The following is a 57,362-nucleotide window of genomic DNA, read 5'->3' on the forward strand; positions in this document are numbered from 1 at the left end:
CTACCAACGGGACGTGTTCAAACTGTTAATACGCCGGGACGACATCGCGACCATCCAACTCAAGATGAATGAATGCCTGAGTCTGGCGATGGACGCCGTGGGTGGCGTCGAGAAGCCTTTGGGGCGCGAACTGAACAGATTGTCAGTCGATTTCAGCCATGTACAGTCAATGGCCCAATTGGATGCGCCACTTCAAGCACTCAGGGGCTACCTGCAAGAGATACTGTGAATCGAGGTCAACCCACACCACCACACGCCTTCCTTTACTACCAGGCATATATAGTCGACTGCATGGATGAAGACAGTGGCGCGAGGCCTCTATTTTGATATCTTGCCATCCATCTTTAGCGCTCCCCATCGGGAATGGTGCTGATACCAGGCTTTGAAAGTTTAAGGAAAGGATCGAATGGATTTTTTGCGTTTTCTGGCATTTGTCGCGGCGTGGGGCTTCATGTGGCGGTGGGTCGTGAAAAACCGCGGTAGCTGGAACCTCATTATTGGCAACCTCATTGGTGCGGCGGGCGGGTTCATTGTCGGCCTCGTAGTATTCTCCATCAGCCTGTCGTTGTTTCCGTCTGCGCACGAGCCGAAAAGCCAGTCAGCGCCCGAAGTCGTAGATCAGGAGCCAGCCATAGCGCAGGTGCCGACCCCAGCCATTGCACCCACGCCGGACACTACGCAAAAGACCTCACCGGCAGAGTCCGCGCTGCTTCCGAATTACCGCGCCCGCGCCGTAAAATCGATATCCGAAAATCTCATCTTGACCGAGCTCGAAGAAACCTCTCTGCCGCTCATAGAAGCAAAACGCCAAGCCGCTGGTAACGGAGCAGATGCCGACAGATCTTACATGGCCGTCCTAATGTGCACTCCTCCGATGCAGAGCGCTCTGCGCTTTCCCTCTACCCAGCATGTCAAAGGGCCAGCTTTCAAAGCGACACGCTTGAAAGACCAGAACTATAAAGTCACCGGTGTGTTTGAAGCAGACAATATGCTGGGCAAAGCTGTCACCTACGACTACAGCTGTTCGGTGCAGGCAGTGCCAGGCAAGGATGGCGATACCCAGTGGAATTTGCAGGATTTGAGCCTGACTCAAAAAGCGCTCTGAAGAGCGCTTGCCGGCTGCGTTATCATCGCAGGCCTGCGTGCCAAGAGTCTTGAAGCCGGATGTCCGAATCCCTGCCATCACCCGATTACCTTGCGATCTTGCCGCCCGTGCTGGCCGGCCCATTACTACGACGCCTGGAACCTTCACGCCTTGTGATGTGGCTGGTGGGTAGTCGGACGCTTTCGCTGACTCTGCGTCTGCACGGTGTCGGGGACATCCCCCTGGATGGTAAGACATGCACGGTCATCCCCGCAGGAAAGCATGCCCACATCCATTTGATAGATGTTGTGCTAGAGACCCCACTGCCCTGCGATACCTTGATCGAATATGACCTAATGATCGGGCAAGGCGCGACCGGCATTGCCGATTGGGCGCCACATTTACTCTATGGTGAGGCCCGCTGCGCGAATTTTGTGGTGCGCTCTCGAATCGACCAGCTGCTCCATGGATCCTGTCGCAAGCCGCACCACCCGGCAGCAGATGGCTTGTTATGCGTCGACCGACTGCTCGCCGTCGAAACCAGCCCGTCACTGCGCCCGGCGCTGTTGATGATGAGCGGCGATCAGGTCTACACCGATGACGTCGCCGGCCCAATGCTGCGAGCGATCCACACGCTGATCGATCGACTCGGCCTGTTCGATGAGCACCTCGAAGGTGCTGTAGTCAGCGACAGCACCAAACTCTACGAACACCCGGCCAGCTACTACCACCGCGCGGATTTGTTACCGGCGCTTGAGAGCAACGAGACATTGCGTGAGCGATTTTTCGGCGGAACACGCAAGCCGATTTTCACCAGCAGCAGTGCTGACAACCATTTGGTGACGTTCGCCGAAGTCATGGCCATGTACTTGTTGGTTTGGTCGCCAACGCCCTGGGCATTAATCAACCCGCAACCACCGGCGCTGACGCACGAACGCCGAATGCGCTATACCCTGGAGCAGACCCGGATCGATACCTTCAAGGCAGGCCTTGGCAACGTTGCCCGAGCATTGGCGCACTTGCCGAGCCTGATGATCTTCGATGACCACGACATTACCGACGACTGGAATCTTTCCGCGCAGTGGGAAGAAACGGCCTACGGCCATCCGTTCTCCAAACGCATCATTGGCAATGCGCTGATCGCTTATATGTTATGTCAGGGCTGGGGCAACAATCCGGATGTTTTCAGCGCATTGCTGGAGAAAACCAGACGCCTGAGCGCCAGCGGTGACAACCATTATCTCGACGCCCAAGTGCAGGACAATCTGATCCAGGAACTGCTGCGCTTCCAGAACTGGCACTTTGTGCTGCCGGCCACCCCGGCGCTGGTGGTAATCGACACTCGAACCCGACGCTGGCGCAGCGAGATGGCGCTCAAACAACCTTCAGGTTTACTGGACTGGGAAGCCCTGAGCGAACTGCAACAGGAACTGCTCGATCATCCGTCAGCGATCATCGTCTCACCGGCACCGATCTTCGGTGTGAAATTGATCGAAACCGTGCAAAAGATATTCAGTTGGTGCGGCTATCCACTGTTGGTGGACGCGGAAAACTGGATGGCCCATCGCGGCGCCGCCCAAGTGATCCTGAACATTTTCCGACACTCGCGCACACCCGGCAATTACGTGGTGCTGTCAGGGGACGTGCATTATTCCTTCGTCTACGAAGTGCTTATCCGACATCGCAAGGCCGGCCCACGGATCTGGCAAATCACCAGCAGCGGTATCAAGAACGAATTCCCGAAAACCTTGCTGGAATGGTTCGACCGCCTGAACCGCTGGCTCTACTCACCCCGCTCACCGCTGAACTGGCTGACCAAACGCCGGCGCATGCGCATCGTGCCGTATGTTCCCGAGCACGCCGAAACAGGCGAACGCCTGTGGAATTCGGCAGGGATTGGTCAGGTATTTTTCAATGAACAAGGGCAGCCGCAGGAGATCATTCAGCACAACTCGAACGGCGCGCCGAAGACCCGGATGCTGGCGCCGGATCTGACGGATTATCCTGATTAGGATTGCGACAATATCCGACGATAGATTTACCCGGATGAAAAAATGGCTGCCGAAAAAAATCGGCAGCCATTTCAGACGATATCGTGGTGGTCAGTTTGCCTCGAGCATCCGCCCCACTCCCCTCACAATCATCCCCACCTCCCGCTCATCAATTGTCAGCGGTGGCAGCAGCCGTATCGTCTTGCCCCGAGTGACATTGATCAATAGCCCATGATCCCGCGCGGCAATCAGCGTCAGGTCGCGAATTGGCTGTTTCAGTTCGATGCCGATCATCAACCCCAACCCACGAATCGCCATCACATTCGGATTGCCCACCAGCTCCGCACGCAAGCGGCTGAGCAAGCGCTCCCCTTGAATCCGCGCGTTCTCCAGCAGACCTTGTTCTTCGATGATGTCGAGCACGGTGCAGCCAACCCGACAGGCCAGCGGATTGCCGCCAAATGTGCTGCCGTGGCTGCCCGGGGTAAACAGTTCCGCCGCCCTGCCCCGTGCCAGACAGGCACCAATCGGCACACCGTTACCCAAGCCCTTGGCAAGGGTCATGACGTCGGGAACGATGCCTTCGTGCTGGAACGCAAACCAGCGCCCGGTCCGTCCGATACCGGTCTGGATTTCGTCGAGTATCAGCAGCCAGGCGTGGCGGCTGCAGAGTTCGCGCAAGGCTTTCAAGTAACCCGGCGGCGCCATTTGCACGCCGCTTTCTCCCTGGATTGGCTCGACCAGAATCGCCACGATCCGCTCGCCGTGCTGCCGCTGCACCTGCTCCAGTGCCTCAAGATCACCAAACGGCACTTTAACGAAATCACCCGGTAGATCGTTGAAACCCAGACGCACTGCCGGGCCATCACTGGCCGACAAGGTTCCCAGGGTACGGCCATGAAACGCATTGGCCATGACCACCACCAGCGGCTGCTCAATCCCCTTGCGCCAGCCATGCAATCGCGCCAGTTTCAACGCCGTTTCATTGGCCTCGGCGCCAGAGTTGTTGAAGAACGCCCGCTCCATTCCCGACAGCTGCGTCAGTTTCAGCGCCAGTTGCTGCTGCCAGTCGATGCTGTAGAGGTTGGACGTGTGCAGCAGCAATCCAGCCTGCTCGCTGATCGCCGAAACAATCCGCGGATGCGAATGCCCGACATTGGTCACCGCAACACCCGCGACGGCATCGAGGTACTCGCGACCGGCCTGATCCCACAGACGGGTGCCCAGACCTCTGGTGAAACTCAGGGCCAGCGGTTGGTATGTGTTCATCAGGGCGGCGGTCATGACTTCAAACTCCAGTGAAGGTCGGTGTGTTTGCAGTATGGTTAGCCACCAGAGCTGGATAAACTCGGCAAAACTTCAATCATTTAGAAGCAGGGCTTGATAATGGATTTATTCCAGTCAATGAGCGTCTACGTCAAAGTCGTGGAAGCCGGCAGCATGACCAAGGCCGCCCTACAGTGCGAAATGTCCACGACCATGGTCGGCAATCACCTTCGCGCACTGGAACAGCGACTCGGTGTACAACTGTTGCAACGCACCACCCGGCGTCAGCGCCTGACCGAATTCGGTACGGTCTATTACCAGCGTTGCCTGGAAGTATTGGGGCTTGTGAAAGACTCCGAACGTCTCGCCGAACAAACCATGGATGAACCGCGCGGTCTCCTGCGCATTACTGCGCCACTCACCTTTGGCGTCGAACGACTGGCTCCCGCACTGAGCGAGTTTTCCCTGCAATACCCGCAGGTAAAAATGGATGTGGTCTTGACCAACCGCCGACCGGATCTGATGGAAAGTGGTCTCGATGTGGCGTTCAGGCTCGGCCATTTCGAACAGTCGAACCTGATCGCCCGACCACTGATCGACTACACCCTAACGGTGTGCGCCTCCCCGGAATACGTAGCCCGGCGCGGCATGCCTCTAACGCCTGAAGACCTGCAACAGCACGATTGCCTGTCATTCGCCTACCCCGCCGGCGATGACTGGCAATCGGTGGAAAAGCGCTGGCGCCTGAGTGGGCCGGAGGGTGAAATCATGATCGACGTCAGCGGGCCGATGCTGATGAACACCTCCGCCGGTTTGCATCAGGCTGCCCGTACCGGCATGGGCATCGTGATGTTGCCGGATGCACTGGTGGAACAGGATCTGCGCGACGGCAAACTGGTCACGGTGATTCCCGACTACCAACCGCCGAGCCGCCCATTGCACCTTCTATATGCACAGGATCGCTATCGACTGCCGAAGCTTCGGCGCTTCGTTGAGTTTGCGATGCAGACGTGGGGGAAAAGCTGACTACGCTTGGCATCCATCAAGCTTCTGCGACAAATCGCAATCACCCGGTCATCAAGGACTCGATCACCCAATGAAAATAGATCTGACGGTACGCGATCTTCTACCCGCCGAAACGGAATCGGTGCGGTTGTTTCTCGGGCAGCACGGCTGGGCGCATCGAGTCGGATCTCCGGAGTATTTCGCGCAGTTGATTCAAAACTCGCAGCGAACGGCTGTTGCGCTATTGGGTGAACAGATCATTGGCTTCGCTCGTGGCATTACTGACGGTTTATCCAACGGCTATCTGTCGATGGTGGTCGTTGATGTGCACTACCAACGCAATGGCGTGGGCCGGGCGTTGGTAGATCATGTGATGGGCGACAACCCCGATATCACTTGGGTACTGCGCGCCGGGCGCCAGGGAGCCGAAGCATTTTTTACCCGCCTGGGGTTTGAAACCTCAGTGATTGCGATGGAACGCCCGCGATTGAAATAACGGGTACTGAATGCGACCTCGGCTATTATCCATCTTCTTCTTTTTCAGCATGGATGCTGCACGATGCTCACGATTCTGCAAAACACCCCGATACGGGCCTACGTGTTTTTTCTGCTTGTGGTTTATTTCGGGATCAAGGCGTTTTCTTCCCGCCGTGAAAGCCGTCTCTCGATGCTCATCACACCACCGGCGTTTCTGGCATGGTCCCTGTATTCCCTGAATCTGAAGATCGACCCGGTCCTGTTTTTAAGCAGTTGGTTCGGCGCGCTATTGCTGGGTAGTCTCTCGGCCTGGCTGTTTTTTTCCCGTAAGGGTGTGGTACTCGATGACTCCGCGACGGGGCTGATCATGCCTGGCACCGTGAAAATCCTGATCATGTTCCTGATGTTTTTTTTCGCAAACTATTACTTCGGATATCAGGATGCCGTAAATCCGGAGCTTGCCGCGTCCCCCGACATGCTGCTACTCAAGGCCAGCGTGTCGGGCTTCATGTGCGGCCTGATCAGTACCCGCTCGCTAAAACTCTACAGGATACTGCGAACCCTCACCGCCCGACAGTTGCCAGTGACCGCACAGTAACCATCGGACAACCGGTGATCACGACCCGTTTTTCACCAGCACCGGTTTCTCCTGATAACGCTGGGCAAACAACTGCTTCAACTGCGCCACTTTCGGCATGTCGTTGATCACAATGTACGGATAGCTTGGGTGTTCGGTCAGGAAGTCCTGGTGATAGTCCTCCGCCGGGTAAAACCCGTTGAAAGTTTCCAGCCGGGTGACGATGGGTTTGCTGTAAACATGGGTGGCGTCCAGTTGCGCAATGTAGGCCTGGGCCACTCGTTGCTGATCAGCATTGACCGGGAACAGCGCCGAGCGATATTGGGTGCCGCTGTCCGGCCCCTGGCGATTGAGTTCGGTCGGGTTGTGAGCCACCGAGAAGTAGATCTGCAACAGGCTGCCGTAACTGACCTGAGTCGGGTCGAAGGTGACTTGCACCGATTCGGCATGGCCGGTATCCCCTTCGCTGACCCGTTCGTACTCCGCCGTATTCGCCGCGCCACCGGCGTAACCCGACACGGCTTTCTGCACACCTTTGACGTGCTGGAAAACACCCTGTACTCCCCAGAAGCAGCCACCGGCAAACACCGCGGTTTCAGTGTGTGCCTGGGTGTTTTCGTCGAGTGCCGGCGGCGGAATGACCACACCCTCCTCGGCCCCGAAAGAAAACGCCGAGCACTGCGCGATAACCCCAGCTGTCGCGACGCCCAGCAGCCGACGACGCCAGATAGTTTGAGCTTTCATGTTCTGTACTCCTGATCAGCCGAAGGTAAAGGCGTAAGCCGACACGCCCGGATCGAGAAACTCGATGCTGAAGGTGCGGTCCTTCACATCAGCGGTTTGCCGTACCAATTGATACAAGCGTTGTTCGGTCACGCGACCGCTGCCGTCAGGCGCCACGTCGACACCGTGGGAATCGCCCGGCGCCTGACCATCGATCATCACTTTGAAGCGCACCGGTTTTCCGTCCGCCCCTGGGCCCAGCACCAGGTGCAGGTCGCGGGCATGGAAGCGATAAACGATACGACTGGCCGGCGCACTGGCCGTGGCGCGTTCGGCACCGACCGCCCATTGGCCGCCGAGGCTCCAGTCATTCAGGGCAAGATTTGCAGGTGTCTTGTAGGCCGCGACCTTGTCAGGCACCAGGCTGGTTTCCGGTACGAAATGTTCTGCACGCTGGTAGCCGACATAAGTTTCCGGTGACAGCACCTGGTTCATATCCGGCGCGAGTTGCACGCCTTGGGCGTCTGCGTTGATCAGGCCATCAGCCACGGTTTTCGCTCCGGCCTCACGCAACAGTTGCTGGATGACCCGTTCCGATTCGGCGTAGTCCCCTTCGCCAAAATGGTGGTATCGAATGTGCCCTTGTGCGTCGGCAAAGTAATGCGCCGGCCAGTATTCATTGTCGAAAGCACGCCAGATCTTGTAGTCGTTATCGATGGCCACCGGGTAATTGATGCCCAGTTCTTTCAGCGCTTTGGTGACGTTGCCTACATCACGCTCGAAAGCGAATTCCGGCGCATGCACACCGATCACCACCAGTCCCTGATCGCGATATTTCTCGGCCCAGGCTTTGACGTATGGAAGAGTGCGAAGGCAGTTGATGCAGGAGTAAGTCCAGAAATCCACCAGCACCACTTTGCCTTTGAGTGCCTGCGCGTCCAGCGGCGCCGAGTTGAGCCACTGCACCGCACCATCAAGCGCCGGCAACTGACCTTCGACCGGCAGCGAGCCGGGTGCTTTGGCGGCCATTTTCATCGCGCCGCCGGCTGCCATCATGCTGCCGTTTGCCGCGTCCTCCGCCGCGGGAATTTGCGCCATCATCGTGCCGTTGCCCTGAGGGGATTTGCCCGAGAGCTTGCCGACCAAGGCCTGTTCCAGCCTACCGGTGGATGCCGTAGAAAAACTCGCCAGAATCCCGGTATCGAGGCCCAGCGCAATGGCGGCCACACCGGCCAGCATCGCGGCCCCGAGTCCGCGCCGGATCCACTCGCCAGTCCCGATCGAACGCTTCATCACCGCGAAGACCTTACCGCCCAGCAGCAAAGCCGCAGCCAGCGAAGTCGCGGCGCCCGCCGCATAGGCGAGCAACAACAGCGTGGTGGCGATGCTTGCACCTTGCAGCGCGGCACCGGTCAGAATCAGCCCGAGGATTGGCCCGGCGCAAGGCGCCCACAGCAGCCCCGTGGCGACGCCGATCAGAAACGAAGCGCCCGGACGCGGACGACTGTCCTGGCCGGCGGCCTCCGACAAGCGACTGCCGGCGGACACCAGCGGCCGGGTCAGACGCTCGGCCAGACGCGGCAACAGCAGCGTCAGCCCGAACAGTGCAACGAACAGCAACGCGAGCCAGCGACCGTACTGATTGACTTGTACCACCCAACCGCCGCCCACCGCCGCCAACGAGGCGACGAGCGCGAAGGTCAGCGCCATCCCCGCCAACAGCGGCAAGCCACTTTTGATAAACGGCTGCCCGGTGCGAGCGAAGACAAAAGGCAGAACCGGCAGGATGCACGGGCTGACGATCGTCAGCACACCACCGAGATAAGCGAGAACCAAGAGCCACATAGTGTCGTCCTGTTGTAAGTGAAGATCGCCGGCGAACCACGACTCAGGCCGCCACGGGTTTGAAGGTCATGGCCAGACCGTTCATGCAGTAACGCAGACCGGTGGGCTTGGGCCCGTCGTCGAACACATGACCGAGGTGACCGCCGCAACGCCGGCAGTGAACTTCCTCCCGGGTCATACCGAAGGAACGGTCCTGGCGGGTGGCCACGGCGTGTTCCAGCGGTGCCCAGAAACTCGGCCAGCCGGTACGGCTGTCGAATTTGGTCTCGGACGAGAACAGCGCCAGATCGCACCCGGCACAGGCAAACGTGCCGGTCCGATGTTCGTTGTTCAGCGGGCTGCTGTAGGCGCGTTCCGTACCCTCTTTGCGCAGCACGTCGAATTGCTCGTCTGTCAGCAGCGCATGCCACTCACTGTCGCTGTGGGTCACTTCAAACGCTTCTTCGGCCAACGCCTCGTCGACCAGCACAGAGCCAGTGGATAACTTTGGCAATACACCGGCCAGAAGGGCTGCAAGCCCCAGCCCGCCGCCCGTTGCCAGAATCTGTCGCCGTGAAAACATGGCCGTCTCCCAAAATTCCAGATACCTGTCGTGGAACACAGCCTAGGCTTGGGTTGATCGCCAAATCCTCACGGGAAGTTAAACAATTCGTGATAACTCGCGCTGAGGAAAACCCGCACAATGCGTTCATCGCGCCGAAGGATTGAGCTTCATGGAACAGACCAAACGCGTCCTGGTGGTCGAGGACGACCTGCACATTGCCGACCTCATTTGCCTGCACCTGCGGGACGAGCAATTCGAAGTGGTACACAGCGCCGACGGTGACGAAGGCATGCGTCTGCTGCAGCAAGGTCACTGGGATGCGCTCATCCTTGACCTCATGCTGCCGGGAGTAGATGGTTTGGAAATCTGCCGCCGCGCCCGGGCAATGGCCCGCTACACACCGATCATCATCACCAGCGCCCGCTCCAGCGAACTGCACCGCATCCTTGGCCTGGAACTAGGCGCCGACGATTACCTCGCCAAACCGTTTTCGATGCTCGAACTCGTCGCCCGGGTCAAAGCGCTGCTGCGCCGGGTCGATGCCATGGCCCGCAACCTGAAGATGGACGCCGGCAGCCTGAGCCTCGATGGTTTGACCATCGACCCGATCACCCGTGACGTGGCCCTCAATGGCCAGCGCCTGGACCTCACTCCCCGGGAATTCGATCTGCTGTATTTCTTCGCCCGTCAGCCGGGCAAGGTGTTCTCGCGCATGGATCTGCTCAACGCAGTCTGGGGTTACAGTCACGAAGGTTATGAACATACGGTCAACACCCACATCAATCGCCTGCGGGCGAAAATCGAGGTTGATCCGGCACAACCGGTGCGCATTCTCACGGTGTGGGGTCGTGGTTACAAATTCGGCACGAGCGCAGAGCAACCATGAAACTGACCCTGACGCAGCGCCTGTCCCTGGTATTCGCCGTACTGCTGCTGGCGTGCTGCGGCACGTCGGCGTGGTTGCAGGTGCGCTCCAGCCAGATGCATGAGCTGGAGGTGGTGCAGGGTCTGTCCCGGGATCTGGCGCAGCACATCGCCCATGACACGGTGCTGATGGACAGCAACGGCCTGATGCCTGGCGCGGTGCGCGAGTTGTTCAGCCAGTTGATGCTGGTCAACCCGAGTGTCGAGGTGTACCTGCTCGACACCGAAGGCCGGATCGTCGGCAACGCGGCACCGGAAGGACGCCTGCGTCGGCAGACTGTCGATCTCGTGCCGATTCATCGACTGCTCAATGATCAACCGTTGCCGATCCTCGGCGACGACCCGCGCAGCGTCGATGGGCGCAAGGTCTTCAGCGCGGCGCCATTGCAGGTCAACGGCAAGGCGGCCGGTTACCTTTACGTGGTCCTGCTCAGCGAAGCGCACGACCGATTCGCCGAGCGCGGCGCCACCAGTGCGGCGCTTAACACGGCGCTGCTGTCCATCGGACTCGTGGCGTTCCTGTGCCTGATTGCCGGTCTGACGGCATTCAACCTGATCACCCGGCCATTGCGTCGGTTGACCGAAACCGTGAGCCAATTCGACATCGACGGCGCACCGCAATCACTGCCAGCCCCGCCCACGCCTGTGGACAAGTCCGCTGACCCGGACGAAATCGCCGTGCTCGACGCAGCGTTCCGGCAAATGCAAAACCGCCTCGGTGAACAGTGGCGCTCATTGACCCGCCAGGATCAGGAGCGCCGGGAACTGGTGGCGAATATTTCCCACGACCTGCGCACACCGCTGGCCTCGCTGCATGGTTACCTGGAAACGCTGTCGCTCAAGGACGCTACCCTGTCTCCGGAGGAACGCCGCCGCTATCTGGGGATCGCCCTGGATCAGAGCCGCAAGGTCGGCGGACTCGCGCAATCGTTGCTGGAACTGGTGCGCCTTGAACATGGTTTCGTGCAGCCTGTGCTGGAACAATTTTCCCTGACCGACCTGGTGCAGGACATCTTCCAGAAATTCGAACTGGGCGCCGAAGCCCGGAACGTCGAACTCAAGGCCTGTTTCAGCGCCAACCTGCCAACTGTCTGCGCTGACCTCGGGCTGATCGAACGGGTGCTGACCAACCTGTTCGATAACGCCTTGCGTCATACGCCGCCGGGGGGCGAAATCGAACTCGGTCTGAAACCCCAGGGTGCCCTGGTTGAAATCACCGTCAGTGACACAGGCCCCGGCATCGCCGCCGAGTTGCGTGAAGGTTTGTTCCTGCGTCCCTTCAATATCGGCGGCGCGCGGCGCGACGGCGGACTGGGCCTGCGAATCGTGCACCGGATCCTGCAACTGCACGGGCGCGAAATCCAGTTGCTCGATGTCGCAGGACGGGGCGCGACCTTTCGCTTCTCGCTGCCAGTGGATCAACAGAACGCGGAACAGTGGATCGTGCGTTCGATGAACCTGAATACGCCGGGCAAATAATCAACTCCACCGGGCCGTTGCTCCGTGACAACAACGTCCCACTCCCCTAAATTAGTCGGCCTGAAAAAGCCCCCCATGCTTTCTCGTCTCATCTCAAGTTAAAAAAGTAGTGAAATTTCAATGTCCGATTTCAACACCGCTGAATCCGTAGTCACCCTGTCGTCCAAAGCGGAATACGAAAACTCCATCAATCTTTCACAACACATTCCACAAGCGAAGATCATCAGCGAGATGGTGCTCGACGCGTTCCAGTCGACCCGCGAGAGTGAGCAAATCCGCGAACTGCGTGCCGCGATCCGTCAGGCCCACGATCGCTTCGATGACGATCAGGCCTACGAGCTGATGGGCCAGCTCAAGCGCCTGAAGGACGCCGAGGCAGCCGACATCGCAGCCCTCGAAGACCTGAGCAGCAAGTTCCCGATCAGCCGCATCCTGTCCAGCTTCAAGGACGATCCGGCGTTCCAGGAAATCGTCTATGGCCTGGCCCTCAAAGTGCTGAACCAGACCCATCAGGCGATCAGCAACCCGAGCGGCGGCAAGAGCAAAGCCGCGCGCGCCAAGAAAGACGTCGAAGTGTTCAGCATCAGCAAGGACGGCATCAGCGTGACCCTGCCAATGCGCACGCCGCGTTCGCGCCTGAGCGTGGATCGTGAGGCGCTGGAATTCCTCGGCTTCACCTTCGTCGGTGAAGGCGAAGAAGCAGAAATCGAAGGCGAGACCTTCGTCGACAACGCCGGCACCGAACACGCGATCAACCGCAAGAACATCATCACCGCCCTGCAACAGCAGACAGCGTTCGATGGTTACAGCATCGCTGCCCAGTAAGCGCAGCGCTGACGAAAAAGCCCCGCTCTGAATCTCAGGCGGGGCTTTTTGTTGCGCGGCTTTCAGCGCTTACGCCGACGGATGTACCGCCGCGATCATGTCGACTTCGATGGCCGCGTTTTTCGGCAACTGATAGACGCCGACGGTGGTGCGGGTATGGCGGCCGGCATCCCCCAGCACATAACTGAAGACGTCGGATGCTCCGTTGGCCACTTCGCTCAGGTCGACGAAGTCCGGGGTCGACTTCACATAGACCGTGACCCGCAACAGCGCCCTGACCTTGTCCAGCGAACCGACCGCATCGACGATGAATGCCAGGCAACGCATGGCGCTGATGCTCGCGGCGGCTTGCGCGTCCTTGAGCGTCAGCTCCAGCCCGACCCGGCCGGGATACTGAATCTTGCCCTCGGTGCGCGGCACCATGCCACTGATGTACAGCTCATCGTGATGACGAACCAGCGGTGCGTAGTTGCCGCCCACCGTGTTCTCGCCATTGATGTCGTAATTAAGCTCTTTTGCCAGGGCAATGAAACGTTCGTCGCAGGTCATCCTCTCAGTCATTTCGCCCAGCCTCTTGATCGATGCATGTAGTTGGATCCGAATCTAGGGCTTTTGCCTGGGGACCGCAACCTGTCGATTTCTGGTTAATCATTTACGCATGAACCAAAACCGCTGTGAGGGATTCACCTGCAGCGGACAACAAAAAACCCCGCTCATCTCTCGATGAACGGGGTTTCTCGTACAACGTTCGAACCTTACGGCGCGTACGTCAGCAACAGCTCGGTCGGCACCTTGAAGTCCAGGGACATCATGACGCTCAACGCGGTGATGGTGAAGATCGAAAACACGAATAGCTTGCGTGCCCAGACCGTGTCATCCACCGCCTTGTAGCCGGTCCAGGCCATGTACAACCAGTACATGCCCATGGCCGCGGCAACGGCGAGGTAGCTCATGCCGGCGTAGCCGCTGAAGGTCAGCATCAGGGTCGCCACGAGGAACGCCAGGATGTAGAACAGGATGTGCTTCTTGGCCACCTGAATTCCGCGCTTCACTGGCAGCACCGGAATCGATGCGGCCAGGTAATCGTTGAAGCGGAAGATCGCGATGGCGTAGGAATGCGGCATCTGCCACAGGCTGAACATCACCAGCAGGGTCAGCGCGGCCATGTCGAAGCTGTTGGTCACGGCCACGTAACCGATCACCGGCGGCATGGCGCCCGACAGACTGCCCACCAGCGTGCCGTGAACCGACTTGCGCTTGAGGTACAGGCTGTAGAAGCCGACGTAGATGATGAAGCCGATCACGGCGAACAGGGCAGCCAACGGGTTGGCCACCTTGTACAGCAACGCAACGCCGGCGACACCCAGGACGGTCGCATAGACCAGAGCCAGTTTCAGGGAGATCAGGCCCTGGACCAGCACCCGGTTCTTGGTGCGTTCCATCTTCAGGTCGATGTCGCGGTCGATGCAGTTGTTGAACACGCAACCGGAGGCCACGACCAGGGAAGTGCCGATCATGGCGGCCAGGAACACCGCCAGATCTACATGCCCTTTCGAGGCCAGGAAGAACCCGCCTGCCACAGAAAGCACGTTACCGAAAATGATCCCCGGTTTGGTGATTTGGATAAAGTGCTTGAGCGACATCGGGTCTACCTCACTTCGCCATCATGAACGTGTGGATGCTGAACATGATCCACAGCGACAGGCCGACCAGCAGCAGGATCACGATGGCCGTAAAGACGAACGCGATCACGTTGTTACGCTGAGCCACGGAGCGGTCCAGGTGCAGGAAGTAATACAGGTGAACGATCACCTGGATCACTGCGAACAGCAGGACGATTGCCAGCGTGGTGGACTTCGGCAGGGTCGGGAACATCACCAGGCCGAACGGGATGACGGTCAGGATCACCGACAGGATGAAGCCGATGGCGTACGACTTTACGCTGCCGTGGCCAGCATCATGGCTGTCATGGGAGTGTGCATTAGCCATTACAGGGTCCCCATCAGGTAAACAACGGTGAATACGCAGATCCACACCACGTCCAGGAAGTGCCAGAACAGGCTCAGGCAGCTCAGACGGGTCTTGTTGGTCGCCGTCAGGCCGTGCTTGTTGACCTGGTACATCATGATGCCCATCCAGATCAGACCCGCGGATACGTGCAGACCGTGGGTACCGACCAAGGTGAAGAACGCCGACAGGAAGCCCGAACGGCTAGGACCGAAGCCCTCGGAGATCAGCAGGTGGAACTCGTTGATCTCCATGGCGATAAAGCCTGCGCCGAGCAGGAAGGTCATGAACAACCAGCCCAGAACCTGCTGCTTTTTACCTTTGTACAACGCCAGCATGGCGAAGCCGTAGGTGATCGAACTGAACAACAGCAGAGCGGTTTCGCCCAGCACGTATGGCAGTTCGAAGATGTCGTGGCCCGACGGGCCACCGGCAACGTTGTTTACCAGTACCGCGTACACCGCGAAGATCGACGCAAACAGAATGCAGTCGGTCATCAGGTAGAGCCAGAAACCGTATACGGTCATCTCGCCCGAGTCGTGGTGATGGTCATCGTGCCCATGGTCATGGCCATGGGCGTGTCCAGCATTGGTCACTAAGTTCGACATTGTTTAAGCCTGTTCCAACTTGGTTTCAACACGGGTCGCGGAAGCAGGGATCTTCCCGGCCGCTACCAGACGCTTGTGCTGCTCGGCTTCGATGCGCTCGATCGTTTCAACCGGAACCATGTAGCCCTGGTCGTCACGTGCAGCGTGGATCACGAAGTAGATGACAGTGCCGGCCAGGCTGGCGATCGCCAACCACCAGATGTGCCAGATCATCGCGAAACCGAATACGGTCAGCAGTGCGCCCATCACCACGCCAGTGGCGGTGTTGTTCGGCATGTGGATCGGCTCGTACTTGGCCGGAGTCTGGTACGCAGTACCGTTTTCCTTGGCTTCGGTGAACGGGTCGATGCAGTCAGCCTTAGGCAGCACAGCGAAGTTGTAGAACGGAGGTGGCGACGAGGTCGACCATTCCAGGGTATGGGCATTCCACGGGTCACCGTGTTCGCACATGTTTTCCGGCTTGTTGCGGTCACGTACCGAGACGTACAGCTGGATCAGCTGGCAAGCGATACCCACAGCGATCAGGATCGCACCGAACATGGCAACGTACAGGTACGGTACCCACTCAGGGTTGGTGGTAGCGTTCAGACGACGGGTCATGCCCATGAAGCCCAGTGCATAGAGCGGCATGAACGCGACGAAGAAGCCCGAGATCCAGAACCAGAACGCTGCTTTACCCCAGCCTTCGTGCAGCTTGAAGCCGAACGCTTTCGGGAAGTAGAAGCCGAAGCCTGCGATGTAGCCGAATACCGCGCCGCCGATGATCACGTTGTGGAAGTGCGCGATCACGAACAGGCTGTTGTGCAGAACGAAGTCAGCACCCGGGATGGCCAGCAGTACGCCGGTCATGCCGCCGATGGCGAAGGTCACCATGAAGCCCAGGGTCCACAGAACCTGGCTGGTGAAGCGCAGACGGCCCTGGTAGATGGTGAACAGCCAGTTGAACAGTTTCACACCCGTCGGGATGGAAATCAGCATCGTCGCCAGACCGAAGAAGGCGTTGACGCTGGCACCCGAACCCATGGTGAAGAAGTGGTGCAGCCAAACCATGAAGCCCAGTACCGAGATCGCGCCCGAAGCGTAGATCATCGAGTGGTGGCCGAACAGTTTCTTGCCGGTGAAGGCCGAGATCACTTCCGAGAAGATGCCGAAGGCCGGCAGGATCAGGATGTAAACCTCAGGGTGGCCCCATGCCCAGAACAGGTTGACGTACATCATTGGATTGCCACCAAGTTCATTGGTGAAAATGTGGAAATCCATGTAACGGTCAAGGGTCAGCAGTGCCAGGGTAGCGGTCAGGATCGGGAACGAAGCCACGATCAGAACGTTTGCCCAGGTGCAGGTCCAGGTGAAGATCGGCATGTCCATCAGTTTCATGCCCGGGGTACGCATTTTCAGCACGGTCGCGAGGAAGTTAACCCCCGTTAGCGTTGTACCCAGACCCGATAGCTGTAGCGCCCAGATGTAGTAGTCCATCCCCACGCCAGGGCTGTATTGCAGACCCGACAACGGTGGATACGCTACCCAGCCAGTCTTGGCGAATTCGCCGACGCCCAGGGACAGGTTGATCAGCACGACGCCGGACACCAGCAGCCAGAAGCTCAGGGAGTTCAGGAACGGGAACGCAACGTCACGGGCGCCGATCTGCAGCGGCACTGCAAGGTTCATCAGGCCGGTGAAGAATGGCATCGCCATGAAGATGATCATGATCACACCGTGAGCGGTGAAGATCTGGTCATAGTGTTCAGGTGGCAGGTAGCCAGGCGAACCCTCGGTGGCCATGGCCAGCTGGGTACGCATCATGATGGCGTCGGCAAAGCCACGCAGCAGCATGACCATGGCAACGATGATGTACATCACGCCGATTTTCTTGTGGTCGACCGACGTCAGCCACTCGGTCCACAAGTAAGTCCACTTCTTGAAGTAGGTGATTGCAGCGAACAACGCCAGACCACCGAGCGCGATCATCGAGATGGTGACCATCACGATCGGCTCGTGGAAAGGGATCGCTTCCCAACTTAATTTACCAAACATCGTTTACTCCTCTGCCCCGGCAGCTGAATGCGAATTCGAGTCCATATCCGTTGCCGCCACTTCTTTCTCTTTCTTCTCGTGCTTCAGCGGCTTGCCCGGTTTCATGCCTTCGTACTTGTCGACGATGGTCTGGAACAGGTTCGGCGTGACCGAGGAGTAGAGCTCGACTGGATTGTTCTGGCTTGGCTTGGCAAGGGCTGCGTATTCAGCTTGTTCAAGCTGTTTAGGTGCCTTTTTGACTTCACTTACCCAGGCGTCGAAATCTTCCTGAGAAGTTGCGATCGCTTTGAATTTCATACCGGTGAAACCAGCGCCGCTGTAGTTGGCGGAGATACCGTCCATTTCAGCGTTGCGGTCAGCGATCAGGTGCAGCTTGGTGGTCATGCCCGCCATCGCGTAGATCTGGCCGCCCAGGCCCGGGATGAAGAACGAGTTCATCACCGCGTCCGAAGTGATCCGGAAGTTAACTGGCGTGTGCGCCGGGAACACGATCTTGTTGACCGTGGCGATGCCTTGTTCCGGGTAGATGAACAGCCACTTCCAGTCCAGCGCGACCACTTCGATGGTCACCGGCTTGACGTCGGACTCGATCGGACGATACGGATCCAGCGAGTGGGTCGACTTGTAGGTGATGTAACCCAGGGCAATGATGATCAGGACCGGAATGGTCCAGACTGCCACTTCGATCTTGGTCGAGTGCGACCATTTCGGGGTGTAGACGGCGTTCTTGTTGGAGGCGCGGTACTTCCAGGCGAACAGGAAGGTCATGACGATGACCGGCACAACGACCAACAGCATCAGCAGCGTAGCGGTGATGATCAGGTTGCGCTGTTCCAGGCCGACCTGGCCCGTTGGATTGAGCAAGGTCATGTTGCAGCCTCCCAGCAACAACGTGCCGAGCAGCGGCACTAGGCCTAGTAATCTGGGGTACCTGTTTTTACTCATCTCACGACCTCTAAAGCAGCTTGCGCAATGCAGTTGGGTTTTGATCGCCAACACTTCACCCTGCCAAGGGTTGGCATTTTCTTTGGATTGAATAAGGGCCGCCCGTCGCGCGTCAGACGCTCGACAAATCCTGGGACAGCGGTCAGTTCTTATTCGAATTCGTGGTCAAAGGCCTTGTTACAGACCAATTCCATTTGGTGCGGAAAGTTGGAAGGCACCGACACCTGGGTGTCTCGCAAGCCTTTCGGCCCCTCGACACCCGACTTCCTGCTCAGTTCCTTATAAAGGCTGAACAGTGCCGGGAATTCAGTGCGGGCGATTGTAGATAGGTAGCGCCCTATACACCATGTCTTATCCCGAAATAATTTTTATCGCTCAGAGCAACAATCCATCACCGTTTTTGCAAAAGTTCCGCATGTTATCGAAATTGATTCTCAACAAAAACACCAAAAAATGTAGGTGTACCTGGCTCGGATCAGACAGTTCCGAAGACTTTTTCCGACACTGTGAAGCGCTTAAACCCCGATAACCCAAGGGCTTTGGCCAAGTGCCACAGGTTGTTAAAACTGCCTGCTTCGGCACCAGCGTCCCAAAGCCGAAAAACCCTGAAACAGACCAATCCTTTTTTGTAACAACACTCCAATCCGGGCCTGCGAAAGACACTGCGACACGGCGTGTGTGACAACATGTCGCACACCTGTCGCACCGTCCCTTGCCGTTCGTCACGACGTTTTCACAAAGACCCTGAAATGCAAAACGCCCCGATTTGCATCACTGCAAATCGAGGCGTTTGTGTTATCGGCGCACAGGCCGAAAAGTTGACTCAGCGCAATGCTTTTCGGTTGCGCGAGGTCAGCAGCGGCACCAGGATCACCACCAGCACAAAGGCCACCAGAGCCCATTGCGCCAGCGACAGGCCAAGAATCGGCGGGTACGGCGTCGAGCAGAAACCGTCTACTTGAAAGCCCAGCGGGAAGATCTTCGCCAGCGGCAGGTCATCGACGATCGGCTGCAGCACATCGATGCCACAGCTCACTGCCGGGTAGAACTGGGTGTACACGTGATGCCCGGCGACACCGGCCCCGGCAATCGCGCAGATTACCACCAGCACTTCGAACACGGTGATGCTGCGGCGGGTACGCATGGCCGCGCCGATAAACGCGAACAGCGCGATCAACAGCAAGGCATAACGCTGCAGGATGCACAGCGGGCATGGTGCCTCGCCCAGCACGATCTGCATGTACAGCGCGCCACCGATCAGCGCCAGGCAGATGACGCCCAGCAACACCAGATAGCGCCGTTCACGTCCCAATCGAATCGTTTCCTCGCTCATCGCGTTTCCCTTTCATGTCCATGGTTCAGCTGGCCGGCGGCTGCGCTTGCAGTTGCGCCATCAGGCTGATGTTGTCTTCGATATGCCAATTGGCCGCAATGCGACCGTTGTCGATCTGATAGATATCGGTTGCCCGGAAGTCTACACGCTGGCCCTGCCCTTTGAGAGCCTTGAACGTACCAGTGAAATGCCCGCGAAAGTGCAGATGCACCACCACGCGATCCCCGGCGACGATCATTTGCTCGATCTCGCAACTCAAGTCCGGCACCGCCGTGCGAAAGAACTTCGATGCCAGCAGCGGCCCGGTCGGCCCTTGCACCCGGCCTTCCGGCGGGGTCTTGTCGACAAACTGCGGCGACAGGGCCGCCGTGGCCAACGCCTCTTCGCCACTGTTCCAGAAACTGCCGTAACGCCGCGCCGCCAGTTCCATTGCATCACGCTGGGCCTGGGGCAGGCTCTGATCGACGATCAGGGTCTGCGGCTGGATCAACGCGGATTCGGCAAAGGCAAACGGACTGGACAGCAAGGCAATCGACAGGCCCAAAGTGGCCAGGCTGAAACGGCGGGAGGAAGCGAAGTGCGGCATGGGGGCGATCCTGATCATGTAAACGAACGAGCGCCTATCATCAGCATCGGGTAATAAACGATAAACCGGTTAAGAAACGATTAACCTTTAAACACTTTTTAAGAATCAGAACCGCTCAAAAAAAGCGACCCGAAAATCTCGGGTCGCTCATCAGGCTTATTCCAGAGCCGCCGCCGGCCCGAAGAACTCATACCGGCTCTGTTTCTCCGGTACACCCAGCGCCTTCAGGTGACGCTTGATCGCCCCCATGAAGCCTTTCGGCCCAAGGAAATAAGCGTCCACATCACGCTGCTCCGGCAGCCACTCACCCAACTGCTCCTGGCTCAGCAACCCGACCTTGTCCGCCACCGGGCTTACGCCATCGTCTTCGGCGTAGCAATAGAAACGCTTGAGTTGCGGATGACGCTCGGCCAGCCCGTCGATCCAGTCACGGAACGCATGCACGCTGCCGTTGCGCGCGCAGTGAATGAAATGTACCGGACGCTCGGTTTCCAGCGCTGCTTCCAGCATGGCCAGAGTCGGGGTGATGCCGACGCCGCCGCTGATCAGCACCAGCGGTTTGTCGCTGGCAGTCAGGGTGAACTCGCCTGAAGGCGGGAATAACTGGATGCTCGCACCGACATGCAGTTGATCGTGCAGGTGATTGGACGCGCGGCCGCCCGGTTCACGCTTGACGCTGATGCGGTACTGACCTTTGTTGGCCAGGGCCGACAGCGAGTAATTGCGGCGGATTTCTTCGCCGTCGAGGATCAGCTTCATGCCGATGTACTGACCTGGCTCGGCCACTAGGATCGGGCCTTTGTCTGCAGGCTCGAAGTAGAAGGAAATGATTTCCGCGCTCTCCTCGACCTTGGCTGCGACGATGAACTCTCGCGCTCCGCGCCAGCCGCCGACGGCTTGTTCTTTCTGGTCATAGATGGCGGTTTCCGCGCCGATCAGGATATCGGCCAACTGACCATAGGCTGCGCCCCAGGCACTCATCACTTCCGGGGTGGCGATTTCTTCGCCGAGCACTTCGGAGATGGCGCGCAGCAGGCAGGTGCCGACGATCGGGTAGTGTTCCGGCAGAATCTGCAACGCCACGTGCTTGTTGATGATCTTGGCCACCAGATCGCCCAACTGGTCGAGTTGATCGATGTGGCGGGCGTACATCAACACGCCGTTGGCCAAGGCACGAGGCTGATCACCGCTGGCCTGGTGAGCCTGGTTGAACAGTGGGCGGACTTTCGGGTACTCGGAGAGCATCATCCGGTAAAAATGGGTGATCAGCGCTTCACCGCCGCTTTCCAGCAGAGGCACAGTGGATTTGACGATGGCACGATCCTGGACGCTAAGCATAAGGGTGACTCCTGAGCTTTTTCTAAAAGTGCCTTATGTATTCCATCAATCGTGCCAACTATTTTTTCTATATAAATCAATAATTTGAAATTTATGTAGTCAGATCGACACAAGCACCTCTATAGTCGCTTCGACTACAACGCGTCTCTTTGACTACAAGCCTATGTCCGCCAAACCACTGCTCACCGCTCTGCTCCCGCTGGTTTCCGACCTGTCCCGCGAATTGCCTGAAGGCGAACGCTACCGGCGCCTGCTCGAAGCCATGCGCGCCTTGTTGCCCTGCGATGCAGCCGCATTGTTGCGTCTCGACGGTGAATGGCTGGTGCCGCTGGCGGTGGACGGGTTGAGCACCGACACTCTTGGGCGACGCTTCAAGGTCAGCGAACATCCGCGCTTTGAAGTGCTGCTGGCCGGAGAAGGGCCAACCCGTTTCGCCGCCGACAGCGATTTGCCCGACCCTTATGACGGTCTGGTCGATGGCCTCGACGACCATCTGGAAGTTCACGACTGCCTCGGCTGCCCGCTGTTCGTCGATGAAAAACTCTGGGGCCTGATCACCCTTGACGCACTCGATCCGGAGCGTTTCGAACCCATCGAACTCGATGCCCTGCAAGCCTTCGCCAGCCTCGCCTCGGCCACGGTCAACGCAGCCGAACGCATCGAACGTCTGGCCACTCGCGCCGAAGACGAACATCAGCGCGCCGAGGTCTATCGCCAGGCCAGCGGCCAGCAGAATCGCGAAATGATCGGCCAGAGCAAGGCCCACAAACGGTTGGTGGAAGAGATCAATCTGGTCGGCGGCAGCGACCTGACCGTGCTGATCACCGGGGAAACCGGGGTCGGCAAGGAACTGGTGGCCCAGGCGATCCACGCCGCCTCCCCGCGTGCCGACAAACCGATCATCAGCCTCAACTGCGCGGCCCTGCCGGACACGCTGGTGGAAAGCGAACTGTTCGGCCACGTGCGCGGCGCCTTCACCGGCGCCACCAGCGACCGGCGCGGCAAGTTCGAACTGGCGAACGGTGGCACGCTGTTTCTCGATGAAGTCGGCGAGTTGTCGCTGACGGTTCAGGCCAAACTTTTACGCGTGTTGCAGAGCGGCCAGTTGCAGCGCCTGGGGTCGGACAAGGAGCATCAGGTCGATGTGCGCCTGATCGCTGCGACCAACCGCGACCTGGCCGAAGAAGTACGCAGCGGTCGCTACCGGGCCGACTTCTACCATCGCCTCAGTGTTTACCCGTTGCGAGTACCGGCGCTGCGTGAACGGGGTCGCGATGTATTGCTGCTCAGCGGTTTTTTCCTCGAACAGAACCGCTCACGCATGGGCCTCAACAGCCTGCGCCTGAACAGCGACGCCCAGGAATCGTTGCTGGCCTACACTTGGCCGGGCAACGTGCGAGAACTGGAGCACTTGATCGGGCGCAGCGCGCTGAAAGCACTGGGCAACTGCAAGGTGCGGCCGAAGATTCTCAGTCTGAGCGCAGCGGATCTCGACCTGCCGCGCGAGGTTGTGGATAACTCGCCGGTGCCGTCCGAAGCCGTTGTCACCCAGCCAGTGATCGGCGGCGACCTGCGCACCGCCACCGAGCAGTATCAGCGACAGTTGATCAGCGCAGCACTCGAGCGCAATCAGGACAACTGGGCCAGTGCCGCCCGTGAACTGGGACTGGACCGGGCAAATCTGGGGCGGCTGGCCAAGCGGCTGGGCATGAAATGAACGCCTCGTCGTCGGATTGGCGCCAGAATCTCTAAAGCCTGCCGGTTACACGTCGATAACCCGGCATCGATACCTGCTGACGATCCGTGTGATCGTCGCTCACCTTTTCCACAGAAGGTTTTTATGTCTTCCAACAAAGCCCGCGCAGATTCACTTTCGCTTCTGCTGTTTACCTTGCGCAGCGGCAAGCTGATGGCGATCAACCTGCTGAAGGTCAGTGAAATCATCCCCTGCCCGCCGCTGACCAAGCTGCCGGAGTCGCACCCCCACGTCAAAGGCATCGCCACTTTGCGCGGCGCTTCGCTGTCGGTGATCGACCTGAGCCGTGCCATCGGCGAGCGGCCGCTGGAAGACCCGAACGGCGGCTGCCTGATCGTCACTGACGTCAGCCGTTCGAAGCAGGGTCTGCACGTACAGGCGGTGAGCAAAATCGTGCATTGCCTGACCACCGACATCAAACCGCCGCCGTTCGGTTCCGGCGGTTCCCGCGCCTACATCACTGGCGTGACCTCGGTGGACGGCACGCTGGTGCAGGTGCTGGACATCGAAAAAGTCATCCACGGCATCGCCCCGGCGCAGATCGACATGGCCCCGACCGAGCTGAGCATGGAAGACGCCGAAGTGCTGGGCAACGCGCGAATCCTGGTGGTCGACGACAGTCAGGTGGCGTTGCAGCAATCGGTGCACACCCTGCGCAACCTCGGCCTGCAATGCCACACCGCCCGCAGCGCCAAGGAAGCCATCGACTGCCTGCTGGACCTGCAAGGCACGGCGCAGCAGATCAACCTGATCGTTTCCGACATCGAAATGTCCGAGATGGACGGCTACGCCTTCACCCGCACCCTGCGCGAGACGCCGGACTTCGCCCACCTCTACGTGCTGCTGCACACCTCGCTGGACAGCGCGATGAACAGCGAAAAGGCCCGCCTTGCTGGCGCCAACGGGGTGCTGACCAAGTTCTCCTCACCCGAGCTGACCCACTGCCTGATCGAAGCGGCCAAACACGTCGCCGCCCATGGACACTGAGTCTTGAGCGAGACGTTCTGTTTTCTGATGCGGCGCAACCTGAGCCAGGACGTGCCGGCCATCGACTGGCCGCAAGGCATCGAACTCTGCAACTATCGTCCGGAACTGGCACCGGCAGCGCATCAACTGATGCAGCTCGGTTACCGCGAAGGCGGCGGCCGGGTGCCCGCGCTGGACGTCTGGCAGCAACAATATGAAACGGACGCCGAATACGATCCGGCGCTGTGTTTCATCGCCAGCGATGCCGACGGCGTCATCGGTGTGGCGCAATGCTGGACCAGTTCCTACATCAAGAATCTGGTGGTGCATCCCCGGGCTCAGGAGCGCGGACTGGGTCGCGCGCTACTGCTGCATGCGTTCAAGGTTTTTCAGGATCGGCGCGAGGGCTTTGTCGATCTGAAAGTGCTGGAAGACAACCTGCGTGCGCGACAGCTGTATGAAAAGTCTGGAATGTATGTGGTCCGCCGGGAATTGGTACCGGACTGACAAACTAAAATCCTGCGGCATACTCATACCCTGGCGATCAACCACCAAGGATGCCCGAACCATGAAACGCCTCGCCCTCTCCATACTTTGCCTCATCACCCCGCTTGCCCACGCCTCCAGCCCCGATGCCTGGGCCGCCTACGACAAAACCGTGCTCGCCAGTTGCACCAAGGCCAGCGGCCTGAAAAACGCCAAACCGGTCGGCAATGCTGCGCAATTCGATGACCGCGTCGGCTATACCGCACTGTTGCTGCAAGGCCAGTACCCGCAAAAACACATGAAGGGCCAGCAAGGCACCGAGCTGTGCCTGTACAACAAAAAGTCCAAAACCGCGTTCGTCACCGAATGGGACTCGATCCGCCCGACCGCCAAGCCCTGAGTGAATGGCGCACAACTTGCTTTAATCCAGGCCAGCATGGCGGCTTTACGTCGCCGTTTCACACCCTGATTGAAGATTGCCCGCTCAATGAATACGACGTTCTCCTGCGTAGGTTGCGGCAAATGCTGCACCGATCACCATGTGCCCCTGACACTGGCCGAAACCCGTATGTGGGCAGCTGACGGCGGTCAGGTGATCGTGCTGGTGGAGGCGTTTCTCGCCAACGGCCTGGGCCTGCCGGAACAGCAGCGTGAGCATGCGCAGCGTCGTTCGGCGGTGGTACGCAGCGGAAACTCCGACGCCCATGTGGCCATCACCTTCGCCGCCTACAACGTCGGGCCCTGCCGGAATCTTGACGAAGACAAGCTGTGCCGCATCTACGAGCGCCGGCCGCTGGTGTGTCGCATCTATCCCGCCGAAATCAATCCGCACATTTCGCTGAACCCTGCCGCCAAGGACTGCCCACCAGAATCGTGGGAACAGGGACCTGAACTGATCGTCGGTGGCGAGCTGGTCGATCAGGAGCTGGTCACGCTGATCCAGCGCTCCCGTCAGGCCGATCGCGATGACATCCGGGTCAAGGATGCGATTTGCGGGGCGCTTGGTATCCGCACCACGGCACTCAAGGGCGACGGGTTTACCGCGTATCTACCGGACATGAGCGTGTTTGCCTCGGTGATCGATCAGGTCACCGCGCAACCATTGAGCGACGTTTCCAGTGAATGGCTGTTTCACCTCTCCGGTGATGATGTCGCCGGACAAGTGCTGGCGGCCGGGGCACAGGTGGTGACCGAACCGCCGCAGACTTACGCGTTCATTTCCCTGCGCGCGGCCTAGGATCCCTGCCTCCGCCCCCAGAACTCCCGCGCCAGCGAACGCAAATCCCCCGCCAGCCCCGCCACATCCTGTGAGTTGAGCTGGCTCTGGCGCCCTTCATCCACCGTCAGCTCACACGCGGTGCGAATACTGACGATGTTGCGGTTGATGTCCTCGCTCACCGCACTTTGCTCCTCGACCGCTGCGGCAATCTGCAGGCTCATCTCGGTGATCTGCTCGACCCGGCCGCTGATCCCGTCCAGCGCCCGGGCCGCGCGTTGCGCCTGTTCGACACTGTTATCCACATGTTCGCTGCTCTGCTGCATCACCAGCACCGCATCCCGCGCGCCGTTCTGCAGGGTGCTGATCATCCGTTGAATCTCGTTGGTCGACTGCTGCGTGCGCTGGGCCAGCCCCCGCACCTCATCGGCCACCACCGCAAATCCGCGCCCGGCATCCCCGGCCCGCGCGGCTTCGATCGCAGCGTTGAGCGCCAACAGATTGGTCTGCTCGGCGATGCTGCGAATCACCTCCAGCACCCCGGAAATCTCGCTGCTGTGGCCTTCGAGCTGATGAATCACCTCTGTCGCCCGGCCCAACTCTTCCGCCAGTCGCAACACCGCACTGCGACTCTCGCCGACCAACAGATGCCCCTCACGGGTTTCCGTCCCCGCCATATCAGCCGCCACCGACGCTTGCTGCGCATGGCTGGCCACCTCCGCCACACTGGCCGCCATCTGATGAATCGCCGCCGCCACCTGATCGGTTTCCGCCTGCTGCGCCAGCGTACTGGTATGACTGCTGTGCAGATGATCGGCCAACTGCGCCGCATGCCCGGCCAGCCGTTGCGACGCATCACCGATCCGCCCGACCACCGCACCGACCTGCGCTTCAAGCATCTGCAAGGCAAACTCGATCTGCCCGAACTGATCCCGCCGCCCGGTATAAATGCCCTGACTCAACGGGTTATCAGCAATCACCCGAGCACGCTCGGTCAGCCGCTCCAAGGGCCCCAGTAACCAACCCACGCCCAGCGCACACGCCCCACTGCCAGCCACCAGCGCAGCGGCTTCGATGCCCATGGATTCAGGCCGCAGCCAGGCTTCCATCCCCAGCACCACCGCCAGCACCGAACTGGTCAACGCCATGATCTTCGCCCGCAAACCCAACACCGGCAGCCGCTGCCACCGCGCCACCCGCCCCTCGCGCAACCGCGCATACGCCCGCTCCGCCGCCGCAATCTGCCGTGCATCCGGCCGCGTGCGCACCGACTGAAACTCCACCGCCGCACCATTCTGCGTAACCGGCGTGACATAGGCACTGACCCAATAGTGATCACCGTTCTTGCAGCGATTCTTCACCAGCCCCATCCACGACCGCCCGCGCTTGAGCGTCTGCCACATATGGGCAAACGCCTGCGCGGGCATGTCCGGATGACGCAGCAGGTTATGCGGCGTGCCCAGCAGCTCATCGCGGCTGTAACCGCTGATCTTGATGAAGTCGTCGTTGGCGTAGGTGATCGCGCTGGTCAGATCGGTGGTCGAGAGAATGTTCGCATCCGGCGCAACATCGACATTGCGCCCGGTCACCGGGAGATTGATCTTCATGGAAAGCGCGCTCGTTTTATTGGAAAGAGTCGGCAGGGCTGCTGACTCTAAGCGCACTCATCGGTTAAACGTTGATCTGGCTCAGGAACTGAGCAATTAGCCATCACTGTGACCGAAAATCACAGACGATGGCTGCAGGAGGGAAGTGAATCAGCGCTTGCCCATCGAACGACGAGTGCCCGACGGCGCCACGCCCGGGATCTTGGCATGACGATCACCGTCCTTGCCCTTGAACTGCGGCTGCCTGGCCGCTTTGACAGCCGCCAGGTCACCTGGCTTGAACGGGAACTTGAAAGCCGGGATCTTGGCTTTGGTTTCGTTGGTTTCAGCATGCTCGGCCGTGACGTCGCTGATAGCGTCATCAACTGGCGGTTGGGTCGGGGAAGTCATAAAAGCTCCGCAAAGCAAAAAGTCGGGCCCGAACAGTGAGCCGCGAAGGCGCGCAGTATACCCGCGCGCCCTGCCTCGGCACCTGAAGATTTGCACGGCACGCCGAACGGCTTACAGATAACTGATGGTGACAATGCCCTTGTCGCTCGAAGTCTTCAGCGCCTCATACGTGACGGACAACGGCAACGCCTCATGACTGCACGCATTGCGATAGGAATCGACATCAAGCGTCAGGCCAGGCTTGACCTCAACCTGCCGCGACTCCCTCGAACCCAACGTCCCGACACGCCCCACCTCACAACCGGAATCAACAATCCGCCCGCTGAACCGGATCTCACCGGAACTCGTCTGCGACGCGGCAAAGACACAAAGCGGAAGCAAGACAAGCGCAGCCGATATTACGATTTTCAACTTCATGGCAAAGACCCTCCCGAATGACCCACCCCAATGGCGTCAGGGCTGTACACCGTGTATCCGCTGGTGGGGGCGGATCTTTAGAAGCGTAGATGGCGCGGGCCGGGAAAGATGAAAATCCAGAGATCACACCACCACCACCACCACCACCACCACCACCACCACCACCACCACCACCACCACCACCACCCTGCTCCTCACCACTCAACACAATGAGCGTTAGCTCAAGTACCGCCCTTGACGTGCCGGCCCCATCGGAAGGCTGAGTGGAGGGATTTATCCGGGGGTGGGAGCGCAGCGACCGTGCGGCGCAGCCGCATGCATCGAGAGGAGGTGCAGCGAAGCAAACCGTAGGCGATGCCCCCGGATGAATCCCGGAACGAAGGAACACCGAGCCTAGGCGAGGTGCCGAACGCAGGGGCCCAGACCTTTTGGTTCCTTTGGGCTGGGCCGGCATTCCGGCGTTTGCCAAAAGGGACTCGCCGTAAGGGCGAAACCGCCAGCCGCAACACCCAAAAAACGGATATACACACCAAACCCCAAGAGCCTGGTCGGCCCAAAGGCCGCCAAGTCAAAAGCCGAAACTGACAACGCCGTCAGTTAGCCGTCACCCTCCTGACCCCCAAACAAGTTTATAAAGACAAAACCTGCCCAAACCCCGTCCCCCTGGCGCCCCACAAGCATGCAAATCCAGAAGAAAAAGGCCCTGCTCGCCACCCTGCTGATCGCCCTCGCAGCCGCCGGCCTGTGGTATGCGGTAAAACCCGCCCCGGCCAAACTCGCCGCCCCGACTGCGATCCCGGTCAGGGTCGTCGCCGTCAGCGAAAAAGACGTCCCCCGCTACACCAGCGGCATCGGCTCCGTGCTTTCGTTGCACAGCGTGGTGGTGCGCCCACAGATCGACGGCATCCTCACCAAGCTGTTGGTCAAGGAAGGTCAGCTGGTAAAACAGGGCGACCTGCTCGCCACCATCGACGACCGCTCGATCCGCGCCAGCCTCGACCAGGCCCGGGCACAACTGGGCGAAAGCCAGGCGCAACTGCAAGTCGCTCTGGTCAACCTCAAGCGCTACAAACTGCTGAGCGTCGACGACGGCGTATCGAAGCAGACCTACGACCAGCAACAGGCACTGGTCAACCAGCTCAAGGCCACTGCTCAGGGCAATCAGGCCTCGATTGACGCGGCTCAAGTACAACTTTCCTACACCCAGATTCGCTCTCCGGTCACCGGCCGCGTCGGGATTCGCACGGTCGACGAAGGCAACTTCCTGCGCATGACCGACACCCAGGGTCTGTTCACCGTGACCCAGATCGACCCGATCGCTGTCGAGTTCTCCCTGCCCCAGCAAATGCTGCCGACCCTGCAGAGCCTGATCAACGATCCGCAGCGTGCTCAGGTCAAGGCCTACATCGGCGCCGACACCGACGGCGAAACCGGCAACCTGCTCGGCGAAGGTCACTTGACCCTGATAGACAACCAGATCAACGCCAACACCGGCACCATTCGCGCCAAGGCCGAATTCGACAACCCCAACCAGAAACTCTGGCCCGGCCTGCTGGTGACGGTAAAGATTCAGACGGCACTGGACAAAGATGCGCTGGTGGTCCCGCCCACCGTCGTACAACGCGGGCTGGATCAACACTTCGTGTACCGGGTCAACGGCGACAAGGTTGAAGCGGTGCAAGTGCAGATGGTTTATCAGGGCAGCGGTCAGGACATCATCAAGGGCGTGAACCCCGGCGACGTATTGGTCAGTGACGGCCAGTCACGGCTCAAACCCGGTTCGACCGTGCAGGTCATGAGCGAGCCGCCGCAGGTGGTGCAAGCGGAGCCCAAGCCATGAAGCAGCACAAAGGCGTTTCGACCTGGTGCATCGATCACCCGGTGGCGACGATTCTGCTGACCATCGCGCTGGTACTGGTCGGGGTGATTGCCTTCCCGCGCCTGCCGATTGCCCCATTGCCGGAAGCGGAATTTCCGACGATCCAAGTCTCCTCGCAACTGCCCGGCGCCAGCCCCGACACCATGGCATCGTCCGTGGCCACGCCGCTGGAGGTGCAATTCAGCGCCATCCCCGGCATGACCCAGATGACCTCCAGCAGTGCGCTGGGCTCCAGCCTGCTGACCCTGCAATTCACCCTCGACAAGAGCATCGACACCGCCGCCCAGGAAGTGCAGGCCGCGATCAACACAGCCGCCGGCAAATTGCCGAAAGACATGCCGACCCTGCCGACCTGGAAGAAGGTCAACCCGGCCGATAGCCCGGTGCTGATCCTCAGCGTCAGCTCCACGCAGATGCCCGGCACCGAACTCAGTGACCTGGTGGAGACCCTGCTGGCCCGTCAGATCAGTCAGATCGACGGCGTAGGCCAGATCAACATCACCGGTCAGCAACGTCCGGCAATCCGCGTTCAAGCTTCGGCGGACAAACTGGCGGCCATCGGCCTGACCCTCGCCGATATTCGTCTGGCGATCCAGCAGACCAGCCTCAACCTCGCCAAGGGTGCGCTGTACGGCGAGTCGAGCATTTCCACGCTGTCGACCAACGACCAGTTGTTCCACCCCGAGGAATACAGCCAGCTCATCGTTTCCTACAAGGACGGCGCCCCGGTTCACCTCAAGGATGTCGCCAAAGTCGTAAACGGTTCGGAAGATGCCTACGTGCAGGCCTGGGCCGGTGATCGGCCGGGGGTGAACCTGGTGATCTCCCGCCAGCCCGGCGCCAACATCGTCGAAACCGTAGACCGGATCCAGGCCGCCCTGCCCGGCCTCGAAGCCATGCTGCCGGCCTCGGTGCAGGTCAAAACCCTGATCGACCGTACCCAGACCATCCGCGCTTCACTGCATGAAGTGGAAATCACTTTGCTGATCGCGATCCTGCTGGTGGTGGCGGTGATGGCGCTGTTCCTGCGCCAGCTGTCGGCGACGATGATTGTGTCGGCGGTGCTCGGGGTGTCGCTGACCGCCAGTTTCGCCCTGATGTACCTGCTCGGTTTCAGCCTGAACAACCTGACCCTCGTCGCCATCGTGGTGGCGGTGGGCTTCGTGGTCGACGATGCGATCGTGGTGGTGGAAAACATCCACCGCCATCTGGAGGCCGGCGACAGCATGCGCGACGCCGCGATCAAGGGCGCCGGCGAGATCGGTTTCACCGTGGTCTCGATCAGCTTCTCGCTGGTAGCGGCGTTCATTCCGCTGCTGTTCATGGGCGGTGTGGTCGGGCGCTTGTTCAAGGAGTTCGCCCTGACGGCCACCTCGACCATCATGATTTCCGTGGTTGTGTCGCTGACCCTGGCGCCAACCCTCGCCGCGCTGTTCATGCGCAAACCGGTGCATCAAGCCCATGACAAACCGGGCTTCAGCGAACGCCTGCTCGGCTGGTACGAGAAGGGCCTGCGCCGCGCTCTCGCCCACCAGAAACTGATGATCGGCGTGTTCGGTATCTCGGTTGCGCTGGCGATCGGCGGTTACATCTTTATCCCCAAAGGGTTCTTCCCGGTGCAGGACACCGGTTTCGTCCTCGGTACAACGGAAGCCGCTGCGGACATCTCCTACAGCGACATGGTGAAAAAACACCTGGCGATGGCGGAAATCGTCGCCGCCGACCCTGCCGTCCAGGCGTTTTCCCACTCGGTCGGCGTGTCCGGCAGCAACCAGACCATCGCCAACGGCCGCTTCTGGATCGCCCTGAAACCTCGGGGTGACCGAGATGTTTCAGCCAGCCAGTTCATCGACCGCATTCGTCCGCAACTGATGAAAGTCCCCGGCATAGTGCTGTACCTGCGCGCCGGCCAGGACATCAACCTCAGCTCCGGTCCGAGCCGTGCGCAGTATCAATATGTGCTCAAGAGCAACGACGGGCCGACCCTCGCCACCTGGACCCAGAAGCTCACCGAAAAGCTGCGCAGCATCCCGGCGTTCCGCGACATTTCCAACGATCTGCAACTGGGCGGCAGCATCACCCACATCAGCATCGACCGCAGCGCCGCCGCGCGTTTTGGCCTGACGGCCAGCGATGTCGACGAGGCGCTGTACGACGCGTTCGGGCAACGACAGATCAATGAGTTCCAGACCCAGGTCAACCAGTACAACGTGATTCTGGAACTGGACACCGCGCAGCGCGGCAAAGCCGAAAGCCTCAACTATTTCTACCTGCGCTCGCCCTTGAGCGGGGAAATGGTGCCGCTGTCGGCGCTGGCCCGCTTCGACGCGCCGACCATCGGCCCGCTGTCGATTGCCCACGACGGCATGTTCCCGGCCGCCAACCTGTCGTTCAACCTGGCGCCCGGCGTGGCGTTGGGCGACGCGGTGATCCTGCTCAACCAGGCCAAGGCCGAGATCGGCATGCCGACCGCGATCAGCGGCAACTTCCAGGGCGCGGCGCAGGCATTCCAGAGCTCGCTGGCCAGCCAGCCGTGGCTGATTCTCGCGGCGCTGGTGGCGGTGTACATCATTCTGGGTGTGCTTTATGAGAGCTTCGTCCATCCGCTGACGATCATCTCGACCTTGCCGGCAGCGGGTCTCGGTGCGGTGATCATGCTGTGGATCTGCGGCCAGGACTTTTCGATCATGGCGCTGATCGGGCTGGTGCTGCTGATCGGTATCGTGAAGAAGAACGGCATCCTGATGATCGACTTCGCCCTCGAAGCCCAGCGCCATCGTGGGCTGGCCCCCCAGGATGCGATTTTCGAAGCATGCCTGACGCGGTTCCGGCCGATCATCATGACCACGCTCGCCGCCCTGCTCGGCGCCCTGCCGCTGATGCTCGGCTACGGCACCGGCGCCGAACTGCGCCAGCCACTGGGGATCGCGGTCGTGGGCGGATTGCTGGTCAGCCAGATGCTGACGCTGTTCACCACGCCGGTCATATACTTGTGGCTTGAGCGGCTGTTCCACAAGCCCAAACCATCGCCCGTCGCGGCGCTGGCAACGACAGACTGAGGCGGGTCATGCGCGTTCTGATTATCGAAGACGAAGAGAAAACCGCGGACTATCTGCACCGCGGCCTGACGGAACAGGGTTACACCGTGGATCTGGCCCGCGATGGCATCGAGGGCCTGCACCTGGCGCTGGAAAGCGACTACGCGGTGATCGTCCTCGACGTGATGCTGCCGGGCCTCGATGGCTTCGGCGTATTGCGCGCATTGCGTGCGCGCAAGCAGACGCCGGTGATCATGCTCACCGCCCGCGAACGGGTCGAAGACCGGATCAGGGGCCTGCGCGACGGCGCCGACGACTACCTCGGCAAACCGTTTTCCTTCCTCGAACTGGTGGCGCGCCTGCAAGCGTTGACCCGTCGCAGTGGCGGCCATGAACCGGTGCAAGTGAGCATCGCCGACCTGTGGATCGATCTGATCAGCCGCAAGGCCACCCGCGCCGGCACCCGGCTGGATCTGACCGCGAAAGAGTTTTCGCTGCTCAGTGTGCTGGCCCGGCGTCAGGGCGAAATCCTCTCGAAAACCGCGATTGCCGAAATGGTCTGGGACATCAATTTCGACAGCGACGCCAACGTGGTCGAAGTCGCGATCAAGCGCCTGCGGGCCAAGCTCGACGGGCCGTTCGACGAGAAATTGCTGCACACGATCCGCGGCATGGGTTATGTGCTGGAGAGCCGCGGTGTCCAGTAACTCAATAGCGCTGCGTCTGAGCGGGATGTTCACGCTGGTGGCGCTGCTGGTCTTCCTGTTGATCGGCGGCGCGCTGTATCAACAAGTGGACAAGGGCCTAGGCCTGCTGCCGGAAGCGGAACTGGATGCGCGTTACAGCGTGCTCGAATCCGCGCTCAACCGCTATGGCACCCCCGAGCATTGGGTAAAGATCAACGCCAAGCTCAAGCTGCTCGGCGAAGAAGACAAGCGCATCCATTTCTGGGTGGTCAGCGGCAATCCGGGGTACGAATTCGGCGAGCCGGATGCCTTGATCCGCACGTTCGCCCAAGGTGCGCCGGGCATGCGCGACCTGCAACTGCCCAACCATCCTTACCCGCTGAAAGTGCTGCTGACCGAACTGCCGGCCAAGGATCAGCGCCCGCCGCTACGCTTCATGATCGGCATCGACACCGAGGCTCTTCACCAGACCCAGCATCAGTTGCTGATCGCGCTGATCAGTCTGGCGGTGATCGGCGTGCTGCTGGCCTCGGCATTGGGTTACTGGGTGGCGCGAATCGGCCTCAAACCGCTGATCAAACTGTCCCATGAAGCCCAACGTCTGGCGCCGCCGTTGCGGGCCGGGCGCTTGCGCCTGTCGCCATTGCCGCCGGAACTCGAGCAGTTCGTCGACTCGTTCAACTCGACGCTGGAGCGGGTTGAACAAGCCTATTCGCGGCTGGAATCCTTCAACGCCGACGTCGCCCATGAACTGCGCTCGCCGTTGACCAACCTGATCGGTCAGACCCAGGTCGCACTGACTCGCGGGCGCTCTGCCGAGCATTATTTCGAAGTGCTGCAATCCAACCTCGAAGAGCTGGAACGCCTGCGCTCGATCATCAACGACATGCTGTTCCTGGCCAGCGCCGATCAGGGCAGCAAGGCCACCAAACTCACCTCGACCTCCCTCGCCGATGAAGTGGCCACCACCCTTGAATACCTCGATTTCATCCTCGAAGACGCCCAGGTCCAGGTTCGGGTCAGCGGCGACGCGCAGGTGCAGATCGAGATCGCCCACCTGCGCCGGGCGTTGATCAATCTGCTGAGCAATGCGGTGCAGCACACCGCGCCGGGACAGGTGATCGAAGTGCAGATCGCGGTCGAGGAACATCAGGTCAGCATCGGCGTGGCCAACCCCGGTTCGCCGATTGCCAGCGAGCATTTGCCACGGTTGTTCGAACGCTTCTACCGGGTCGATGCGTCGCGCAGCAACAGTGGCAACAACCACGGTCTGGGGCTGGCGATCGTCAAGGCGATTGCGCTGATGCATGGTGGTGATGTGTTTGTGCACAGTGACCGGGGGATGAATACCTTCGGGATTCATTTGCCGGTCTGACCCCGCCGCATATCGTTCCCACGCTCTGCGTGGGAATGAACATCCCCTGCGGATCTTTGCTTTTGCTGTAACAGTCATTTATGAAAATCACGCTGTTTCCCGGCGCCCGGCAACCTTATCTTTGCCCGCACCAAACAGCACTTGCCAAGCAAGAAGGTTTTCAAGATGTCCAACAGTATGGGTATTGCCAGCGCTTTCGTTTTGTCCTCATTGATCCTGTCGCCGATGGCGATGGCTGAAGAATCGCAGTCGTTCGTAGCGCAGAATGCCGCTCGCGCTCACGCATTCGAACAGCATCAGGCAGAAGTGATGGCCAAGGCTCAAGACGCCACGCAAGCCCCTCAGGCCGCAACTTCCCAGACTCAGGCAACCGAGAAAGACAGCTGAGTCACGCACAGCGCAGTTTCCCTCGACGCGGTTGTTTGGCTCTTCCCGTTCAACCGTCGTCCTTCCAGGCCACTGATTTTCAGTGGCCTTTTTTCGTTGTGGTGTGAAAGCGGTCCGGTTCGTCTCTTACCATTAGAAACATCCCGCACCTCAAGACATTGAAGTGTCAGTTGACCCAAGGAGCTTTACCGCAAGTGCGTTACCCAGTCCGCTTCACCCCGCTGTTCATTGCAATCGCCGCAACGATTGCTCCTGCCGCCCACGCCGCTGAAACCGATAAGGAAGGTTTTGTCGAAGGCTCGAGCCTCAACCTCAACGCCCGCAACTACTACATGAATCGCAACCGCCTACAGAAAGCGGACGACAACATCGAGTGGGGCCAGGGTTTCCTCGGCAAATTCCAGTCGGGCTACACCGAAGGCACGGTCGGCTTTGGTATCGATGCCCACGCCATGCTCGGTCTGAAACTCGACGGTGGTGGCGGCACGGACAACTCCAGCATCCTGCCGGTCAGCGACGGCAACGGCAAAGCGCCGGGCTCGTTCTCCACCGCGGGCGGCACCTTGAAAATGCGCGCGTTCGATACCGAACTGAAGGCCGGTGACCTGTTCCTCACCAACCCGGTGATCGCTGGCGGCGAAAGCCGCATGCTGCCGCAGACCTTCCGTGGCGTCAGCCTGACCAACCACAGCTTCGACGGGTGGATGATCGAAGGTGGCCAGGCCAGCTTCACCAAACCGTACAACCAGAGCGGCCACAAACACATCGGCACCTCGTACGGCACCCTCGCCGAGGGCGATAAAAGCCAGCACCTGAACTGGGCCGGCGTTGCCTGGAGCGGCGTCGAAGGCCTGACCAGCAACCTGTACGCCGCCGAGCTGAAGGACATCTGGAACCAGTACTACTACGACCTGGACTACACCTGGGCGCTGAATGATCTGGTGACCCTCAATCCGGGCCTGCACTTCTATCACACCCAAGACACCGGCGACGCGCTGCTGGGCAACATCGACAACAACACCTACAGCCTGCATTTCACCGTGGGTATCGGCAGCCACAGCGTCACCGCCGCGTACCAGCGGGTCAACGGCAACACGCCGTTCGACTACATCAGCCAGGGCGACAGCATCTACCTCGACAACTCCCAGCAATACTCGGATTTCAACGGCCCGAACGAGCGCTCGTGGAAACTCAAGTACGCCTACGACTTCGCAGGCGTCGGCCTGCCGGGCCTGACCTCGGCGGTGTCTTACTCGCGCGGTACACTGGACCTGACCAAAGTCGACCCGGACAGCAAGGGCTACGCCTCGTGGTACAGCGCCGAAGGTCGCAACGCCAAGCACTGGGAACGCGACATCGACCTCAAGTACGTGGTGCAGAGCGGCCAGGCCAAAGATCTTGCGGTGCGCCTGCAATGGGCCACCAACCGCGGCGGCAACGGTTACGGCGCGCTGGACACCGACACAGATGAATACCGAGTGATCATCGACTACCCGATCAACGTCTTCTAAGATCGGCGCTACAGTTGAAAGGCCAGCCTTATGCGCTGGCCTTTTTCTTGCCTGTGCGGCAGCGACGTTTGTACAACTACGCTTATAAGACTCTTCAACCGATAACCCAACCATGATCGCGAGCCGTACTCCACCTGCTGCGGGAAAGACCGGACGTCCTGAGCTGCTGCTGATTCTCGGCAGTCTGCTGAGCGTGTTAGCGATTGTGTGCATCGTGACTTTTCTGCTGATTCGCGAGCACGCCAATGCTCAGGAGTCGGCGACTCGCAGCGCCACCACCATCGCCCAACTGATCGACGCCGACGTGCTGCGTACCGTCGAACTGTACGACCTGACCCTGCAAGGTCTGATTGCCGCCGCCCAGCGCGACGACCTGAAAAACGTGTCGCCGCAGATCCGCCACCTGGCGCTGTTCGACCGCTCCACCACGGCGCGTTTCAAGGGCGACATTCTGCTGCTCGACAAGCATGGCGAGGTCATCGCCGACTCCTCGCGGGTCGAACCGCTACCGGGCAATTTCGCCGACCGCGATTACTTCCTCGCCCACGCCTTCAACCGCGACGCCGGCATGTTCATCAGCCGCCCGTTCAAGCCCCGTTGCGACTGCGACGACGCCAACCAGTGGCGCATCAGTTTCAGCCGGCGCATTTCCTCGGACACCGGGGAATTCCTGGGCGTAGCGGTGGCGTCAATGAAGCTCGATTACTTCGACCAGTTGTTCAACAGCCTCGATATCGGCGTCGACAGCACGCTGAACATCATCAACAGCGACGGCATCCTGTTGGCCCAGAAGCCCTATCTGCAAAGCGATTCGATCGGCAAGAGCTTCGCCAACCGGCCCAATGTGGTGAGAATCCTGCGCGACCGTAGCGGCAATGGCAGTTTCAACAGCATCTCGAGCATGGATTATCAACAACGGCTGTACACCTACTCCCAGGTCGGCAACCTGCCGCTAAGGGTGATCGTGGCGCTATCAAGTGAGGAAGTGTTCGGGGCATGGAAGCGCACGGCGATTCTGATCAGCGGTGCCACCGGGGTGCTCTGCCTCGGCCTGCTGTGGCTGACCTGGCTGCTGGCCCGAGAGCTGCGTTTGCGGCAACGGGCCGAACATGAACTGGCGCAACTGGCGGCCACCGACGCCCTGACCGGCGTCGCCAACCGGCGGATGCTCGATCAGGCGCTGAGGCACGAGTGGTTTCGTGCCCAACGCTCGGGCAAATCGCTGTCGTTGCTGATGATCGACGCCGATCACTTCAAGGCATTCAACGACCGGCATGGCCATCAGGCCGGAGATCAGGCGCTGCGAGAACTGGCCAGGGTCATTACCGCCAATGTGAGACGCCCGGCGGATCTGGTGGCGCGTTATGGCGGAGAAGAGTTCTCGGTGATCCTGGCAGAGACCGACAGTGTCGGCGCGCAACAGATAGCCGAGCATGTGCGGGCCGCGGTCGAGCAATTGCCACGCATGGAGGGCGATGAAATGCCGATGACGGTGAGCATCGGTATCAGCACCTGGACGGCGGCGAGTGAAATCAGTCTGGAACAACTGTTGTTCGCGGCGGACCGGGCGCTGTATCAGGCAAAGGAAAGTGGCCGTAACCGGGTGGTGCTGGCGTCCTGAACACAAGCATAAAAAAAGGCCACCCAAAGGTGGCCTTCAAAAAACTAGAGAGGTTTTTTACTTACACTGCCGCAACCGGGCGCATGTAAGAGATCGGTGCAGTGCTGGCGTCTTCGAACGTCACGACTTCCCAGGCATCTTTCTGCTCAATCAGTTTGCGCAGAAGCTGGTTGTTCAGTGCGTGGCCGGACTTGAAGCCCTTGAACTCACCAATCAGGCTATTGCCCAGCAGGTACAGGTCGCCAATTGCATCGAGGATCTTGTGCTTCACGAATTCGTCTTCATAGCGAAGGCCGTCTTCGTTCAGCACACCATCGGCATCGACCACGATTGCGTTTTCAACGCTGCCGCCGAGTGCGAGGTTATGCTTGCGCAGGTACTCGATGTCACTCATGAAGCCGAAAGTACGGGCGCGGCTGACTTCTTTTACGAACGAAGTGCTGGAAAAATCCACGCTTGCACTTTGGGTGCGGTCCCGGAAAACCGGGTGATCGAAATCGATCTCGAAGCTCACCTTGAACCCGTCGAAAGGGACGAAAGTGGCGCGCTTGTCACCATCTTCCACTGTCACTTCACGCAGGATGCGGATGAATTTCTTGGCGGCGTCCTGTTCTTCCAGGCCTGCCGATTGAATCAGGAATACGAAAGGTCCTGCGCTACCGTCCATGATCGGGACTTCGGACGCGGAGAGCTCGACGTAGGCGTTATCGATGCCCAGGCCAGCCATGGCCGAGAGCAAGTGCTCTACCGTGTCCACTTTGACGTCGCCATTGATCAGCGTCGTCGACATAGTGGTTTCACCGACGTTTTCCGCGCGGGCAGGAATCTGCACCACAGGGTCGAGGTCAGCGCGACAAAACACAATGCCAGTGTCGACAGGCGCAGGCTTGAGGGTCAGGTAGACCTTCTCCCCGGAGTGCAGGCCTACACCTGTGGCACGGATAATATTTTTCAGTGTGCGTTGTTTAATCATGGCTTGGGCCGCTTCAGCGCAAATTGCGAACTGGTATCAACAAAGGCTGGCGATAATAGCAGACCGAGCCTTTGCTGAACACCAATCACCTTCATAGCCCTGATACATTCCATCAATCAGCCTGACGACGCAGGAAAGCCGGGATGTCCAGGTAGTCCAAGTCATCTTGCGGATTCATCTTCGCGGCAGTCGCAGCACCGGCCTGAGCCTGGTTGCGCATGACGGTCGGACGGTCCAGGTCACGGTAGTTCACAGCAGGTTGTTCCTGACGCGCAGGGGCCTGTTGTTGCACCGGAGCGGAAGCCATGGTGGTGTGAACGGTGTTGTCGATGACCTTCACTGGCTTCTCGATTTTTGCGCCCAGACCGGTGGCAACGACGGTCACGTGCAGCTCGTCGCGCATGTCCGGATCGATAACGGTACCGACCTTGACCATTGCGTGCTCGGAAGCGAAGGCTTCGATGATCGAACCAACGTCGGAGTACTCACCCAGGGACAGGTCAGGACCGGCGGTGATGTTCACCAGGATGCCGCGTGCACCTTGCAGGTTCACGTCTTCCAGCAACGGGTTGCGGATGGCCGCTTCGGTGGCTTCACGCGCACGGTTCGGACCGCTGGCGCAGCCAGTGCCCATCATCGCCATGCCCATTTCGCTCATCACGGTGCGTACGTCGGCGAAGTCGACGTTGATCATGCCCGGACGCTTGATGATGTCGGAGATACCGCGAACGGCACCGGCCAGTACATCGTCAGCCTTGGCGAAAGCCGACAAGAGGCTTGCGTCTTTACCGAGGATGGTCAGCAGCTTTTCGTTGGGAATGGTGATCAACGAGTCGACGCTTTCCGAGAGCATGCGGATGCCTTCGTCGGCGATCTGCATACGCTTGCGGCCTTCGAACGGGAACGGACGGGTCACGACCGCAACGGTCAGGATGCCCATTTCCTTGGCCACTTCGGCGATGATCGGCGCTGCACCGGTACCGGTACCGCCGCCCATGCCGGTGGTGATGAACACCATGTTGGTGCCGGCCAGCACTTCAGCGATGCGCTCGCGATCTTCCAGCGCAGCCTGACGGCCGACTTCCGGGTTGGCGCCGGCGCCCAGGCCTTTGGTCACGCCGGTGCCCAGTTGCAGGATGGTACGCGCGCCGATGTTTTTCAGCGCTTGAGCATCGGTGTTGGCGCAGATGAACTCGACGCCTTCGATGTTGCTCTTGACCATGTGGTTGACAGCGTTGCCGCCGCCACCGCCAACACCGATAACTTTGATTACCGGGCTTGCGGGGATGTTGTCTACGAGTTCGAACATTTTCCCTCTCCTTACATTCTCTAGTTTTTTCGCCTACTGCATTTTGTTGCGGTGCTGCGGTAAATCTTTAGAAGTTGCCTTGAACCCACTTCTTCAAACGGTCCAGCAACGGCGCCTGCGGCTCATCATTGCTGTAGCTGTCGCGGCTGCCGATGCCCGAGAACGAGATCCCGTCGGACTGCTTCTGCAGGCCGTACATCAACAAGCCCACGCCAGTGGAATAAATCGGGTTGCGCACCACGTCATCAAGGCCCTTCACGCCGTGCGGCACACCGAGGCGTACCGGCATGTGGAAGATTTCCTCGGCCAGTTCGGTGGCACCTTCCATCTTCGACGTACCGCCGGTCAGCACGATGCCGGCCGGGATCAGGTCTTCGTAGCCGCTGCGACGCAGCTCAGCCTGGATCAGGGTGAACAGTTCGTCGTAACGCGGCTCGACCACTTCGGCCAGGGCCTGACGCGACAGTTCGCGCGGCGGACGATCGCCGACGCTCGGCACTTTGATGGTCTCGCCGGCACCGGCCAGTTTGGCCAGGGCGCAGGCGTAGCGGATCTTGATCTCTTCGGCGTATTGGGTCGGGGTGCGCAACGCCATGGCGATGTCGTTGGTCACCTGGTCGCCGGCAATCGGGATCACGGCCGTGTGGCGGATGGCGCCTTCGGTGAAGATCGCGATGTCGGTGGTGCCGCCGCCGATGTCGACCAGGCACACGCCCAGTTCTTTTTCGTCGTCGGTCAGGACCGAGTAAGCCGAAGCCAGTTGCTCGAGAATGATGTCGTCGATTTCCAGACCGCAGCGACGCACGCATTTTTCAATGTTCTGTGCGGCGTTGACGGCGCAGGTGACCACGTGGACCTTGGCTTCCAGACGCACGCCGGACATGCCCAGCGGCTCGCGCACGCCTTCCTGGTTATCGATCACATAGTCCTGCGGCAAGGTGTGCAGCACGCGCTGATCAGCCGGGATCGCCACGGCCTGGGCGGCATCAAGTACGCGCTCCAGGTCTGCCGAGCTGACTTCGCGGTCGCGGATCGCCACGATGCCGTGGGAGTTCAGGCTACGGATGTGATTGCCCGCCACGCCGACGAACGCCGAGTGAATGCGGCAGCCCGCCATCAACTGGGCTTCTTCGATCGCGCGCTGGATCGATTGCACGGTGGACTCGATGTTCACCACCACGCCTTTCTTCAGGCCGCGGGACGGATGGGTACCGATCCCGACGATATCGAGCGTGCCGTCGTCCGCAACCTCGCCGACCAGCGCCACCACCTTGGAGGTGCCGATATCGAGACCGACGATCATTTTGCCGCTTTGCACGTTTGCCATGGGTCCTGCCTCTTCTTAATTCTTTGCGACAGCGGGTTGGGCTGTCGTCGGCGCTACTGGTTCCCGCCAGCCAACAGCGAGGCCGTTGGCGTAGCGCAGATCGATGCGCGCAATGTTCGTAATCTGGTCTTTAAGCGTCTTGTCGTAGATGGCAATGAAGCGGCGCATCCTTTCCACCAGGTTGCCGCGTCCCAGCAGCAGTTCGATCCCGGGACCGGAACTGCCGGCACCGGTGGTCAGGAACCAGCTGCCACGTTCACGCAGCTCGAGCCGCGCAATCGAGAAGCCCAATGGCCGGAGCATCTGGCTCAGTACCTGGTATTGCTGCATCACTTGCTGCTGGGCCCGCTGCGGGCCGAACAGCTGCGGCAGGTGTTCGTAGTTCGCCAGTTCCTTGGGCGTGAACGCCTGGCCCTGGTTGTTGAGCAACGACTCGTCGCCCCAGCGGGCCACCGGCAGTTGCTCTTCGAGGCGGATCACCACCTGATCCGGCCACACCCGACGTACTTCGGCGTGGGCGATCCACGGCATCTGCTCAAGCTCGGTGCGCATGCTCGCCAGGTCGATGGTGAAGAAGCTCGACGCCACGTACGGGGCGATCCGCTGCTGCACCGCTTGCTGGCTGATGTAACTCAGGTCGCCCTGCACGGCGATCTTGGTGATCGGCCGGTCGGCGTACGGCAACAGACGCTGCGCGCCTTCGTAAGTACCGAACCCCAGGGCCACCAGCAGCACCGGCCAGAACAGACTTTTCAAGAAGCCGAAGTTGGCTTTCGGCAGGCGCGCGGACATCGGCTCTTTGGCCACCATTCGGCTGGCACCCCGCGGCACCGGCTTGCGGCCGGGTGCGGGTGGCTGATGTCTGAGATGTGCGCCTTGCATGGTCTTAACCTCGCGCCTCTTTCTTGCCATCGGCATCGACACTGGCGGCCAGAATGGCCAGGACCAGTTGCTGGAAATCCAGACCGGCCGCTTTCGCCGCCATCGGTACCAGGCTGTGATCGGTCATGCCGGGAGCGGTGTTGACTTCCAGGAACCAGAATTTGCCGTCGGCGTCCTGCATCACGTCTGCCCGGCCCCAACCGGCGATACCCAGCGCCTCGCAGGCTTGCGCCGTGAGGTCCATGAGTTCCTTTTCCTTGGCGGCATCGAGCCCGCACGGAATCCGATACTGGGTATCGTTGGCGATGTACTTGGCGTCGTAGTCGTAGAACGTGTGTGGCGTGCCCAGCGCGATAGGAGGCAACACCTGGTCACGCAGGGTGGCGATGGTGAACTCGGGACCGTGGATCCATTGCTCGACCAACACTTGCGAATCGTAGGTACTGGCCGCTTTCCATGCGTCGATCAACTCGGACGCAGAACTCACTTTGGCCATCCCGATACTTGAACCTTCATGCGCCGGTTTGACGATCAAAGGGAAGCCCAGTTCCGTCGCTGCCGAAATACAATCGGCCTCGCTGCGCAGCACGGCGTGACGCGGCGTCGGAATCCCCAACGTGTGCCAGACCTGCTTGGTGCGCAGTTTGTCCATCGCCAGCGCCGAAGCCAGGATGCCGCTGCCGGTGTATGGAATGCCGGCCACTTCAAGCAGGCCTTGCATGCTGCCGTCTTCACCGCCACGACCGTGGAGGATGATGAACGCGCGGTCGATTTTTTCGCTCAGCAAGCGCTGCAGAATGTCTGCGCCGACGTCGATCCCGAACGCGTCCACACCGGCGCTTTGCAGCGCAGTGAGCACAGCGTTGCCGGACTTCAGCGAGACTTCACGCTCGGCACTCAAGCCACCGAACAGCACGGCAACGCGGCCGAAGTCTTTCGGGGCAATGGTGGAGAACAGATTGGCGTAGGCAGCAGTCATTTCAACTTCCCCTCGACCGGCGCCGCCACGGCACCGGCGAACAACTCGCTTTTCAACAGTTTCGGTGCGAGGCCGCCGATGTCACCGGCGCCCTGGCACAGCAGAATGTCGCCGGCACGCAGCAGCGGCTTGACCAGCGGCGCCAGATCGACACCGCGCTCGATGTAGATCGGGTCCAGCTGACCGCGCTGACGGATGCTGTTGCACAGCTTGCGGCTGTCGGCCCCCGGGATCGGCTCTTCGCCGGCCGGATAGACTTCCATCAGCAGCAGCACGTTGGCGTCGGCCAGTACATTGACGAAATCGTCGTACAGGTCACGGGTGCGGCTGTAGCGGTGCGGCTGGTAGACCATCACCAGACGGCGCTCTGGCCAGCCACCGCGCACAGCCTTGATCACCGCCGCGACTTCGGTCGGGTGGTGGCCGTAGTCGTCGACCAGCATCACGTTGCCGCCGTCCACCGGCAGTTCGCCGTAGACCTGGAAGCGTCGGCCGACACCCTGGAACCCGGACAGGCCCTGGACGATGGCTTCATCGCTGACGCCTTCGTCGGTAGCGATGCAGATGGTCGCGAGGGAATTGAGCACGTTGTGGTTGCCCGGCATGTTCACGGACACATCCAGCGGCTCGCGATCAGGGCGCAGCACAGTGAAGAAGGTCTGCATGCCCTGCTGGCGCACATTAATGGCGCGCACGTCAGCGTCTTCGCTGAAGCCGTAGGTCACGGTCGGACGCTTCACCTGCGGCAGGATTTCACGCACCACCGGATCGTCCAGGCACATCACCGCCAAACCGTAGAACGGCAGGTTGTGCAGGAACTCGACGAAGGTTTTCTTCAGTTTGTTGAAGTCACCGTCGTAGGTCGCCATGTGGTCTGCGTCGATGTTGGTGACCACGGCCACCAGCGGTTGCAGGTGCAGGAAGCTGGCGTCGCTCTCGTCGGCCTCGGCGATCAGGTAGCGGCTGGTGCCGAGCTGGGCATTGGTGCCCGCGGCGTTCAGGCGACCACCGATGACGAACGTCGGGTCCAGGCCACCGGCGGCGAACACCGAAGCGATCAGGCTGGTGGTGGTGGTTTTGCCATGGGTACCGGCGACGGCGATGCCGTGGCGGTAGCGCATCAGCTCGGCGAGCATCTCGGCACGCGGCACCACCGGAATACGGCGTTCCAGCGCGGTCGCGACTTCCGGGTTGGAAGTGTTCACGGCACTCGATACCACCAGCACGTCGGCGGCTGCGGCGTTCTCGGCACGGTGGCCGATGAAGATCTGCGCACCGAACGATTCCAGGCGCTCGGTGACCGGCGAAGCCTTGAGGTCGGAGCCGGACACGGCGTAACCCAGGTTCAGCAACACTTCAGCGATACCGCACATGCCCACGCCGCCGATCCCGACGAAGTGGATGCGACGGATGCGGCGCATCTCCGGTTGCGGCATGGCTTTCTGATTCTCAACCATGGGCCACCTCCAGACAGGTATCGACCACGCTGCGGGTGGCTTCGGGTTTTGCCAGACGGCGGGCCGCTCGGGCCATTTCTTCGAGTCGTTGCGGTTGCATCAAGACCTCTGTCAGGCGCGCGGCAAGGTCCGCGGCACCAGTCGTTCTTTGCGGCATCAGGAAGGCAGCGCCTTCGCGGGCCAGATAATCGGCGTTGCGGGTCTGGTGATCGTCGATCGCGTGGGGCAAAGGCACCAGCATCGACGGCAGACCGGCGGCGGCCAGCTCGCTGACGGTCAATGCGCCTGCACGGCACACCACGATGTCAGCCCAGCCATAGGCCTGAGCCATGTCCTTGATGAAAGGCTGCACCTGCGCGTCCACGCCGGCGGCGCGGTAGCGCTCTGCAGTCACTTCATCGTGATTTTTGCCGGCCTGATGAAACACTTCCGGACGCAAATCGGCAGCGACTTGCGACAGGGCTTCAGGCAGCAACTTGTTCAACGGTTCTGCGCCCAGGCTTCCGCCCAGGATCAGCAAACGCGCCTTGCGTCCGGCCAGTGCCGCACGCGGTGTTTCGAGGAACAGCTCGCTGCGCACCGGGTTGCCGGTGGTACGGCGGCTGTCCGACAGGGTAAAGGTGTCGGGGAACGCTTCACACACCCGGGCGGCGAACGGCACCAGCAACCGATTGGCGGTGCCGGCCACGGCGTTCTGTTCGTGAACGATCACCGGCACATCGGCCAGTTTGGCGGCGATGCCGCCGGGGCCGGTCACATAACCACCAAAACCGACCACGCACACCGGACGCAGGCGGCGAATGATCGCCCGCGCCTGCCACACCGACTTCAGCAACATGAACGGCGCCTTGAGCAGCGAAAGCTTGCCCTTGCCGCGCAGGCCGGTGGCGTTGATGCGATGCAATTCGAGGCCGGCAGCCGGCACCAGGTCGTTCTCGATCCCCCGTGGCGTGCCGAGCCAGTGCACGGTGTAGCCGCGCGCCTGGAATTCACGGGCACAGGACAGTGCCGGGAACACGTGGCCGCCGGTACCACCGGCCATGATCAATACGTTAGCGCCCATGGCTCGGCTCCTCGGCGAAGTCGCTCTCATGGAATTCCATCTCTTCACTGCCCAGGTGGGTCCGGCTCTCCCACTCGATCCTCAGCAACAGGCCAAGGCAGGCGCAGCAGATCACCAGGGAACTGCCGCCATAGCTGAGGAACGGCAAGGTCAGGCCCTTGGTCGGCAACAGGCCGACGTTCACGCCGATGTTGATCAGGAACTGACCGATCCACAGGAACGACAGGCCGTAGGCAACATAAGCGGCAAAAAACTGTTTGGCTTTCTCGGCCCACAGACCGATGTACATGCCGCGGATACACACGAACACGAACAGCGCCACGGTGCACAGCGAGCCCACCGCGCCCAGTTCCTCGGCCAGTACCGAGAACACGAAGTCGGTGTGGGCTTCCGGCAGATAGAACTGCTTCTGCACGCTGTTGCCCAGCCCAACACCCAGCCACTCGCCGCGACCGAAGGCGATCAAGGCCTGGGACAATTGATAGCCTGCGCCGAACTGGTCGGCCCACGGGTCGGCGAAGTTGGTCAGACGCGCCATCCGGTACGGTTGCATCTGGATCAGCAACACCACCGCCGCCACCGCCAGCAGCACCATCAGCGAGAACCGGAACAATCCGACCCCGCCCAGAAACAGCATCGCCGCCGCAGCGCCCATCATTACGACGGTGGCACCGAAGTCCGGCTCCATCAGCAACAGGCCCGCCATCGGCAGCAGCACGATGAAAGGCTTGAAGAAGCCCATCCAGCTTTCGCGCACTTCCTTCTGACGACGCACCAGATAACCGGCGAGGTAAATCACCACGAACACCTTGGCGATCTCGGACGGCTGAACGTTGAAGAAGCTGAAACCGATCCAGCGCATCGAACCGTTCACCTCACGGCCGATCCCCGGGACGATCACCATCACCAGCAGGCCGAACGCGCCGATCAGCATCATCCAGCCCAGGCGTTGCCAGGTGGCGATCGGAATCATCATGGTGACGATGCACGCGCCCAGGCCCAGCACCACGTAGATCAGGTGACGGGTCATATAGTAGAGAGCGCTGCCCGACTGCACTGCACCCACCTCGGTGGATGCCGAAGCAATCATGATCAGGCCCAGGCCGAGCAGCGCCAGGCAACCGGCGAGCATCGGGAAATCGAGGTCGATCCCGCGCCCGGTGATGATCGGCGACGGATACGGCTTGATGATGTTTCGCAGACTCATGCCAGATCCTCCACGGCGCGGACGAACTGGTGACCACGGTCTTCGTAATTCTTGAACATGTCGAAACTGGCGCAGGCCGGCGACAGCAGCACCACATCACCCGGTTGGGCAGCGGTGCGGCATTTTTCGACAGCGTCGATCAGTGTGGTGGCACGGATCAGCGGCACCGCATCGCCGATGGCCTCGCCGATCCTGTCGGAATCGCGGCCCATCAGGATCACGGCACGGCAATGGGCCGCTGCCGGATCACGCAGATCCTTGAACTCGGCACCCTTGCCGTCGCCGCCGGCGATCAGCACGACCTTGCCGCTGATGTCCGCGCCCAGGCCCTCGATGGCAGCCAGCGCGGCACCAACGTTGGTGGCTTTGGAATCGTTGTAGTAGCCAACGCCGTCCAGGTCTCGCACCCACTGGCAGCGATGCTCGAGGCCGGCGAAGTTGCGCAGGGCCGCGAGCATGGCGTCGAACGGCAGACCGACCGCATGACCGAGCGCCAGCGCCGCCAAGGCGTTGGACTGGTTGTGGGCACCGCGAATCTTCAGTTCACGCACCGGCATCAGGTTCTGGAATTCGAAGGCCAGGTATTTCTCGCCATTCTCTTCGCGCAGACCGAACGCCTTGAAATCGGGCGTGGTCAGGCCGAAGGTCCAGCATGGCTGGCCCTCGCCCATCAGCGGCCGGGTCAACGCATCCTGCCGGTTGACCACGAACTGCCTGGCGCCACGGAAGATCCGGTGCTTGGCCAGGTGATAGGCCGGCAGACCGCTGTAGCGATCCATGTGGTCTTCACTGATGTTGAGCACGGTCGCCACTTCGGCGTTGAGCTGATCGGTGGTTTCCAGCTGGAAGCTCGACAGCTCCATCACGTACAGCTCGACGTCATCGCTGAGCAGATCCAGCGCCGGCGTACCGAGGTTACCGCCCACGGCCACGCGTTTGCCGGCCGCAGCCGCCATCTCGCCGACCAGGGTGGTGACAGTGCTTTTCGCGTTGGAACCGCTGATGGCCACAATCGGCGCCTTCGCGTTACGCGCGAACAGCTCGATGTCGCCGGACAACTTCACGCCACGGGCCGCGGCGGCTTGCAGGGCCGGGGTCGCCAGCGCCAGGCCGGGGCTCACGTAGAGCTCGTCGGCACGGCACAGGAACTCGACGTCCAGCTCGCCACAACGCACTTCCACGTGCGGATAGTCACGCTGGAGCGTGGCCAGTTCCGGTGGATTTTCCCGCGTGTCGGCCACGGCAAACGCCACGCCCCGGTTCGCCAGGAAGCGAACCAGGGACATGCCGCTCTTGCCGAGGCCGACAACGATGCGGAAGTGGTCAGAAGCGATCAGAGACACTCGTTCTACCTCAGCTTCAGGGTGGCAAGGCCGATCAGCACGAGAATCACGGTGATGATCCAGAAACGGACGATCACGCGCGGCTCGGGCCAGCCTTTGAGTTCAAAGTGGTGGTGTATCGGCGCCATGCGGAACACACGGCGACCGGTCAGCTTAAAGGAAGCAACCTGAATGACGACTGACAGGGTTTCCATCACGAACACGCCGCCCATGATGAACAGGACGATTTCCTGACGGACGATCACCGCGATGGTGCCCAGGGCTGCGCCCAGCGCCAGTGCGCCGACGTCACCCATGAAGACTTGTGCCGGGTAGGTGTTGAACCACAGGAAGCCCAGACCGGCGCCGATCAGCGCGCCGCAGAACACGATCAACTCGCCCGCGCCCGGTACGTACGGGATCAACAGGTATTCAGCGAATTTCACGTTACCCGACAGGTAGCAGAAGATGCCCAGGCCACCGCCGACCATCACCGTCGGCATGATCGCCAGACCGTCGAGGCCGTCGGTCAGGTTGACCGCGTTGCTCGAGCCGACGATCACGAAGTAGGTCAGCACGATGAAACCGGCGCCCAGCGGAATGCTGTAGTCCTTGAGCATCGGCAGGATCAGGGTGGTTTCCACCGGAGTGGCGGCAGTCATATAAAGGAAGATCGCCGCGCCGAGGCCGAACACCGACTGCCAGAAATATTTCCAGCGGCTTGGCAGGCCACGGGAGTTCTTCTCGATCACCTTGCGGTAATCGTCAACCCAGCCGATGGCGCCGAACAGCAGGGTCACCAGCAACACGACCCACACGTAACGGTTGCTCAGGTCAGCCCACAACAGGGTGCTGACGCCGATCGAAGACAGAATCAGTGCGCCGCCCATGGTCGGCGTACCGGATTTTGACAGGTGCGATTGCGGACCATCGTTACGAACCGATTGGCCGATCTGACGGTTCTGCAGGGTGCGGATCATCCACGGGCCGTAGCACAGCGACAGGACGAGCGCGGTCAGCACACCGAGGATCCCGCGCAGGGTCAGGTACTGGAAGACCGCGAAGCCTTTGTAGAACTGTTGCAGATACTCCGCTAGCAGCAGCAGCATTAATGTTTCTCCAGACTGGACCCGCACAGGGCCGCAACGATGTTTTCCATCGCCGCGCTGCGCGAACCCTTGATCAAAATAGTGGTGTTTTTGTCCTGCTCGGCACCGAGGGCCTGGATCAGTTCGGCCTGTGTGCCGAAGTGATGCGCCTCTTGGCCGAATGCGTTCACGGCGTGGACCATGTTCGGCCCGACGGCGTAAAGCGCGGAAACCTTGCCCCGGGCGTATTCGCCCACGTCGCGGTGCCCCTGCTCCGCCCAGTCGCCCAACTCGCCGATATCCCCGAGCACCAGGACGGTGCGGCCGGAAAAGCCGGCGAGTATATCAACGGCCGCGCACATCGAGGTGGGGTTCGCGTTGTAAGTGTCATCGATCACGCGCATGCCGTTTTTCGCCAGTTGCGCGACGGTGCGACCCTTGACCGGCTGTACTGCGCCAAGCCCGGTGGCGATGCCGAACAGCGACACGCCCAGGGCGTGAGCGGCAGCAGCGGCGGCCAAGGCATTGGCAACGTTATGGGTGCCGAGCAGGTTCAGTTGAACCCGTTCCACACCTTCAGGACTGTGCAGGTTGAACGCCGGGCAGCCACGGGCATCGGTGGCCAGCTCGCTGGCGTGGAAATCCGCCTGCGAGTTGCTCAGGGCAAAGGTCAGCACCTTGCGACCGGCAGCGCGGGTCTTCCAGATACCGAACGCCTTGTCATCGAGATTCAGCACGGCAATGCCGTCAGCCGCCAGCCCTTCGATGATTTCGCCCTTGGCTTCGACGATTTTCTCCGGCCCGCCAAACTCGCCGACATGGGCGGTCCCGGCGTTGTTGAGGATCGCCACGTGTGGCTTGGTCAGCCCTACGGTGTAGGCGATTTCACCCAGACGCGAGGCGCCCAGTTCGATCACCGCCGCGCTGTGTTCCGGGGCGAGTTCGAGCAGGGTCAGCGGTACGCCGAGGTCGTTGTTCAGGTTGCCACGGGTCGCGTGTACCGAACCGCGCGTGCGCAGGATGCTCGCGAGCATTTCCTTGACCGTGGTCTTGCCGCTGGAGCCGGTCACGGCCGCGACCGGTCTGGTGAACGCGGCACGGTTCAGCGCACCCAATTGGCCGAGCGCCTGTCGGGTGTCCTTGACCAACAATTGCGGCAGCGTGCTGTCGGCGACTTCGCGCTCGACCAATGCAGCAACGGCGCCTTTTGCGGCGACTTCATTCAGATAGTCATGACCGTCGAAACGCGGGCCGGTCAGGGCGATAAACAGTTGGCCGGCCCTGATGGCGCGGCTGTCGATGCTCACGCCGTCGAAGCTGGCGTCCGCGCTGATCAGCCGCGCGTCGAGTGCGTTGGTCAGTTCGCTGAGTTTCAGGGCCTTAAGCATGGGCCACCTCCCACGCGGTCAGGGCATGATCGGCCTCGACCAGATCAGAGAATGCGTGGCGCTCGCCGTTGATTTCCTGATAGTCCTCGTGACCTTTGCCGGCCAGAACGATCACGTCATCCGCCGAAGCGCTGGCGATCAGTTGTGCGATGGCCTGGCCGCGACCGGCCACGAATGTGACGTTATCCACAGCCGTGAAGCCGGCGCGGATGTCATCGAAAATCACCGCCGGATCTTCGGTGCGCGGATTGTCGTCGGTGACCAGCACGCGGTCGGCCAGACGCTCGACCACTTCGGCCATCAGCGGTCGCTTGCCGCGATCGCGATCACCGCCGCAGCCGAACAGGCACAGCAGTTGACCTTTGACGTGCGGGCGCAAAGCGGTCAGAACTTTTTCCAGCGCATCCGGGGTGTGGGCGTAATCGACCACCACCAGCGGCTGGGTGCCACCGCCGAGACGCTGCATGCGTCCGGCCGGGCCTTCGAGTTTTGGCAGCACCTTGAGGATTTCGTCGAGGGCGTAGTCCAGGCCGAGCAAGGCGCCGACCGCAGCCAGGACGTTGCTCAGGTTGAAACGGCCCAGCAACGTGCTGCGCAGATGATGTTCGCCCTGCGGCGTCACCAGCGTGGCACGCACGCCATGGTCGTCGAACTGCGCTTCACGGACATACAGATAGGCGCTGCTGTCGAGCAGGCTATAGGTGATCAGACGCGACTCACGTTTTTCAGCGGCCAGTTGCCGGCCGAAATCGTCATCCAGATTGACCACGCGGCACTTCAAGTCATTCCAGGCAAACAGCTTGGCCTTCGCTTCTGCATAGGCCTCCATGGTGCCGTGGTAATCGAGATGATCGCGGGACAGGTTGGTCATCACCGCGACGTCGAACGCCAGTGCGGTGACTCGGCCCTGATCCAGACCATGGGACGAAACTTCCATGGCCACGGCTTTGGCGCCAGCCTTTTTCAGGTCGCCCAGGGTCGCTTGCATGGCGATCGGATTCGGCGTGGTGTGCAGGCCGCTTTGCAGCGAGCCGTGGAAACCGGAGCCCAAGGTGCCGACGATGCCGCAATGCTGACCGAGCAGGTCCAGCGCCTGCGCCACCAGCTGAGTCACGCTGGTCTTGCCGTTGGTGCCAGTGACGCCAATCAGATTCATATGATGACTTGGCTCACCATAAAAACGCCCGGCGATGTCCGACAGCTGCGCCGCCAGGCCTTTGACCGGAATCAGCGGCACTTCGGTGATCGGCAGCACGGTGGCGCCTTCCACTTCATAAGCCACGGCAGCGGCGCCGCGCTGCAAGGCGTCGGCGATGTGCGAACGACCGTCGAACTTGCCGCCTGGCACGGCGAGGAACAGGTCACCCGCGCGCACGTTGCGACTATCGAGCGCCAGTTCACGGATCAACAGATCGTGGCCGGCGTGGGGAAAAATCTTGTTCAGACTAAGAGACATCAGCCGCGCCCTCCATTGGCTTTCAGCGGTACGGCCGGGGTGGCATTGGCCTGTTGTGTTGTCGGCAGGTTGTCCGGGGTAACGTTCATCAGACGCAGGGTGCCGGACATCACACGGCTGAACACCGGCGCCGAAACCAGACCGCCGAAGTAACCGGCCTTGCTCGGTTCATCGATCACTACGACGATGGCGTAACGCGGATCGCTCATCGGGCCGAAACCGGCGAACAATGAACGGTACGAGTTTTCGGCGTAACCCTTGGTGCCGACCGAAGTCTTGCGCGCAGTACCCGACTTGCCCGCTACGTGATAGGCCGGTACCTGCGCACGGAATACACCGCGCGGGGCCTCGATCACTTGTTGCAGCATGCCTTGCATGGTTTTCGCGACAGCTTCCGGCAGCACCTGGGTGGTCTGCGGCGCCTTGTCGGTTTTGATCAGGGTCAGCGGCGCGAGGCGACCGTTGTTGGCCAGCGCCGAGAAAGCGTGCACCAGCTGAATTGCGGTCACCGAAATACCGTAGCCGTAGGACAGCGTTGCGGTTTCGGCCTTACGCCACTCGCGGTAGTTCGGCAGGTTGCCGACACGTTCGCCCGGGAAGCCGAGGCCGGTGTCCTGGCCGAGGCCGACTTTCTGTGCGAGACGGAAAATGGTTTCGCCGCCGATATCGAACGCGACCTTACTCATGCCGACGTTACTGGAATTGATCAGAATGCCGGTCAGATCGAGTACCGGACCTTCGGTCTTCGACACGTCCTTGATGGTGTATTTGCCGATCTGCAGGGAGCCCGGATACACCTCGACGGTGTCACTCGGTTTCCAGCGCCCAGTCTCGATCGCGGCGCTCATCGAGATCGCTTTCATGGTCGAACCCGGTTCGAACACGTCGATCATCGCGCGATTACGCATCATCGCCGGTTGCAGGTTGCGACGGTTGTTCGGGTTGTAGGTCGGCTGATTGACCATGGCGAGGATCTCGCCAGTCTTCACGTCCATGATCACCAGACTGCCGGCCTTGGCGCCATTTTCGATGATCGCGTTGCGCAGCTCGCGGTTGGCCAGGTATTGCAGACGCAGGTCAATGGACAACGCCAAGGGCTTGCCGGCCTTGGCGTTCTTGGTGACCTGGACATCCTTGATCAGCCGTCCGCGCCGATCCTTGATGACCTGCCGCTTGCCGGGTACGCCGGCCAGCCATTCGTCGTAGGCCAGTTCGACGCCTTCACGACCGTGGTCATCGATGTCGGTGAACCCGACCATGTGCGCGGTGACTTCACCGGCCGGATAGAACCGGCGGAATTCTTCGATGCCGTAGACGCCCGGCACTTTCAGGTCGAGCACGGCCTGGCCCTGCTCGGGGGTCAGCCCGCGCACCAGATAAATGAATTCTTTATTCGCCTGGGCCTCAAGACGCTCGGCCAGGGCTTTCGGATCCTGGCCCAGGGCAGCGGCGAGCGCCGGCCACTTTTCCTTGGCCAGTTGCATTTCCTTGGCGTTGGCCCACAGGGTGGTCACCGGCGTACTCACGGCCAGAGGCTCGCCATTGCGGTCAGTGATCAGACCACGGTGTGCGGGAATCGGAATATGACGAACGCTGCGCGCATCGCCCTGACCTTTGAGGAAGTCACGGTCGATAACCTGGAGGTCGATGATGCGCCAGCAGATCGCCGCCACCATCACGCCGAGCAGACCGACGACCAGACGGAAGCGCCACGGGAAGAGAGCCCCTTCGAGTTTCATCATGGCGCCACCATCTTCACGTCAGCCGCGCCGGGGATGTGCATCTTGAGTTGTTCGGTGGCCAGCACTTCGATCCGGCTGTGGGCGGTCCAGGTGCTTTGCTCGAGAATCAGGCGCCCCCACTCGGCCTGCGCCTTGTCGCGCACGCTGAGCTCGTTGTAAAGGGTATTGAGCAACTGCCGGTTCCAGTGGGCGCTATAGGACACGCCGATGGCCGACACGAGTACGCCGATGAACAGCAGCAGCATGAAAAAGCTGCCGCCGGGCAGTGGCTTGGCGAAAAGCTTGCTCACCGCAGCTTCTCCGCGACGCGCATGACGGCGCTACGGGAACGTGGGTTGGCTTTGAGTTCGGCGTCGGAGGCCGTCTGCGCTTTGCCATGGATCTTGATTTTCGGTTCGAACGCGACGTGGCGAACCGGCAGGTTGCGCGGCAGGTTGTCGGCTTCGCCTTTCACCAGCTTGCGCATGAACAATTTGACGATACGGTCTTCCAGCGAGTGGAAGCTGATCACGACCAGGCGGCCGCCCACTTCCAGGCATTCGAGCGCGGCTTCAAGGCCCGCTTCCAGATCGCCCAGTTCGTTGTTGACGTGAATGCGCAGGCCCTGGAATGCACGGGTGGCCGGGTTCTTGCCCTTTTCCCACGCCGGGTTGGCGACTTTCAGCACTTCGGCCAGATCGGCGGTGCGCTCGAACGGAGTGATGTCGCGGCGCTCGGCCACGGCACGGGCCATGCGGCCGGAGAAACGCTCTTCGCCATATTCCTTGAACACCCGGGCGATTTCTTCTACCGGCGCAGTGTTGACGAACTCCGCCGCACTGATGCCACGGGACGGATCCATGCGCATGTCCAGCGGGCCATCGTTGAGGAAGCTGAAGCCGCGCTCGGCGTCATCGAGCTGCGGCGAGGACACGCCGAGGTCGAGCAGAATGCCGCTGACCTTGCCGGCCAGACCGCGCTCGGCAACCACCGAGCCGAGCTCGGCAAAGCTGCGCTGCACAACGACAAAGCGGCCGTCTTCGGCCGCTAGCGTTTGCCCGGTGGCAATCGCTTGTGGATCTTTGTCGAATCCGATGAGCCGGCCATCCGGGCCGAGCTTGCTGAGGATCAACCGACTGTGCCCGCCGCGCCCGAACGTGCCGTCCAGATAGCAGCCATCAGGACGTACGGCGAGAGCCTCGACGGCTTCGTCAAGCAGTACGGTGATGTGGTTAAAGCCGCTATCAATAGTCACAGGATCAGATCACGCAGTTCGTCAGGCATGGCGCCCGGTTGTTGTATGGCAGCCAGGTCAGCGGCAGAAACCGCGTTCCAGGCATCTTCGTCCCACAGTTGGAACTTGTTCAGTTGGCCGACCAGCATCGCGCGCTTGTCCAGCTTTGCGTATTCGCGCAGGCGCGGCGGCACCAGAAAACGACCACTGCCGTCGAGTTCAAGGTCGACGGCGTTACCAATCAATAAACGTTGCAGACGACGGTTCTCTTCGCGGAGCGAAGGAAGCGCGCGCAATTTGGTTTCAATAATTTCCCACTCATCGAGCGGGTAGACACACAGGCACGGATCAACGGCATCAATGGTCACGATCAACTGGCCGGAACTACGCGAAACGAGCTCGTCACGGTACCGGCTCGGCATGGCGAGACGGCCCTTTGCGTCGAGACTGATAGCGTTAGCTCCGCGAAACACGTCTGCGTTTCTCCAATTTTTATCGTTTTGAGCTCAAAAAACCCACTTCATGCCACTTTCCGCCACTTGCGCACACTATAGGAATGCGCCCACCACACCGTCAAGGCGCGGATCAAAGGAAAACCCTTACAGAACGGAGATTTAGGAGCATAAAAGGAGGAGCAACGAGAATCCGGCGGATGCTTTTATCCAATAACTTGATGCAGCACTGAAAGCTGCGCTCGAAAGTTAAAGTAATTTGTTAAGAGTAAGATTTTTTCGGTATTACAAAAGCGCTTCTGCTGTTGATTGAAGCAAGGTGGGAAATGGCTATTACTGCGGTTGCCGCTGCCGGACTTCCAGAGCAGGCCTGCTGATAATAAACAGCCCTGTCGCCTTTAATTCAAGCAGGGAAAAGAAAAAGGTGGAGAGTCGATCTGTAAGCCGGGTTCTGTCTTGAACAGTCATTCGTCTACGATGGCCATCACTGGACATCTTTAGCAACCTACCCGGTCCCAGCGCGGGCCACGCCTTGGGACCCTATTTGGTCTTGCTCCAAGTGGGGTTTACCTAGCCAC

The 57,362-nt window shown here is 60.5% G+C and carries 53 protein-coding genes, 1 other RNA gene and 1 pseudogene (2 of these 55 cut by a window edge); 22 read left to right on the forward strand and 33 right to left on the reverse strand.

The window, feature by feature from the left end; all coding sequences use genetic code 11:
- From NH234_RS24435 to NH234_RS24445, 3 genes are all read left to right on the forward strand, one after another.
- Positions 1 to 229, forward strand: partial view of a hypothetical protein gene (locus tag NH234_RS24435; RefSeq protein WP_085733699.1) — the 3' portion only. It extends 101 nt beyond the left edge of the window; the window shows 229 of its 330 coding nt (coding positions 102-330); the start codon falls outside the window, past its left edge; it ends in the stop codon at positions 227 to 229.
- A gap of 177 nt (positions 230 to 406) precedes the next feature.
- A complete protein-coding gene (locus tag NH234_RS24440) occupies positions 407 to 1,105 on the forward strand; it encodes a hypothetical protein (protein ID WP_085733698.1) in 699 nt (232 codons plus the stop codon).
- 59 nt (positions 1,106 to 1,164) lie between these two features.
- A complete protein-coding gene (locus NH234_RS24445; protein ID WP_367254505.1) occupies positions 1,165 to 3,096 on the forward strand; it encodes an alkaline phosphatase D family protein in 1,932 nt (643 codons plus the stop codon).
- A 90-nt stretch (positions 3,097 to 3,186) separates the two neighbouring features.
- On the opposite strand, the gene NH234_RS24450 is transcribed toward NH234_RS24445, so the two are convergent.
- Positions 3,187 to 4,359 carry an aspartate aminotransferase family protein gene (locus NH234_RS24450; protein ID WP_085733696.1) on the reverse strand — a complete coding sequence of 391 codons (1,173 nt, stop codon included), beginning with the start codon at positions 4,357 to 4,359 and terminating at the stop codon, positions 3,187 to 3,189.
- A 102-nt stretch (positions 4,360 to 4,461) separates the two neighbouring features.
- Between NH234_RS24450 and NH234_RS24455 the strand changes: the two genes are divergently transcribed.
- The 3 genes from NH234_RS24455 to NH234_RS24465 all read left to right on the forward strand — a co-directional run bounded on the left by NH234_RS24455 (position 4,462) and on the right by NH234_RS24465 (position 6,421).
- A complete protein-coding gene (locus NH234_RS24455) occupies positions 4,462 to 5,367 on the forward strand; it encodes a LysR family transcriptional regulator (RefSeq protein ID WP_085733695.1) in 906 nt (301 codons plus the stop codon).
- 70 nt (positions 5,368 to 5,437) lie between these two features.
- Positions 5,438 to 5,842 (forward strand): GNAT family N-acetyltransferase, encoded by a 405-nt coding sequence (locus tag NH234_RS24460; RefSeq protein ID WP_085733694.1) that lies wholly within the window; start codon positions 5,438 to 5,440, stop codon positions 5,840 to 5,842.
- Positions 5,843 to 5,905: 63 nt separating this feature from the next.
- Complete coding sequence (locus NH234_RS24465) at positions 5,906 to 6,421, forward strand: DUF6622 family protein (protein ID WP_367254507.1); 516 nt, start codon at positions 5,906 to 5,908, stop codon at positions 6,419 to 6,421.
- An 18-nt stretch (positions 6,422 to 6,439) separates the two neighbouring features.
- Here NH234_RS24465 and msrA read toward each other — a convergent pair whose 3' ends face one another.
- Genes msrA through msrB form a run of 3 tightly spaced genes read right to left on the reverse strand, consistent with a single transcriptional unit; the run spans position 6,440 to position 9,530 of the window.
- A complete protein-coding gene (gene msrA / locus NH234_RS24470; protein WP_367254509.1) occupies positions 6,440 to 7,144 on the reverse strand; it encodes a peptide-methionine (S)-S-oxide reductase MsrA in 705 nt (234 codons plus the stop codon).
- A 15-nt stretch (positions 7,145 to 7,159) separates the two neighbouring features.
- Positions 7,160 to 8,968, reverse strand: coding sequence for a cytochrome c biogenesis protein DipZ (locus tag NH234_RS24475; RefSeq protein ID WP_367254511.1), 1,809 nt, complete (start codon positions 8,966 to 8,968; stop codon positions 7,160 to 7,162).
- Between the two features lie 43 nt (positions 8,969 to 9,011).
- A complete protein-coding gene (gene msrB, locus NH234_RS24480) occupies positions 9,012 to 9,530 on the reverse strand; it encodes a peptide-methionine (R)-S-oxide reductase MsrB (protein ID WP_085733690.1) in 519 nt (172 codons plus the stop codon).
- 151 nt (positions 9,531 to 9,681) lie between these two features.
- Here msrB and NH234_RS24485 point away from each other — a divergent pair, with 151 nt between their 5' ends.
- The 3 genes from NH234_RS24485 (at position 9,682) to NH234_RS24495 (ending at position 12,740) form a co-directional block, all read left to right on the forward strand.
- The gene (locus tag NH234_RS24485) at positions 9,682 to 10,398 is read left to right on the forward strand and encodes a response regulator transcription factor (RefSeq protein ID WP_085733689.1); all 717 of its coding nucleotides are present in this window, start codon (positions 9,682 to 9,684) and stop codon (positions 10,396 to 10,398) included.
- Entirely contained in the window at positions 10,395 to 11,915 is a 1,521-nt protein-coding gene (locus tag NH234_RS24490) for a HAMP domain-containing sensor histidine kinase (RefSeq protein WP_085733688.1), read from the forward strand. The genes NH234_RS24485 and NH234_RS24490 overlap by 4 nt, the downstream gene beginning before the upstream one ends.
- Before the next feature lie 120 nt (positions 11,916 to 12,035).
- Positions 12,036 to 12,740 carry a hypothetical protein gene (locus NH234_RS24495; RefSeq protein WP_085709373.1) on the forward strand — a complete coding sequence of 235 codons (705 nt, stop codon included), beginning with the start codon at positions 12,036 to 12,038 and terminating at the stop codon, positions 12,738 to 12,740.
- 69 nt (positions 12,741 to 12,809) lie between these two features.
- On the opposite strand, the gene NH234_RS24500 is transcribed toward NH234_RS24495, so the two are convergent.
- From NH234_RS24500 to cyoA, 6 genes are all read right to left on the reverse strand, one after another.
- Entirely contained in the window at positions 12,810 to 13,301 is a 492-nt protein-coding gene (locus NH234_RS24500) for a RidA family protein (protein ID WP_085709372.1), read from the reverse strand.
- A 194-nt stretch (positions 13,302 to 13,495) separates the two neighbouring features.
- The gene (gene cyoE / locus NH234_RS24505) at positions 13,496 to 14,383 is read right to left on the reverse strand and encodes a heme o synthase (protein ID WP_039765651.1); all 888 of its coding nucleotides are present in this window, start codon (positions 14,381 to 14,383) and stop codon (positions 13,496 to 13,498) included.
- Between the two features lie 10 nt (positions 14,384 to 14,393).
- A complete protein-coding gene (cyoD, locus tag NH234_RS24510) occupies positions 14,394 to 14,729 on the reverse strand; it encodes a cytochrome o ubiquinol oxidase subunit IV (RefSeq protein ID WP_065261339.1) in 336 nt (111 codons plus the stop codon).
- Positions 14,729 to 15,355, reverse strand: coding sequence for a cytochrome o ubiquinol oxidase subunit III (locus tag NH234_RS24515; RefSeq protein WP_007956720.1), 627 nt, complete (start codon positions 15,353 to 15,355; stop codon positions 14,729 to 14,731). Before NH234_RS24515 ends, cyoD begins: the two co-directional genes overlap by 1 nt.
- A 3-nt stretch (positions 15,356 to 15,358) precedes the next feature.
- Positions 15,359 to 17,389: a cytochrome o ubiquinol oxidase subunit I gene (cyoB, locus tag NH234_RS24520; RefSeq protein WP_085701769.1), complete on the reverse strand. Its 2,031-nt coding sequence runs from the start codon at positions 17,387 to 17,389 to the stop codon at positions 15,359 to 15,361.
- 3 nt (positions 17,390 to 17,392) lie between these two features.
- Complete coding sequence (gene cyoA / locus NH234_RS24525) at positions 17,393 to 18,334, reverse strand: ubiquinol oxidase subunit II (RefSeq protein WP_065261342.1); 942 nt, start codon at positions 18,332 to 18,334, stop codon at positions 17,393 to 17,395.
- A gap of 27 nt (positions 18,335 to 18,361) precedes the next feature.
- Between cyoA and NH234_RS24530 the strand changes: the two are divergent.
- A pseudogene (locus NH234_RS24530) lies at positions 18,362 to 18,663 on the forward strand (hypothetical protein).
- A gap of 494 nt (positions 18,664 to 19,157) precedes the next feature.
- On the opposite strand, the gene NH234_RS24535 reads toward NH234_RS24530, so the two are convergent.
- The 3 genes from NH234_RS24535 to hmpA form a co-directional block, all read right to left on the reverse strand.
- The gene (locus NH234_RS24535) at positions 19,158 to 19,667 is read right to left on the reverse strand and encodes a disulfide bond formation protein B (RefSeq protein ID WP_085709370.1); all 510 of its coding nucleotides are present in this window, start codon (positions 19,665 to 19,667) and stop codon (positions 19,158 to 19,160) included.
- A 25-nt stretch (positions 19,668 to 19,692) separates the two neighbouring features.
- Positions 19,693 to 20,253: an ester cyclase gene (locus NH234_RS24540; RefSeq protein ID WP_085733686.1), complete on the reverse strand. Its 561-nt coding sequence runs from the start codon at positions 20,251 to 20,253 to the stop codon at positions 19,693 to 19,695.
- A gap of 156 nt (positions 20,254 to 20,409) precedes the next feature.
- The gene (gene hmpA, locus NH234_RS24545) at positions 20,410 to 21,591 is read right to left on the reverse strand and encodes an NO-inducible flavohemoprotein (protein WP_367254515.1); all 1,182 of its coding nucleotides are present in this window, start codon (positions 21,589 to 21,591) and stop codon (positions 20,410 to 20,412) included.
- Positions 21,592 to 21,754: 163 nt separating this feature from the next.
- On the opposite strand from hmpA, the gene norR reads away from it, so the two are divergent.
- The 5 genes from norR (at position 21,755) to NH234_RS24570 (ending at position 26,036) form a co-directional block, all read left to right on the forward strand.
- Positions 21,755 to 23,308 carry a nitric oxide reductase transcriptional regulator NorR gene (gene norR / locus NH234_RS24550; RefSeq protein ID WP_085733684.1) on the forward strand — a complete coding sequence of 518 codons (1,554 nt, stop codon included), beginning with the start codon at positions 21,755 to 21,757 and terminating at the stop codon, positions 23,306 to 23,308.
- A gap of 123 nt (positions 23,309 to 23,431) precedes the next feature.
- On the forward strand, positions 23,432 to 24,334 hold the full coding sequence (locus tag NH234_RS24555) for a chemotaxis protein (protein WP_085733683.1): 903 nt from the start codon (positions 23,432 to 23,434) through the stop codon (positions 24,332 to 24,334).
- Positions 24,335 to 24,361: 27 nt separating this feature from the next.
- Positions 24,362 to 24,820: a GNAT family N-acetyltransferase gene (locus tag NH234_RS24560; RefSeq protein WP_367257239.1), complete on the forward strand. Its 459-nt coding sequence runs from the start codon at positions 24,362 to 24,364 to the stop codon at positions 24,818 to 24,820.
- 61 nt (positions 24,821 to 24,881) lie between these two features.
- A complete protein-coding gene (locus NH234_RS24565; protein ID WP_367254518.1) occupies positions 24,882 to 25,199 on the forward strand; it encodes a hypothetical protein in 318 nt (105 codons plus the stop codon).
- 87 nt (positions 25,200 to 25,286) lie between these two features.
- Positions 25,287 to 26,036, forward strand: a complete 750-nt coding sequence (locus NH234_RS24570; protein WP_367254520.1) for a YkgJ family cysteine cluster protein — start codon at positions 25,287 to 25,289, stop codon at positions 26,034 to 26,036.
- Here NH234_RS24570 and NH234_RS24575 read toward each other — a convergent pair.
- From NH234_RS24575 to NH234_RS24585, 3 genes are all read right to left on the reverse strand, one after another.
- Complete coding sequence (locus NH234_RS24575) at positions 26,033 to 27,622, reverse strand: PAS domain-containing methyl-accepting chemotaxis protein (RefSeq protein WP_367254522.1); 1,590 nt, start codon at positions 27,620 to 27,622, stop codon at positions 26,033 to 26,035. The genes NH234_RS24570 and NH234_RS24575 overlap by 4 nt on opposite strands.
- A gap of 150 nt (positions 27,623 to 27,772) precedes the next feature.
- Positions 27,773 to 28,012, reverse strand: a complete 240-nt coding sequence (locus NH234_RS24580; RefSeq protein WP_085733679.1) for a hypothetical protein — start codon at positions 28,010 to 28,012, stop codon at positions 27,773 to 27,775.
- A 111-nt stretch (positions 28,013 to 28,123) separates the two neighbouring features.
- Positions 28,124 to 28,429, reverse strand: a complete 306-nt coding sequence (locus NH234_RS24585; protein ID WP_367254524.1) for a type 1 fimbrial protein — start codon at positions 28,427 to 28,429, stop codon at positions 28,124 to 28,126.
- 679 nt (positions 28,430 to 29,108) lie between these two features.
- Here NH234_RS24585 and NH234_RS24590 point away from each other — a divergent pair.
- From NH234_RS24590 to NH234_RS24620, 7 genes are all read left to right on the forward strand, one after another.
- Positions 29,109 to 30,269, forward strand: a complete 1,161-nt coding sequence (locus NH234_RS24590; RefSeq protein WP_367254526.1) for an efflux RND transporter periplasmic adaptor subunit — start codon at positions 29,109 to 29,111, stop codon at positions 30,267 to 30,269.
- Positions 30,266 to 33,367 (forward strand): multidrug efflux RND transporter permease subunit, encoded by a 3,102-nt coding sequence (locus tag NH234_RS24595; protein WP_367254528.1) that lies wholly within the window; start codon positions 30,266 to 30,268, stop codon positions 33,365 to 33,367. The genes NH234_RS24590 and NH234_RS24595 overlap by 4 nt, the downstream gene beginning before the upstream one ends.
- A gap of 8 nt (positions 33,368 to 33,375) precedes the next feature.
- Complete coding sequence (locus tag NH234_RS24600) at positions 33,376 to 34,053, forward strand: heavy metal response regulator transcription factor (protein ID WP_053123617.1); 678 nt, start codon at positions 33,376 to 33,378, stop codon at positions 34,051 to 34,053.
- The gene (locus NH234_RS24605; RefSeq protein ID WP_367254530.1) at positions 34,043 to 35,407 is read left to right on the forward strand and encodes a heavy metal sensor histidine kinase; all 1,365 of its coding nucleotides are present in this window, start codon (positions 34,043 to 34,045) and stop codon (positions 35,405 to 35,407) included. The genes NH234_RS24600 and NH234_RS24605 overlap by 11 nt, the downstream gene beginning before the upstream one ends.
- Positions 35,408 to 35,572: 165 nt before the next feature.
- Complete coding sequence (locus tag NH234_RS24610; protein WP_085733701.1) at positions 35,573 to 35,794, forward strand: hypothetical protein; 222 nt, start codon at positions 35,573 to 35,575, stop codon at positions 35,792 to 35,794.
- A 194-nt stretch (positions 35,795 to 35,988) separates the two neighbouring features.
- Positions 35,989 to 37,305 (forward strand): OprD family porin, encoded by a 1,317-nt coding sequence (locus NH234_RS24615; protein ID WP_367254533.1) that lies wholly within the window; start codon positions 35,989 to 35,991, stop codon positions 37,303 to 37,305.
- Positions 37,306 to 37,417: 112 nt separating this feature from the next.
- A complete protein-coding gene (locus tag NH234_RS24620; protein ID WP_085733673.1) occupies positions 37,418 to 38,926 on the forward strand; it encodes a sensor domain-containing diguanylate cyclase in 1,509 nt (502 codons plus the stop codon).
- Between the two features lie 61 nt (positions 38,927 to 38,987).
- On the opposite strand, the gene lpxC is transcribed toward NH234_RS24620, so the two are convergent.
- From lpxC to rnpB, 17 genes are all read right to left on the reverse strand, one after another.
- Positions 38,988 to 39,899, reverse strand: a complete 912-nt coding sequence (gene lpxC, locus NH234_RS24625; protein ID WP_065261513.1) for a UDP-3-O-acyl-N-acetylglucosamine deacetylase — start codon at positions 39,897 to 39,899, stop codon at positions 38,988 to 38,990.
- Between the two features lie 112 nt (positions 39,900 to 40,011).
- Entirely contained in the window at positions 40,012 to 41,208 is a 1,197-nt protein-coding gene (gene ftsZ / locus NH234_RS24630; protein ID WP_085709356.1) for a cell division protein FtsZ, read from the reverse strand.
- 67 nt (positions 41,209 to 41,275) lie between these two features.
- Positions 41,276 to 42,535 carry a cell division protein FtsA gene (ftsA, locus tag NH234_RS24635; RefSeq protein WP_065261511.1) on the reverse strand — a complete coding sequence of 420 codons (1,260 nt, stop codon included), beginning with the start codon at positions 42,533 to 42,535 and terminating at the stop codon, positions 41,276 to 41,278.
- A gap of 15 nt (positions 42,536 to 42,550) precedes the next feature.
- Positions 42,551 to 43,417, reverse strand: a complete 867-nt coding sequence (locus tag NH234_RS24640) for a cell division protein FtsQ/DivIB (protein WP_085700832.1) — start codon at positions 43,415 to 43,417, stop codon at positions 42,551 to 42,553.
- Between the two features lie 4 nt (positions 43,418 to 43,421).
- Positions 43,422 to 44,396 carry a D-alanine--D-alanine ligase gene (locus NH234_RS24645; RefSeq protein ID WP_007956758.1) on the reverse strand — a complete coding sequence of 325 codons (975 nt, stop codon included), beginning with the start codon at positions 44,394 to 44,396 and terminating at the stop codon, positions 43,422 to 43,424.
- On the reverse strand, positions 44,393 to 45,853 hold the full coding sequence (murC, locus tag NH234_RS24650; RefSeq protein ID WP_085733672.1) for a UDP-N-acetylmuramate--L-alanine ligase: 1,461 nt from the start codon (positions 45,851 to 45,853) through the stop codon (positions 44,393 to 44,395). Before murC ends, NH234_RS24645 begins: the two co-directional genes overlap by 4 nt.
- Positions 45,846 to 46,916, reverse strand: coding sequence for an undecaprenyldiphospho-muramoylpentapeptide beta-N-acetylglucosaminyltransferase (gene murG, locus NH234_RS24655; protein ID WP_367254537.1), 1,071 nt, complete (start codon positions 46,914 to 46,916; stop codon positions 45,846 to 45,848). Before murG ends, murC begins: the two co-directional genes overlap by 8 nt.
- Positions 46,906 to 48,117 carry a putative lipid II flippase FtsW gene (gene ftsW, locus NH234_RS24660; RefSeq protein ID WP_367257241.1) on the reverse strand — a complete coding sequence of 404 codons (1,212 nt, stop codon included), beginning with the start codon at positions 48,115 to 48,117 and terminating at the stop codon, positions 46,906 to 46,908. Before ftsW ends, murG begins: the two co-directional genes overlap by 11 nt.
- Before the next feature lie 2 nt (positions 48,118 to 48,119).
- The gene (gene murD / locus NH234_RS24665; RefSeq protein ID WP_085733670.1) at positions 48,120 to 49,466 is read right to left on the reverse strand and encodes a UDP-N-acetylmuramoyl-L-alanine--D-glutamate ligase; all 1,347 of its coding nucleotides are present in this window, start codon (positions 49,464 to 49,466) and stop codon (positions 48,120 to 48,122) included.
- A gap of 5 nt (positions 49,467 to 49,471) precedes the next feature.
- Positions 49,472 to 50,554, reverse strand: coding sequence for a phospho-N-acetylmuramoyl-pentapeptide-transferase (gene mraY, locus NH234_RS24670; RefSeq protein ID WP_015096766.1), 1,083 nt, complete (start codon positions 50,552 to 50,554; stop codon positions 49,472 to 49,474).
- Complete coding sequence (murF, locus tag NH234_RS24675) at positions 50,554 to 51,921, reverse strand: UDP-N-acetylmuramoyl-tripeptide--D-alanyl-D-alanine ligase (RefSeq protein ID WP_367254539.1); 1,368 nt, start codon at positions 51,919 to 51,921, stop codon at positions 50,554 to 50,556. The genes mraY and murF overlap by 1 nt, the downstream gene beginning before the upstream one ends.
- The gene (locus NH234_RS24680; RefSeq protein ID WP_367254541.1) at positions 51,914 to 53,377 is read right to left on the reverse strand and encodes a UDP-N-acetylmuramoyl-L-alanyl-D-glutamate--2,6-diaminopimelate ligase; all 1,464 of its coding nucleotides are present in this window, start codon (positions 53,375 to 53,377) and stop codon (positions 51,914 to 51,916) included. Before NH234_RS24680 ends, murF begins: the two co-directional genes overlap by 8 nt.
- Entirely contained in the window at positions 53,377 to 55,116 is a 1,740-nt protein-coding gene (locus NH234_RS24685) for a peptidoglycan D,D-transpeptidase FtsI family protein (RefSeq protein WP_367257242.1), read from the reverse strand. The genes NH234_RS24680 and NH234_RS24685 overlap by 1 nt, the downstream gene beginning before the upstream one ends.
- Complete coding sequence (gene ftsL, locus NH234_RS24690) at positions 55,116 to 55,409, reverse strand: cell division protein FtsL (RefSeq protein WP_007956777.1); 294 nt, start codon at positions 55,407 to 55,409, stop codon at positions 55,116 to 55,118. The genes NH234_RS24685 and ftsL overlap by 1 nt, the downstream gene beginning before the upstream one ends.
- Positions 55,406 to 56,347, reverse strand: a complete 942-nt coding sequence (gene rsmH / locus NH234_RS24695; protein ID WP_265815100.1) for a 16S rRNA (cytosine(1402)-N(4))-methyltransferase RsmH — start codon at positions 56,345 to 56,347, stop codon at positions 55,406 to 55,408. Before rsmH ends, ftsL begins: the two co-directional genes overlap by 4 nt.
- Positions 56,348 to 56,349: 2 nt before the next feature.
- The gene (mraZ, locus tag NH234_RS24700) at positions 56,350 to 56,805 is read right to left on the reverse strand and encodes a division/cell wall cluster transcriptional repressor MraZ (protein ID WP_003205355.1); all 456 of its coding nucleotides are present in this window, start codon (positions 56,803 to 56,805) and stop codon (positions 56,350 to 56,352) included.
- A 403-nt stretch (positions 56,806 to 57,208) separates the two neighbouring features.
- An RNA gene (rnpB, locus tag NH234_RS24705) (RNase P RNA component class A) lies at positions 57,209 to 57,362 on the reverse strand (it continues 200 nt past the right edge of the window).

The organism is Pseudomonas sp. stari2 (genome assembly GCF_040760005.1).
Lineage (GTDB): Bacteria > Pseudomonadota > Gammaproteobacteria > Pseudomonadales > Pseudomonadaceae > Aquipseudomonas.

Excerpts from the sequence above, each read along its gene's own strand:
- NH234_RS24515 (WP_007956720.1), bottom strand. The coding sequence starts at position 15,355 with ATGTCGAACTTAGTGACCAATGCTGGACACGCCCATGGCCATGACCAT.
- NH234_RS24450 (WP_085733696.1), bottom strand. The coding sequence starts at position 4,359 with ATGACCGCCGCCCTGATGAACACATACCAACCGCTGGCCCTGAGTTTC.
- cyoD (WP_065261339.1), bottom strand. The coding sequence starts at position 14,729 with ATGGCTAATGCACACTCCCATGACAGCCATGATGCTGGCCACGGCAGC.
- murC (WP_085733672.1), bottom strand. The coding sequence starts at position 45,853 with ATGGTTGAGAATCAGAAAGCCATGCCGCAACCGGAGATGCGCCGCATC.
- NH234_RS24610 (WP_085733701.1), top strand. The coding sequence starts at position 35,573 with ATGTCCAACAGTATGGGTATTGCCAGCGCTTTCGTTTTGTCCTCATTG.
- NH234_RS24445 (WP_367254505.1), top strand. The coding sequence starts at position 1,165 with ATGTCCGAATCCCTGCCATCACCCGATTACCTTGCGATCTTGCCGCCC.
- msrA (WP_367254509.1), bottom strand. The coding sequence starts at position 7,144 with ATGAAAGCTCAAACTATCTGGCGTCGTCGGCTGCTGGGCGTCGCGACA.
- NH234_RS24595 (WP_367254528.1), top strand. The coding sequence starts at position 30,266 with ATGAAGCAGCACAAAGGCGTTTCGACCTGGTGCATCGATCACCCGGTG.
- ftsA (WP_065261511.1), bottom strand. The coding sequence starts at position 42,535 with ATGGCAAACGTGCAAAGCGGCAAAATGATCGTCGGTCTCGATATCGGC.
- NH234_RS24495 (WP_085709373.1), top strand. The coding sequence starts at position 12,036 with ATGTCCGATTTCAACACCGCTGAATCCGTAGTCACCCTGTCGTCCAAA.
- NH234_RS24490 (WP_085733688.1), top strand. The coding sequence starts at position 10,395 with ATGAAACTGACCCTGACGCAGCGCCTGTCCCTGGTATTCGCCGTACTG.
- ftsZ (WP_085709356.1), bottom strand. The coding sequence starts at position 41,208 with ATGTTCGAACTCGTAGACAACATCCCCGCAAGCCCGGTAATCAAAGTT.
- NH234_RS24555 (WP_085733683.1), top strand. The coding sequence starts at position 23,432 with ATGTCTTCCAACAAAGCCCGCGCAGATTCACTTTCGCTTCTGCTGTTT.
- NH234_RS24575 (WP_367254522.1), bottom strand. The coding sequence starts at position 27,622 with ATGAAGATCAATCTCCCGGTGACCGGGCGCAATGTCGATGTTGCGCCG.
- NH234_RS24440 (WP_085733698.1), top strand. The coding sequence starts at position 407 with ATGGATTTTTTGCGTTTTCTGGCATTTGTCGCGGCGTGGGGCTTCATG.
- NH234_RS24485 (WP_085733689.1), top strand. The coding sequence starts at position 9,682 with ATGGAACAGACCAAACGCGTCCTGGTGGTCGAGGACGACCTGCACATT.
- NH234_RS24570 (WP_367254520.1), top strand. The coding sequence starts at position 25,287 with ATGAATACGACGTTCTCCTGCGTAGGTTGCGGCAAATGCTGCACCGAT.
- NH234_RS24460 (WP_085733694.1), top strand. The coding sequence starts at position 5,438 with ATGAAAATAGATCTGACGGTACGCGATCTTCTACCCGCCGAAACGGAA.
- NH234_RS24620 (WP_085733673.1), top strand. The coding sequence starts at position 37,418 with ATGATCGCGAGCCGTACTCCACCTGCTGCGGGAAAGACCGGACGTCCT.
- NH234_RS24535 (WP_085709370.1), bottom strand. The coding sequence starts at position 19,667 with ATGAGCGAGGAAACGATTCGATTGGGACGTGAACGGCGCTATCTGGTG.
- NH234_RS24645 (WP_007956758.1), bottom strand. The coding sequence starts at position 44,396 with ATGACTGCTGCCTACGCCAATCTGTTCTCCACCATTGCCCCGAAAGAC.
- hmpA (WP_367254515.1), bottom strand. The coding sequence starts at position 21,591 with ATGCTTAGCGTCCAGGATCGTGCCATCGTCAAATCCACTGTGCCTCTG.
- lpxC (WP_065261513.1), bottom strand. The coding sequence starts at position 39,899 with ATGATTAAACAACGCACACTGAAAAATATTATCCGTGCCACAGGTGTA.
- mraY (WP_015096766.1), bottom strand. The coding sequence starts at position 50,554 with ATGCTGCTGCTGCTAGCGGAGTATCTGCAACAGTTCTACAAAGGCTTC.
- cyoB (WP_085701769.1), bottom strand. The coding sequence starts at position 17,389 with ATGTTTGGTAAATTAAGTTGGGAAGCGATCCCTTTCCACGAGCCGATC.
- NH234_RS24585 (WP_367254524.1), bottom strand. The coding sequence starts at position 28,429 with ATGAAGTTGAAAATCGTAATATCGGCTGCGCTTGTCTTGCTTCCGCTT.
- NH234_RS24540 (WP_085733686.1), bottom strand. The coding sequence starts at position 20,253 with ATGCCGCACTTCGCTTCCTCCCGCCGTTTCAGCCTGGCCACTTTGGGC.
- NH234_RS24680 (WP_367254541.1), bottom strand. The coding sequence starts at position 53,377 with ATGTCTCTTAGTCTGAACAAGATTTTTCCCCACGCCGGCCACGATCTG.
- murG (WP_367254537.1), bottom strand. The coding sequence starts at position 46,916 with ATGGGCGCTAACGTATTGATCATGGCCGGTGGTACCGGCGGCCACGTG.
- NH234_RS24600 (WP_053123617.1), top strand. The coding sequence starts at position 33,376 with ATGCGCGTTCTGATTATCGAAGACGAAGAGAAAACCGCGGACTATCTG.
- murF (WP_367254539.1), bottom strand. The coding sequence starts at position 51,921 with ATGCTTAAGGCCCTGAAACTCAGCGAACTGACCAACGCACTCGACGCG.
- NH234_RS24565 (WP_367254518.1), top strand. The coding sequence starts at position 24,882 with ATGAAACGCCTCGCCCTCTCCATACTTTGCCTCATCACCCCGCTTGCC.
- norR (WP_085733684.1), top strand. The coding sequence starts at position 21,755 with ATGTCCGCCAAACCACTGCTCACCGCTCTGCTCCCGCTGGTTTCCGAC.
- cyoA (WP_065261342.1), bottom strand. The coding sequence starts at position 18,334 with ATGAGTAAAAACAGGTACCCCAGATTACTAGGCCTAGTGCCGCTGCTC.
- cyoE (WP_039765651.1), bottom strand. The coding sequence starts at position 14,383 with ATGTCGCTCAAGCACTTTATCCAAATCACCAAACCGGGGATCATTTTC.
- msrB (WP_085733690.1), bottom strand. The coding sequence starts at position 9,530 with ATGTTTTCACGGCGACAGATTCTGGCAACGGGCGGCGGGCTGGGGCTT.
- NH234_RS24685 (WP_367257242.1), bottom strand. The coding sequence starts at position 55,116 with ATGAAACTCGAAGGGGCTCTCTTCCCGTGGCGCTTCCGTCTGGTCGTC.
- NH234_RS24475 (WP_367254511.1), bottom strand. The coding sequence starts at position 8,968 with ATGTGGCTCTTGGTTCTCGCTTATCTCGGTGGTGTGCTGACGATCGTC.
- NH234_RS24580 (WP_085733679.1), bottom strand. The coding sequence starts at position 28,012 with ATGACTTCCCCGACCCAACCGCCAGTTGATGACGCTATCAGCGACGTC.
- NH234_RS24465 (WP_367254507.1), top strand. The coding sequence starts at position 5,906 with ATGCTCACGATTCTGCAAAACACCCCGATACGGGCCTACGTGTTTTTT.
- NH234_RS24560 (WP_367257239.1), top strand. The coding sequence starts at position 24,362 with ATGCGGCGCAACCTGAGCCAGGACGTGCCGGCCATCGACTGGCCGCAA.
- NH234_RS24590 (WP_367254526.1), top strand. The coding sequence starts at position 29,109 with ATGCAAATCCAGAAGAAAAAGGCCCTGCTCGCCACCCTGCTGATCGCC.
- NH234_RS24640 (WP_085700832.1), bottom strand. The coding sequence starts at position 43,417 with ATGCAAGGCGCACATCTCAGACATCAGCCACCCGCACCCGGCCGCAAG.
- NH234_RS24455 (WP_085733695.1), top strand. The coding sequence starts at position 4,462 with ATGGATTTATTCCAGTCAATGAGCGTCTACGTCAAAGTCGTGGAAGCC.
- NH234_RS24500 (WP_085709372.1), bottom strand. The coding sequence starts at position 13,301 with ATGACTGAGAGGATGACCTGCGACGAACGTTTCATTGCCCTGGCAAAA.